At 56.1% G+C, this 52,204-nt stretch carries 45 protein-coding genes, 1 rRNA gene, 1 pseudogene and 1 riboswitch; of the genes and pseudogenes, 31 read left to right on the plus strand and 16 right to left on the minus strand.

The window, feature by feature from the left end; translation table 11 throughout:
- The first annotated feature begins 191 nt into the window (after window positions 1–191).
- From KQI10_RS09150 to KQI10_RS09180, 7 genes are all read left to right on the plus strand, one after another.
- Window positions 192–1,070 (plus strand): YihY/virulence factor BrkB family protein, encoded by an 879-nt coding sequence (locus KQI10_RS09150; protein ID WP_216567121.1) that lies wholly within the window; start codon window positions 192–194, stop codon window positions 1,068–1,070.
- A 213-nt stretch (window positions 1,071–1,283) separates the two neighbouring features.
- The gene (locus tag KQI10_RS09155; RefSeq protein WP_216567122.1) at window positions 1,284–2,114 is read left to right on the plus strand and encodes a DUF5685 family protein; all 831 of its coding nucleotides are present in this window, start codon (window positions 1,284–1,286) and stop codon (window positions 2,112–2,114) included.
- The gene (locus tag KQI10_RS09160) at window positions 2,101–2,778 is read left to right on the plus strand and encodes a J domain-containing protein (RefSeq protein ID WP_216567123.1); all 678 of its coding nucleotides are present in this window, start codon (window positions 2,101–2,103) and stop codon (window positions 2,776–2,778) included. Before KQI10_RS09155 ends, KQI10_RS09160 begins: the two co-directional genes overlap by 14 nt.
- Window positions 2,779–3,368: 590 nt before the next feature.
- Window positions 3,369–5,462, plus strand: coding sequence for an McrB family protein (locus KQI10_RS09165; protein WP_216567124.1), 2,094 nt, complete (start codon window positions 3,369–3,371; stop codon window positions 5,460–5,462).
- Window positions 5,437–6,753, plus strand: coding sequence for a hypothetical protein (locus tag KQI10_RS09170; RefSeq protein WP_216567125.1), 1,317 nt, complete (start codon window positions 5,437–5,439; stop codon window positions 6,751–6,753). Before KQI10_RS09165 ends, KQI10_RS09170 begins: the two co-directional genes overlap by 26 nt.
- Window positions 6,754–6,836: 83 nt before the next feature.
- A complete protein-coding gene (locus KQI10_RS09175) occupies window positions 6,837–7,031 on the plus strand; it encodes a hypothetical protein (protein ID WP_216567126.1) in 195 nt (64 codons plus the stop codon).
- A gap of 400 nt (window positions 7,032–7,431) precedes the next feature.
- Entirely contained in the window at window positions 7,432–7,887 is a 456-nt protein-coding gene (locus tag KQI10_RS09180; RefSeq protein WP_021633136.1) for an NUDIX pyrophosphatase, read from the plus strand.
- Window positions 7,888–8,312: 425 nt separating this feature from the next.
- Here KQI10_RS09180 and KQI10_RS09185 read toward each other — a convergent pair whose 3' ends face one another.
- From KQI10_RS09185 to rpsF, 4 genes are all read right to left on the minus strand, one after another.
- The gene (locus KQI10_RS09185; RefSeq protein WP_216567127.1) at window positions 8,313–9,674 is read right to left on the minus strand and encodes a hypothetical protein; all 1,362 of its coding nucleotides are present in this window, start codon (window positions 9,672–9,674) and stop codon (window positions 8,313–8,315) included.
- A gap of 375 nt (window positions 9,675–10,049) precedes the next feature.
- A complete protein-coding gene (gene rpsR / locus KQI10_RS09190; RefSeq protein ID WP_216567128.1) occupies window positions 10,050–10,286 on the minus strand; it encodes a 30S ribosomal protein S18 in 237 nt (78 codons plus the stop codon).
- A 39-nt stretch (window positions 10,287–10,325) separates the two neighbouring features.
- A complete protein-coding gene (locus KQI10_RS09195; protein WP_216567129.1) occupies window positions 10,326–10,835 on the minus strand; it encodes a single-stranded DNA-binding protein in 510 nt (169 codons plus the stop codon).
- 4 nt (window positions 10,836–10,839) lie between these two features.
- Complete coding sequence (rpsF, locus tag KQI10_RS09200) at window positions 10,840–11,136, minus strand: 30S ribosomal protein S6 (RefSeq protein ID WP_216567130.1); 297 nt, start codon at window positions 11,134–11,136, stop codon at window positions 10,840–10,842.
- A 487-nt stretch (window positions 11,137–11,623) separates the two neighbouring features.
- Between rpsF and KQI10_RS09205 the strand changes: the two genes are divergently transcribed.
- Both KQI10_RS09205 and KQI10_RS09210 read left to right on the plus strand, forming a co-directional pair.
- Window positions 11,624–11,899 (plus strand): HU family DNA-binding protein, encoded by a 276-nt coding sequence (locus KQI10_RS09205; protein ID WP_216567131.1) that lies wholly within the window; start codon window positions 11,624–11,626, stop codon window positions 11,897–11,899.
- 5 nt (window positions 11,900–11,904) lie between these two features.
- Window positions 11,905–12,144 (plus strand): RNA-binding S4 domain-containing protein, encoded by a 240-nt coding sequence (locus KQI10_RS09210; RefSeq protein ID WP_216567132.1) that lies wholly within the window; start codon window positions 11,905–11,907, stop codon window positions 12,142–12,144.
- A gap of 52 nt (window positions 12,145–12,196) precedes the next feature.
- On the opposite strand, the gene KQI10_RS09215 is transcribed toward KQI10_RS09210, so the two are convergent.
- Window positions 12,197–13,264 (minus strand): folate family ECF transporter S component, encoded by a 1,068-nt coding sequence (locus tag KQI10_RS09215; protein ID WP_216567133.1) that lies wholly within the window; start codon window positions 13,262–13,264, stop codon window positions 12,197–12,199.
- Between the two features lie 194 nt (window positions 13,265–13,458).
- A riboswitch (THF riboswitch) is annotated at window positions 13,459–13,557 on the minus strand.
- A gap of 145 nt (window positions 13,558–13,702) precedes the next feature.
- Between KQI10_RS09215 and KQI10_RS09220 the strand changes: the two genes are divergently transcribed.
- Entirely contained in the window at window positions 13,703–14,485 is a 783-nt protein-coding gene (locus tag KQI10_RS09220; protein WP_216567134.1) for a ParB/RepB/Spo0J family partition protein, read from the plus strand.
- Window positions 14,486–14,525: 40 nt separating this feature from the next.
- On the opposite strand, the gene KQI10_RS09225 is transcribed toward KQI10_RS09220, so the two are convergent.
- The 5 genes from KQI10_RS09225 to KQI10_RS09245 all read right to left on the minus strand — a co-directional run bounded on the left by KQI10_RS09225 (window position 14,526) and on the right by KQI10_RS09245 (window position 20,698).
- Window positions 14,526–15,557 carry an ABC transporter permease gene (locus KQI10_RS09225; RefSeq protein ID WP_216567135.1) on the minus strand — a complete coding sequence of 344 codons (1,032 nt, stop codon included), beginning with the start codon at window positions 15,555–15,557 and terminating at the stop codon, window positions 14,526–14,528.
- Window positions 15,554–16,795: an ABC transporter permease gene (locus KQI10_RS09230; RefSeq protein WP_216567136.1), complete on the minus strand. Its 1,242-nt coding sequence runs from the start codon at window positions 16,793–16,795 to the stop codon at window positions 15,554–15,556. The genes KQI10_RS09225 and KQI10_RS09230 overlap by 4 nt, the downstream gene beginning before the upstream one ends.
- 2 nt (window positions 16,796–16,797) lie before the next feature.
- Window positions 16,798–18,336 carry an ABC transporter ATP-binding protein gene (locus tag KQI10_RS09235; RefSeq protein WP_253285231.1) on the minus strand — a complete coding sequence of 513 codons (1,539 nt, stop codon included), beginning with the start codon at window positions 18,334–18,336 and terminating at the stop codon, window positions 16,798–16,800.
- A 488-nt stretch (window positions 18,337–18,824) separates the two neighbouring features.
- Complete coding sequence (locus KQI10_RS09240; protein WP_216567137.1) at window positions 18,825–20,519, minus strand: right-handed parallel beta-helix repeat-containing protein; 1,695 nt, start codon at window positions 20,517–20,519, stop codon at window positions 18,825–18,827.
- Window positions 20,520–20,533: 14 nt separating this feature from the next.
- Window positions 20,534–20,698, minus strand: a complete 165-nt coding sequence (locus KQI10_RS09245) for a hypothetical protein (RefSeq protein ID WP_216567138.1) — start codon at window positions 20,696–20,698, stop codon at window positions 20,534–20,536.
- 196 nt (window positions 20,699–20,894) lie between these two features.
- On the opposite strand from KQI10_RS09245, the gene KQI10_RS09250 reads away from it, so the two are divergent.
- A complete protein-coding gene (locus KQI10_RS09250; protein WP_216567139.1) occupies window positions 20,895–21,830 on the plus strand; it encodes an ROK family glucokinase in 936 nt (311 codons plus the stop codon).
- Between the two features lie 525 nt (window positions 21,831–22,355).
- On the opposite strand, the gene KQI10_RS09255 is transcribed toward KQI10_RS09250, so the two are convergent.
- Both KQI10_RS09255 and KQI10_RS09260 read right to left on the minus strand, forming a co-directional pair.
- Window positions 22,356–23,132 carry a sulfite exporter TauE/SafE family protein gene (locus KQI10_RS09255; protein WP_216567140.1) on the minus strand — a complete coding sequence of 259 codons (777 nt, stop codon included), beginning with the start codon at window positions 23,130–23,132 and terminating at the stop codon, window positions 22,356–22,358.
- Between the two features lies 1 nt (window position 23,133).
- Complete coding sequence (locus KQI10_RS09260) at window positions 23,134–23,568, minus strand: MarR family winged helix-turn-helix transcriptional regulator (RefSeq protein WP_216567141.1); 435 nt, start codon at window positions 23,566–23,568, stop codon at window positions 23,134–23,136.
- A gap of 229 nt (window positions 23,569–23,797) precedes the next feature.
- On the opposite strand from KQI10_RS09260, the gene KQI10_RS09265 reads away from it, so the two are divergent.
- The 17 genes and pseudogenes from KQI10_RS09265 to KQI10_RS09345 all read left to right on the plus strand — a co-directional run bounded on the left by KQI10_RS09265 (window position 23,798) and on the right by KQI10_RS09345 (window position 44,707).
- Window positions 23,798–25,579, plus strand: a complete 1,782-nt coding sequence (locus KQI10_RS09265; protein WP_216567142.1) for an ABC transporter ATP-binding protein — start codon at window positions 23,798–23,800, stop codon at window positions 25,577–25,579.
- A complete protein-coding gene (locus KQI10_RS09270; RefSeq protein WP_216567143.1) occupies window positions 25,572–27,458 on the plus strand; it encodes an ABC transporter ATP-binding protein in 1,887 nt (628 codons plus the stop codon). The genes KQI10_RS09265 and KQI10_RS09270 overlap by 8 nt, the downstream gene beginning before the upstream one ends.
- A 204-nt stretch (window positions 27,459–27,662) precedes the next feature.
- A complete protein-coding gene (locus KQI10_RS09275) occupies window positions 27,663–28,139 on the plus strand; it encodes a MarR family winged helix-turn-helix transcriptional regulator (RefSeq protein ID WP_216567144.1) in 477 nt (158 codons plus the stop codon).
- Entirely contained in the window at window positions 28,129–29,868 is a 1,740-nt protein-coding gene (locus tag KQI10_RS09280) for an ABC transporter ATP-binding protein (RefSeq protein WP_216567145.1), read from the plus strand. The genes KQI10_RS09275 and KQI10_RS09280 overlap by 11 nt, the downstream gene beginning before the upstream one ends.
- The gene (locus KQI10_RS09285) at window positions 29,861–31,501 is read left to right on the plus strand and encodes an ABC transporter ATP-binding protein (protein WP_216567146.1); all 1,641 of its coding nucleotides are present in this window, start codon (window positions 29,861–29,863) and stop codon (window positions 31,499–31,501) included. The genes KQI10_RS09280 and KQI10_RS09285 overlap by 8 nt, the downstream gene beginning before the upstream one ends.
- Window positions 31,502–31,743: 242 nt before the next feature.
- Window positions 31,744–32,082, plus strand: coding sequence for a hypothetical protein (locus KQI10_RS09290; RefSeq protein WP_216567147.1), 339 nt, complete (start codon window positions 31,744–31,746; stop codon window positions 32,080–32,082).
- A gap of 363 nt (window positions 32,083–32,445) precedes the next feature.
- Window positions 32,446–33,834 (plus strand): efflux RND transporter periplasmic adaptor subunit, encoded by a 1,389-nt coding sequence (locus KQI10_RS09295; protein WP_216567148.1) that lies wholly within the window; start codon window positions 32,446–32,448, stop codon window positions 33,832–33,834.
- Entirely contained in the window at window positions 33,835–34,533 is a 699-nt protein-coding gene (locus KQI10_RS09300; protein WP_216567149.1) for an ABC transporter ATP-binding protein, read from the plus strand.
- Complete coding sequence (locus KQI10_RS09305) at window positions 34,523–36,244, plus strand: biotin/lipoyl-binding protein (RefSeq protein ID WP_216567150.1); 1,722 nt, start codon at window positions 34,523–34,525, stop codon at window positions 36,242–36,244. The genes KQI10_RS09300 and KQI10_RS09305 overlap by 11 nt, the downstream gene beginning before the upstream one ends.
- A gap of 14 nt (window positions 36,245–36,258) precedes the next feature.
- Window positions 36,259–37,512 (plus strand): ABC transporter permease, encoded by a 1,254-nt coding sequence (locus KQI10_RS09310; RefSeq protein WP_216567151.1) that lies wholly within the window; start codon window positions 36,259–36,261, stop codon window positions 37,510–37,512.
- A 321-nt stretch (window positions 37,513–37,833) separates the two neighbouring features.
- Window positions 37,834–38,397: a glycerol-3-phosphate responsive antiterminator gene (locus KQI10_RS09315; RefSeq protein ID WP_216567152.1), complete on the plus strand. Its 564-nt coding sequence runs from the start codon at window positions 37,834–37,836 to the stop codon at window positions 38,395–38,397.
- An 11-nt stretch (window positions 38,398–38,408) separates the two neighbouring features.
- Window positions 38,409–38,930, plus strand: a complete 522-nt coding sequence (locus KQI10_RS09320) for a TetR/AcrR family transcriptional regulator (RefSeq protein WP_216567153.1) — start codon at window positions 38,409–38,411, stop codon at window positions 38,928–38,930.
- Between the two features lie 262 nt (window positions 38,931–39,192).
- On the plus strand, window positions 39,193–40,686 hold the full coding sequence (glpK, locus tag KQI10_RS09325; RefSeq protein WP_216567154.1) for a glycerol kinase GlpK: 1,494 nt from the start codon (window positions 39,193–39,195) through the stop codon (window positions 40,684–40,686).
- A gap of 114 nt (window positions 40,687–40,800) precedes the next feature.
- Window positions 40,801–41,517, plus strand: a pseudogene (locus tag KQI10_RS09330) (MIP/aquaporin family protein); the annotation flags it as partial.
- 108 nt (window positions 41,518–41,625) lie between these two features.
- Complete coding sequence (locus KQI10_RS09335) at window positions 41,626–43,083, plus strand: NAD(P)/FAD-dependent oxidoreductase (RefSeq protein ID WP_216567156.1); 1,458 nt, start codon at window positions 41,626–41,628, stop codon at window positions 43,081–43,083.
- Entirely contained in the window at window positions 43,080–44,339 is a 1,260-nt protein-coding gene (locus tag KQI10_RS09340) for an NAD(P)/FAD-dependent oxidoreductase (RefSeq protein WP_216567157.1), read from the plus strand. Before KQI10_RS09335 ends, KQI10_RS09340 begins: the two co-directional genes overlap by 4 nt.
- Before the next feature lie 2 nt (window positions 44,340–44,341).
- Window positions 44,342–44,707 (plus strand): DUF1667 domain-containing protein, encoded by a 366-nt coding sequence (locus KQI10_RS09345; RefSeq protein WP_216567158.1) that lies wholly within the window; start codon window positions 44,342–44,344, stop codon window positions 44,705–44,707.
- Window positions 44,708–44,894: 187 nt separating this feature from the next.
- Here the strand turns inward: KQI10_RS09345 and KQI10_RS09350 are convergent, their stop codons facing one another.
- Genes KQI10_RS09350 through alr form a run of 3 tightly spaced genes read right to left on the minus strand, consistent with a single transcriptional unit; the run spans window position 44,895 to window position 48,886 of the window.
- Complete coding sequence (locus KQI10_RS09350) at window positions 44,895–46,310, minus strand: CapA family protein (RefSeq protein WP_216567159.1); 1,416 nt, start codon at window positions 46,308–46,310, stop codon at window positions 44,895–44,897.
- A 15-nt stretch (window positions 46,311–46,325) separates the two neighbouring features.
- Window positions 46,326–47,708 carry a CapA family protein gene (locus tag KQI10_RS09355; protein WP_216567160.1) on the minus strand — a complete coding sequence of 461 codons (1,383 nt, stop codon included), beginning with the start codon at window positions 47,706–47,708 and terminating at the stop codon, window positions 46,326–46,328.
- Between the two features lie 20 nt (window positions 47,709–47,728).
- The gene (alr, locus tag KQI10_RS09360) at window positions 47,729–48,886 is read right to left on the minus strand and encodes an alanine racemase (RefSeq protein WP_216567161.1); all 1,158 of its coding nucleotides are present in this window, start codon (window positions 48,884–48,886) and stop codon (window positions 47,729–47,731) included.
- Between the two features lie 248 nt (window positions 48,887–49,134).
- Here alr and KQI10_RS09365 point away from each other — a divergent pair, with 248 nt between their 5' ends.
- On the plus strand, window positions 49,135–49,740 hold the full coding sequence (locus KQI10_RS09365) for a DUF3786 domain-containing protein (protein ID WP_216567162.1): 606 nt from the start codon (window positions 49,135–49,137) through the stop codon (window positions 49,738–49,740).
- Window positions 49,741–49,821: 81 nt separating this feature from the next.
- The gene (locus KQI10_RS09370) at window positions 49,822–51,030 is read left to right on the plus strand and encodes an aminotransferase class I/II-fold pyridoxal phosphate-dependent enzyme (RefSeq protein ID WP_216567163.1); all 1,209 of its coding nucleotides are present in this window, start codon (window positions 49,822–49,824) and stop codon (window positions 51,028–51,030) included.
- A 47-nt stretch (window positions 51,031–51,077) separates the two neighbouring features.
- Here the strand turns inward: KQI10_RS09370 and KQI10_RS09375 are convergent, their stop codons facing one another.
- On the minus strand, window positions 51,078–51,728 hold the full coding sequence (locus tag KQI10_RS09375; RefSeq protein WP_216567164.1) for a YdcF family protein: 651 nt from the start codon (window positions 51,726–51,728) through the stop codon (window positions 51,078–51,080).
- Between the two features lie 406 nt (window positions 51,729–52,134).
- Between KQI10_RS09375 and KQI10_RS09380 the strand changes: the two genes are divergently transcribed.
- Window positions 52,135–52,204, plus strand: a 16S ribosomal RNA gene (locus tag KQI10_RS09380); the annotation flags it as partial.

Consider the following 52,204-nt stretch of genomic DNA (forward strand, 5'->3'; position numbering starts at 1 on the left):
AGCGGTCAGCGCCTCCTTAAGCCGCATTCTTTCCTTCTTTCTTGGCGGGACAAGAAAGAAGCCCCCGGAGGGACCCAGCCTACGGGCGAACAGGGCTTTTGCCTAAGGCATAAAACGAAAAGTTTTAATTATGGGTGCCGCATGTTATAGGCTGGACAGGATGAAAGCTGAAAGGAAAGGAGAATCTCCTCATGAAGCAGCTGCCCCGGGGCGGGCTGATCGGGAAGACCATCGGTGCCGCCAGAGTTATTGCGGAACTGAATATTCCCTTCCGGGCGGCCTATGGGGCGTACTTTCTGATCCTCTCTGCCTTTCCGGCCCTGCTGCTGGTGCTGAACTCCTTGCGCTATACGGCGCTGACCGTTGCCGACCTGACGGCAGTGCTGGAAAATGTGCTGCCGGAGGCTTTGATGGACAGCGTGCAGGAGCTGATTTCCAGTACCTACCGCAGCGCCTCCTCCGCTGTGGCGGGGGTGTCCGTGCTGACGCTGCTGTGGTCCTCCAGCAAGGGGGTCTATGGTTTGCTCAAAGGTCTGAACGCGGTCTATGGCGTAGAGGAGGACCGGGGCTATGTGTATACCCGGGGCATCAGCGTGGTGTATGCCCTGCTGTTTCTGGTCGTGCTGGTGCTGACGCTGGTGCTTCATGTGTTCGGAAACACCCTGACAAACCTGCTCCACGGCATCGAGAATCCGGTGGTCATGTTTCTGGTGGACCTGATCGATCTGCGGAGCGTCCTGCTGCTTGCGGTCCAGGTGCTGCTGTTTACCGCCATTTATATGGTGCTGCCCAACAGGCGCAACGGCTTCTGGGAGAGCCTGCCGGGGGCTGTATTCTCATCCGTTGGGTGGGCAGTGTTCTCCTGGGCATACTCTGTGTATGTGACCCATTTTTCAAAAATCTCCAATATCTACGGCAGTGTGTACTCCGTGGCGGTCAGTATGCTGTGGCTCTACTGCTGTGTCAGCATCCTGTTCTACGGCGCCGCGCTGAACAAGCTGCTGAGCGGCTACCGAAAGAAAGGGTCTGTCTCGGGGGAAACGGGCTCGGCGGAACACCGGGACGGATGATACGGGCATCGGCCCCTACGATCAGGATTGCCGGGGCTTTGCTTTACAAACGGCTGTTTACCGGGCATATTTCCAAAAACTTTTGGCTTTCGTTACGGCCTGTTCACAGATTTTCGGTATTTTGAGTAATAAAAAAGTGTTTTTTGCGGTTTTTGTTCCCTGTTTGCTCGCGAAGCGGGCAGGGAAGAGGTACCGCAGGGAAGGAACGGAACCATGTTCGGCTATATCACCGCCAATTTAACAGAGCTTTCTCAGCCGGAGAAGGACCGCTATGGCGAGATTTATTGCGGCATCTGCCGGGCTATGGGAAAGGAAGCCTCCCAGCTCAGCCGCCTGGGCCTGCGCTACGATATGGCCTTTCTGGCGCTGACGCTGCTGAGCCTTTATGAGCCGCGGGAGGACAGACGCGCGGGCCGCTGCCTGACCCATCCGCTCCGCGCCCGGCCATATACCCGGAGCGAGGTCATCACTTACACGGCGGATATGAACATCGCCCTGGCCTATTACAAATGCCTGGACGACTGGCAGGACGATAAAAAACACACCGCCAGGCTTCTGGCGAACGCCATGAAGCCCTATGCGGCGCAAATTGAAACCAGATATCCCAGACAGTGCGGGACGCTAAAACGCTGTCTGGAGGCTCTGAACGCGCTGGAAGCGGAAAAATGTACCAACCCGGATATCCCTGCGGGACTGTTTGGGGAACTCATGGGGGAGCTGTTTGTCTGGAAAGAGGACATCTGGGCGGACACCCTGCGGGAGATGGGCGTTTCTCTGGGCAGGTTTATTTACCTGATGGACGCGGTGATGGACGCGCCGGAGGACCAGAAAAAGGGCAGCTACAACCCCACATTGCTTCTGGAGACTCAGCCGGACTGGGAGCAGGTCTTTTCCCTGACCATGGCCCGGTGCACGGCTTTTTACGAAAAATTACCCCTGGTGCAGGATAAAGCGCTGCTGGACAACATTCTCTATAGCGGCGTCTGGGTCCAGTACCGGCAAAAACACAGGAAAGAGGGCGGCAGTCAAGATGGATCCCTATAAGGTACTCGGCCTGGAGCCGGGGGCTTCTGATGAGGAAGTGAAGCAGGCGTACCGCCGCCTGGCAAAGAAATACCACCCGGACCTGAACCCCGGCGACGCGGAAGCTGCCCGGAAAATGCAGGAGGTCAACGAGGCTTACGACCGGATCAAGAATCCGGAGAAATATTCCGGCCCCACCTATCAAAGACAGACCAGCGGACAGGGAAATCCCTATGGCAGCTATGGAAACCCCTTTGGCGGCGGCTACAACCCCTTCGGCGGGGGCTGGTATTACGAGACCCGGCAAAGAGAGCCGGAAGAGGACAGCTATCAGCGCTCGGCGGCCCAATATATCCGCTACGGCCGCTATCAGGAGGCCGTCAACGCCCTGAACAACAGTACGGACCGGAACGCCAGATGGTATTACCTCAGCGCTCTGGCCAATCAGGGGTTGGGCAACCAGGTGACGGCACTGGAACACATCCGGCGGGCGGTGTCCATGGAGCCGGACAACCAGGAGTATCTGTCCGCTCTGGATGCCATCGAGCACGGCGACCAGGCCTACCGGAGAAATGCCGGGAACTTCCGGGGCTTCACCATGGGCGGCAGCCCTTGTGCCAGCCTGTGTCTGTGCTACCTGGCCCAGATTTTCTGCTGCCGGGGCAATTTCTTCTGCTGCATGTAATGCAAATTGACAATTGTCAATTGTTGGAGCAACCAACGCTGCAATACAGTTGTTCCATAATACCGTGCTTTTAACGTGTTTATTATTGTATTCTGTTCCGAATAATGTAAAAACGGCGGCAATTAGCCGTGTTCCGATAAGACAGTAATTTGAGAAAATTACGAATCGGCATCTGCTAAACAGGATTGGGCAACAAAACAGGCGGCACTCAGCTTCGGCTGGGTGTCGCCTGCTTTTGTACATCTAAGGGTTTAAAATCACCGATTTTCAGCGCTGTAAAGCAAGGGTAGTAAAAAGGATGAAATAGTTATCGCCTCTGTGCGGTTCTTTTGTGAAACAGCGAATCGCTGCATAGCGGATACCGTTCGCTGGGGAGTGCGTATATTTACGGTTGTGCAAAATACCTCACAAAACCGTAAAGCCGATAGAGGGGTATTTCGATACAGAGTATGTTCGACACTGTGGAAACTGAAAATCAGCTTATATTCGTAGAAAAGTTACATTTTAGGGCGATAAATTCTGGGTATCGTATTGAAAACAGAGCTATCCTTGTGATATAATGTGTGTACACACGATTGAGGAGGCGCAGCATGGCTATACCAAAGTTGAAAAAGCAGGATATTATTGATGCCTTAAACTATATTGATGAGCATGGCATACCATCTCAGAATGAAAGCGCAAAATATAAACTCGTAACTGATGATGGAAAGCGTTATCCACCGAAGTATGTAATAGCCGTTGCTGATCATCTTGCAAACGGGAAAGAAATCTCGACAGCTTTTGGCCCTAGTGAAGCGATAAGTTTTCTGGAAAGTGTAGGTTTTGCAGTTGAAGGCAAGCAGCAAGAAAAATTTGAGTTAACCATTACTGCAACGCATATCTCATCAACAGATGAACGCTTTACCATGGATAATCTGAGCCTCGGTGATAACTACAAGCCTTTGGATGTCTATTTTAAGAGGGCAAATGGTAATGTCATTGGTCGTTCTTACAGTAAAGGCGAAAGGAGGAACTCCAATCAAACCTTGCCCCGCATTGCCTGTCAGGTGTTCGAGAAGCAGCTTGCTGCATTATCGGTTGAGGACAAGGAGAACTTCCCTGTCTGCAAATATAACCCGGACAGCGACGTAATCAGAGGTATTTATGCGAGTGTTGACGATTTCAAGAAGCACCGCAACACAATAGAGTACCTGACATACGGCTATGACAACGGACGGCAGTTTGTTATCTATTGCTGGAATATCTTCTCTACGATTATCTTCGTTCAGGAATGTTTGAAGCGTTTCGGTGAACCAGGAGATCAGTTTATTTTGACATACCGCGAAAAAGATGAGAAGGAAACCGCAGCGGCAGAAACGGAAGCTGCTGTTCAGGAAGAGCTTGTTCAACAGTTCAAGGGATACCGAAATCCGTTTTCTTCCATGCTGATTGAATCAAAAAATCTGATTTTCAGAGGTGCGCCTGGTACCGGAAAATCTTATCTTGCCAAAGAAATCGCTGCGGACATCATCAGCAATGGGTACTTTGACGATTACACACTTCTTACTGACGAGCAGAAAAAACAGGTTGAGTTCGTTCAGTTCCATCCGAGTTATGACTACTCTGATTTTGTTGAAGGACTAAGACCGAAAATCAATGATGATGGGACAATGGGCTTTGAATTGCAGGATGGCATTTTCAAGAAGTTTGTTGCCCGTGCCAGAAAGAACTATGAGGACTCCCAAAAATCCAGAGAAGCCGTAGAAAAGGAAGTCACGGTTCAAGAATCCATGACGGAGTTTTTCTCCGGCGTTGAGTTTGGTGTTGACACATTTAAGACGATCAATGGAAATGAATTTACCATTACCGGCGTGGATGACGGGCATATCCATATTTCCATTCCCGGAAACGCATCTGTCAACAGGCTTGCTCTGAATCTGGATGAGGTTCGGAAGATGCTGGAATCCGGACAGAAGTTTGAAAAAATAAAGGATATCACGTCCTTTTTCGGAAAGACGTTTGCTACGCAAGGATATTCCTATGACTTTGCCATCTATAAAGCAATCAAAGTAAAGAAAAGTACATTTTCAAAAGCAAAGGCAAAACAGGAGGAACTGAAAAAATACATATTCATCATAGATGAAATCAACCGCGGTGAGATTTCAAAGATTTTCGGTGAATTGTTCTTTGCAATAGATCCCGGTTATCGCGGCAAAGCCGGAGAGATCTCCACGCAGTATTCTAATCTGCACTCTGACCCCGGCGAAAAGTTCTATATTCCTGAAAATGTCTATATCATCGGCACCATGAACGATATTGACCGCTCTGTGGACAGCTTTGATTTTGCCATGCGTCGTCGCTTCCGTTTCGTAGAACTCAGAGCGGATGAGCGCCTTGAGATGCTTGCGTCGCTGGAAAACGAGGAGTTGGAGGCTGAGGCAATCAGAAGGATGGCTGCGCTCAATAAGGCAATCGCAGAGGTCGAGGATCTGAATGAAAATTATCAGATCGGAGCGTCTTACTTCCTGAAGTTGAAAACACTTGATTTTGACCAGCTTTGGACTGATTATCTGCAACCGCTCCTACAGGAATACATTCAGGGAATGTACGATGAGGAAGGAATTATGAATCGGTTCGCAAGGGCATACGGCTATCAGAAACCTGCCAGAGGTGATGCGAATGAAGCTGCTCAGGATCAAGGATAACTCCCAGCAGAAAAAAGATGCCTTTTCTCAAGTAGTGAGGCTGACAGGCAAAATTGCAGATAAGACATTGGAACAGCTTGAGCGTGAAGGTGTGTTCGTATTTCCTGAAACCGTAAAAGATGCAGAGGATATTACGCAAGATCAGATGATCCTCCAAAGCGTCAATGACACCTATCGCTCCGGCAATGTGATGGGCTTTCTTGGCTACGGTGATGAGCGGCTTGTGATCGCATCCCGTTTTTGCGGAGAGGGTGAGGATTACTTTTTCCAGTATCTTTTAGACAAAGTTCTGGACTTTCCAAACATCGTAGATTTGGATGCAGATGCCAATCAAGACAATCGGCTGTTCAATTTTCTGCTGTTTCTGTTTCCGTATTACCTCAAAGCAGCGATGCGGAAGGGCTTGTTCAAAAAGTATATCCGCCACAGGTACAATGATGGAAATGTAAAAGGCACGATTGATGTCGCAAGACATATAGAGAAGAACACCCCATTTGTAGGAAATGTCGCATACAGCCAGAGAGAATTTTCCTACGATAACAGCCTGATGGAACTGGTACGGCATACCGTAGAGTTTATCAAAAGAAAGCCTTACGGAAATAAACTTCTTATCAAAGTGAAAGATGAGGTAAAACTCGTTATAGATGCGACTTCAGAATATGAGCCGTGTGACAGGCAGAAAATTATTGAGCAAAACAAAAAGAATACTGCCCGACACGCTTATTTCAGAGAGTATCTTGCATTGCAGCGGTTGTGCCTTTTGATTCTCCAACATCAGAAACACCAAATCGGGGCAGGGGCGAGACAGATATATGGCATCCTGTTTGATGGAGCATGGTTATGGGAGGAATACGTCAATTCGCTGATAGAAGATGTGTTTTATCACCCAATGAATAAAGGCGGTAAAGGCGCGCAGAGATTGTTTGATGGAAATGTGGGATTGATCTATCCTGATTTCATCAGCCGGAACAGCGAAATGAGAATTATTGCCGATGCAAAGTATAAGCCGATTGATAATATTGGAAATCGAGATTATTTACAAATACTTGCCTATATGTTCCGTTTTGATGCAAAGGCTGGTTACTATCTCTATCCAGAAGCGGAAGGGTCTGACGATTTGAAATTGTGGTTGAATCGTGGTTCGACCTATGAGGAAAATGTCGTGCCGCGTGATGACATCAGCATTACCAAGCATGGCTTGAAAATTCCCATAGATGCGCAGAATTATTCAGAGTTTACAGCAAAGATGAAGGTTCAGGAGCAGGAATTTACAAGCGTATTCTATGCGTGATTTTGTAGGCGAACACAGAACTGCATATCAATAATTGATCGGTTTTGATTAGAAATAATCCGTAGGAGTAAAGAGGAATCCAGATGCCAGACAACAGGAATCGCAAGCGACCGATACAGGTCAAATTTTTCGTAGATGAAAAAGAACTCGGCTTGATAAAGATGAGGATGGCGCAGCTTGGGATAGAGAATATGAGCGCTTACCTTCGCCAAGCGGCGATCGACGGATATGAGGAAAAACCGGATATGCCTGAACTCCGTGAGCCGAAAAATCCCTGACTCACTTTTCAAGATGGAGGGATGTTCAGCTCCGCAGGTGCGCAGCCGATTTGTCTGAAATCGTTCAGGGGTTTGGGGCATTTCCCCAACAAGATTGCACGGGTGTATAAACACGAGCATTGCTTGCCAAGTGCGTTTCACAGTTGGCAGGTAATGAGAAGTGGGTACCGCCGTGCATTGCTTGCCAGAATGGCAAGCTCCGGTGTGGGTACTCACCGGATTTGCTTGCTATTCTTAGCAAGCGCCATTTTCCAAATGGAACAAGGCGGCAACCGCCGCCTTGTCTGCCAAAAAGCGAAACGGACGGAAGTCAATGGCGGCGCAGCTGTTCATCTTGACCATTGACGGCGTTCGTCCGTTTTGCTACAAGATAAGGATAATTGTGTCGAGGAGGATTACAATGCGTGCACCCTTTCAAATACTTGCAATACCATATCGGATTGTCGATGGAACTCCAATGTACTGCGTTTTTCACCGTGCTGATCACGACCAATGGCAGTTCATTGCCGGAGGCGGCGAGGACAACGAAACACCTTTGGCGGCAGCAAAAAGAGAAACCTTTGAGGAGGGTGGTGTACATTCTACTCAGTGGCTCGGATTGAAAAGTCTGTCGTATATTCCGGTTACGATCATATCAGAAATGCGTCGCAAACATTGGGACAGCAGCACCTATGTAATTCCTGAATATACTTTTGGCTTTGAATGTCAAGATGATGTACGGCTATCTCCTGAACATACCGACTGCGTATGGTTGACCTACGACGAAGCAAATCAAAAACTCAAGTGGGACTCAAACCGTACAGCACTCTACGAACTGAATTGTCGTTTGAAAAAAGCGAATGAAAAGGAGGCTTGACGAAGTGAATCCGAAAGAAAATGACAATGAGATCATCGAACTGACCGACGAGGAACTGGACGAGATTTTTTGCCGATGATAATTTTGATAACGGTGAGGAAGACGGCGAAATCCGCTCTTTTTATTTCTCCAATCCTGCCCCGTATGCAAAGGTCAAGCCACACCCCGACGATGCCCCCAAGAGGGAGTTTTCTTTCGATGAAAAGGGCAACATTGTTGTCAAGGCGTCTATGTAGATGCACCTGACAAGTCCAGCGGCAAACGCAGACAGAAGGTACATATCGAGTACGACATTGTGGGCTACATTCCCGTGGATGAACTGCTAAAAGCGGAACAGGCATGACCGAAATCATGCCTGTTCCAAGAAATTTGATTTTACTGTCTTATCAGCAGAGAGCCTTTGCCGCCGTTTTTTTTGTGGGTGGTTATTTTAGAATCCCGCTGATGTCTGTGTCGCCCAGGGTGCATGTCACCTGGTCTCCCGCATGGGTCAGGGTGAAGCTGCCGGTGCCGGAGGTCAGGAGATCGGAGAGGGTGAACGCGGACTGGGCCCCGTTGGTGACGAACCGGATTTCCGTAATGCCCTGGGCCTCCAACTGCCGCAGACTCCCGGTGGTGCCGCGGAGGGAGGCGGTGTCCGCCTGGACGGTCACGGTGAGTACGCTGTCCTTTTGCTGCGCCTGGTAGGGGATACTCTGGCCCTCAGGGTCGCAGACCCAGTAGGCCGCCGCCTTGCTCTCCGGCACCGTCTCGGCGGTCTCCACACCAGCGTTCCAGGAATAATCGCCCTTTTGGCCTTCGATGGTTTTGTAGGGGGTGTCCGTATTGATATTCTTACCGGGCTCGTATATCTGGATGAATCCCTCTACTGTCAAATCAGAGGTATTGGGGGAGACCTCGTTTCCATCCGTCGTAGAGGTGCCGCCGTTGCCGATAGCCGCACCTTTGTGCCAGTTTTCATTTGCCCTGCCGCCCTGTACCTTCACCTGCGCGTCACCGGAAATCGTGACATCGCTGCCGGTGCCGTTAGCTCCGCCGCCGATACCGGCACCGCCGGTGTCGCCCTGGGCCGTAACCTCGCCGCCCTCGATGGTAATGCCCTTGCCGCTGCCTACGTAGCCGCCGCCGATACCGGCACCAGCACCGCCACCAGTGGCGGTTACCTTGCCGTCGGAGATGGTAATGTTACTGCCGCTGCCTGCTTGACCGCCGCCGATACCGGCACCAAAGTTGCCGCCGATGGCTGTTACCTCGCCGCTGGAGATTTCAATGTTGCTGCCGTTATAACTGGCGCCGCCGCCGATACCGGCACCCCCGTCGCCGCCGGTGGCCGTGAGGCTGCCATCCTTATCTTCGTCCGTAATGGTCAGGGTGCCGTTGTCCTTCTTTTCCACACCGGCGTGGGTATTGCCACTTTGAACCGTATTGGTTCCGTCCAGCTCGATGTTTACGTTTCCTTCGCCGGAGGTCGTGATGGCCGCCCCACCTGTTGCCCCGGTGTCAATGTTGACATTTTCCAAGGTCACGTTGGCGGTGGCGTTTTTCTCCGCTGTGATGGTGACGGTGTTGTTTGTGGCTCCGGTTTCGCTGCTTCCAGGGGCGCGGGTGCTGATGATGGGATTGGAGTCCGGTTTACTCGTACCTCCCTGAGAAACGATCTGGCTTGTTTCCGTAGCATTGACGGTAATATCACCGTCTTCCAGATACCAGCTGTCCGCCAACACGAAGCCGGGGATGAAGGCCCCCAGCAGCACCAGGGACAGCAATCGGGTCATGATTTTTTTCATAGAGAATTCCTCCTTCGGTCGGGAAAGGGGTGGCTCGTATACCATTATTATAGAAAAAAAGAAACCGGATTGCAAGAAAAACTGAAATTTTGGAAATCTATACAAATACGGAATGTCCATTTTATGCAATTCATCAAATACGCAAACAGCTGTTTTCAGCGCAGCGGTTTGATGCAGTTATCACATAGCATTCAGAACTCTCCAAGGGTATGATTAACATGTGGCATATATACCCTGTGCGGTCGAAGGGTATACGGTGCAACGGCCTCCATTGTGGTGCTATTCGGGTGAGACGGCCCGGAAGGGGGCCTGTATGGCAACAAAAAACAGCCGCTAAAACTCTTTCGAGACTTAGCGGCTGTTCTTTTATCGTGATTAGTCGGTGACGTAGGGCAGCAGGGCGATCTGACGGGCGCGCTTGATGGCGGTGGTCAGGTCACGCTGATGGGCTGCGCAGGTACCGGTGGTACGGCGGGGCAGGATCTTGCCGCGCTCGGACAGGTAACGGCGGAGCTTAGCGGTGTCCTTGTAGTCAATGCTGGTCACCTTATCCACGCAGAAAGCGCAGACCTTTCTACGCTTGCGGGGACGCATACGCTGTTCGTTAGCCATGGATATAACCTCCTTCGTAAGTCTGATAGAAAAGATTCTTTAGAAGGGCAGCTGAGCGTCGTCATCCTCCAGCATCGCAAAATCGGATGCGGGGCCACTGGCGGGCGCGCTATAGCCGCCGCCGTAATTGCCGGAATTCGCGGGCGCGGAATATCCGCCGCCAAAATTGCCGGAGGGGGCAGAGCTGTAGCTATTGCTGTAGCTTCCGGAATTGGAAGCATCGTCCCGCTTGCTGGAGCCGAAGTAGACATTGTCCGCTACGATTTCAGCGGTGCGGCGCTTGTTGCCGTCCTTGTCGGTCCAGCTGCGCATTTGCAGCCGGCCGGACACCACCGCCATGCTGCCCTTCTGGAAGTACTTGGAGACAAACTCTCCGGTACTACGCCAGGCGACACAGTCGATGAAGTCGGTTTCCCGTTCGCCGCTTTCCTTGTTGGGGAAATCACGGTCAACAGCCACAGAGAAGCTGGTGACAGCGATGCCGGAACCGGTCCGGCGCAGCTCGGGATCACGGGTCAGGCGACCCATGACGACAATGTGGTTGAGCATAAAATTACTCCTCCACCGCAGTGGTCAGGCAGCGCAGAATGCCGTCGGTGATCTTCAGCACACGCTCCAGCTCCGCGGGGAACTCGGGCTTGGACTCGAAGTTCATCAGAACGTAGTAGCCTTCTGCCAGATCGTTGATGGGATACGCCAGACGACGCTTGCCCCACTCATCAATGCTGGACAGAGTACCCTCCGCCTCCACCATTGCCTTGAACTTTTCTACCAGAGCAGCGATGCCCTCTTCGCCCTGAGCGGGGTCGATGATGTAGAGCACCTCATACTTGCCGGTGATCTTAGCCATGTTGATTGCACCTCCTTTTGGACTTTTGGCCCCCAACGCCGTTGGGAGCAAGGATTGTCTGCACTCGCAGACCGGATTATTTTACAGGAAATTCTATAAAATGTCAAGGACTTTTCCAAAAAAAGATTTGACCCCCAGCCCTTTCTTCCCGGCTGGGGGTCAAATCTGTTCGCTGTCAATTTGCAGTTTCACTTGTAACCTCCCTTTCTGTTGAGTGGTTCTTCTTACTTCATTGGAATCACTCCTTGTGTCTATATAATAGCAGCAGAACATCCTTTTTGCAAGTCCGCAAAAGCAACAAGAAATCCGCCTCAAATTCGTAGGCTATTACCCATGGATTTCGGCCTGCTTGTGCAGTATAATAAAAATGTTGGGGTGAAAACGGCCCTGATTTTTTTCGAAAAAAAGACTTGTTCTACTTGCATTTTCTTAAGTATTATGTTAATCTATGAAAAGACACCAACACAAAGAGAGGACTCGCTTTTTTATGAATAAACCAGAATTTATCGCCGCCGTCTCCGACAAGGCGGGGCTTTCCCGGAAGGACACGGAACGGGTCATCAATGCCGCTCTGGACACCATTACCGCTGCCCTGGTTAAGGGGGACAAGGTTGCTTTCAGCGGCTTCGGCATTTTTGAATCCAAGCTGCGCAAGGCCCGCATGGGCCGGGATCCCCACACCAAGGAGCCCATGCAGATCCCCGAGACCCACGTGCCCACCTTCAAGCCCAGCAAGGTTCTGAAGGACACCGTTGCCAAGTAACGCCCATGAGACTGGACAAGTATTTGAAGGTCTCCCGGCTGATCAAGCGCCGGACTGTGGCCAATGAGGCCTGCGACAATGGCCGCATCAGCGTCAACGGCCGGGTGGTCAAAGCCAGCTACGATGTCAAGGTCGGCGACCGGCTGGAGATTGCCCTGGGCAACCGCACATTGGCAGTTGAGGTTTTGCAGGTAGCCGAAACCGTCAAAAAAGACGATGCCTGCGCCATGTACAAAGAGGTCTAAAAAATCCCGGAGAAGCTGTTTTCTCCGGGATTTTCTATATTTAAGAGCTAGATTACTTCATGGAGTAGGACAGGACCTCGTCCGTTTTGGTATTGAGAACGATGGTGGCCGTGCCAACCTTTTCCATTACGCCGTCCTCTGCCACGGCCTTTGCCTTGGACTTGGACATGCCGCGGATGGTCTCCAGATCCTTGTCGTACCCGGAAAGGGCCTCCTCGTTGACGGTATAGACGGCCACGGTGTAGGTGATCTCATCGGTCAGGAACTTCTTGTAGGCGCTTTCAATGGTGGTGACGGTGGCGTCCGGGTCAATATCGGCGTTCTCCTGAGACAGCACCTCCGTCATGTGGGTGTTTTTTTCGTAGCGCTCCTCAGCGGTATAGCTGGCGGAGAGAGAAGTGTTGGTATAGTAGTACTTCAGATAGCCGAAGACGCAGCCCACGCCGACCACAAACAGCATGACCAGCGTAACGACCTGCTTCTTGCTGAATTTCAGGGCGTCCTTGGCGTGGCCCACACTGTAGGTCAGTCCCAGACGGTTGGTAATGGGCAGCATAACGCCCAGAAACAGGGTCAGCAGCACGGACTCAATGGGGAACATCAGTACATTTTTAATCATCCCCGGAACGGCCATGGTGAAGGTGTACTGCTTGCCGTTCATATAGAGGGCGTAGTACCACATCATAATGGGGGTCTGCAGCAGCACATTGATAAAGAGGTTGATGGAGAACCGGCTGAGCATGACCCGGGTGGTGGTGACTTTTGCCCGGTACAGGAACAGGGCGAAGACCACGGAGCCGCCGATCTCCGTCAGAATAAAGGGCGGGAAGTACACGCCGTCCGGCCGGATGATGTAGCCGAGTACGTCCGTAACGGCGGCACACAGAGCGGCAAACACGGGACCAAAAACCATAGCGCCAAGGGCATTGACGAAATAGGCGGCATTAATCCGCAGGAATGGGGTAATGGGAATGGAAACCTGCTTCATGACCAGCCGCAGAGCGATCATCAGGGCGGCGAACACCAACATGTGGATGTCCTTCAGTTCGGCGACGGCATCGTGCCAATAGGCTTTGGAGAAGGGATGGGGATAGAGCGTGGTGGATTTCTGTGTTGACATAAAAATAGCCTCCTTTTTGTAGGAGCGGCCGGAATGAGCCCAACGGATCGGCAAAGAAAAACCCCCAACGGACACACTGCCGCCGGGGAGTCATACATATAATTGCCGAGTTACCCGTGAGGAAGCCGGGCCACAGCCCGAAGCCGCTCAACCGAGTATCGTTGCTACATAAAGGAGGAGATCCTCTTCTATGGCGCAGCGGGTGCGAAGATCCTATCGCGGGCGGAACGCCCTTCGTCTGTCACACAACTCCCCATTTTGACAGCACTTCACGCAGGAACCTCTACTCTGTTCGCCTCACACTATACACCATATCGATACAAAAGTAAAGATATATTTTCGCATTTTTGGAAAAATCTGGACCGGGACTGGGTTTCCCTAGTTTTCCGCTTTGCGGGGCTGTATGATGGACCTATCTTGTACCGGGGAGGAAGGGCAATGCAGTGCCAGAAGCTGAAGACCTATATGGAGACGGGGCGGGTGATCTTTCTGAGTGTAAAGGCCATCCGGCCCAATCCGGCCCAGCCCAGAAGGGTATTTGCCCAGGAGGCGCTGACGGAGCTGGCGGATTCCATCCGGCTCCATGGGGTGCTGCAGCCGCTGAGCGTGCGCCGGGTTCAGGGCGGCTATGAGCTGATCGCGGGGGAGCGGCGGCTGCGGGCGGCGCAGCTGGCGGGGCTTTCCGAGGTGCCCTGCCTTGTGATGCAGATGGATGACCGGGAGTCGGGAATCGCGGCTATGATCGAGAATCTGCAGCGGCAGGATCTGGATTTTGTGGAGGAGGCCATGGGTATTTCCGCCCTGATGCGATCTCAGGGGTTGAGCCAGGAGCAGACAGCCAGGCTTCTGGGCAAGAGCCAGAGCAGCGTCGCCAACAAGCTGCGGCTGCTGCGCCATGGGGAAACGGTGCTGAATGCCCTGCGGGAGGCGGGCTTGACGGAACGCCATGCCCGGGCTCTGCTGAAGCTGCCCGGAGAGCCGGAGAAGCTGGCGGCAATCGAGGTTATCCGCAAACAGGGCCTCAGCGTGGCGGCGGCGGAAAAGTACATTGAAAGCCTTTTAAAGCCTTCCCGGACGAGACCCCGGCAGGCGTCCGTCAGCAGCTTTCTCAACAACCTGACCGATTCTCTGGCGAAGATCCAGAGCACGGGCGTCAAAGCGGTCTCCGAACGCAGAGAAACCGAAAGCCAGATTGTGGTGACGATCACAATACCGAAATAAACGAGCCCCCGCCGGAATAATTCCGGCGGGGTGAATGCGTTTAACGGGTTCCCTTGTCGTAGGGGATGCCTTCCGCCTTGGGGGCGCGGGACTTCTTGGAGGTGAAGGCCAGAACCACAAGGGTCACGATGTAGGGGAGCATCCGGTACAGGTGGGAGGAGATTCCGATCTGGGCGAGCAGATAGACGCCGTCACCGTTCAGGTCAATGCTGGCGTAGGCCGCCGCGATGCACTTGAACAGGCCGAACAGCAGGGAAGCGCCCGCAATGTTCAGGGGGTTCCAGTTGCCGAAAATCATTACGGCCAGAGCCAGAAAGCCGAAGCCGGCCACATCGCCGTTGGCGGTGCAGTTGGTGGTGGTCAGGGCGTAGACAAAGCCGCCCATACCGGCCAGAGCGCCGGAAATGGTGGTACCGGCGTAGCGCATCTTGTAGACGTTGATGCCAAGACTGTCTGCCGCCTGAGGATTCTCACCGCAGGCCCGCAGCCGCAGACCAAACTTGGTCTTATAGAGAATGATGGCCAGGATGATGAAGAGGATGATGCAGACGTAAGTTGCCAGATACACCTTGTTGATGAAGGTCTCACCCAGGAAACCGATGTCCTGCTTCTTGGGAATGCCGAAGGTAGATTTTTTCAGCATGAACCAGGAGGCGGCGTCACCGGAGGCCATCTGCAGGGTGTTCTGGTTGGCCAGGATTCGGATCAGGAACAGCACCAGGGCAGGGGCCATCAGGTTCAGAGCCGTGCCGCCGATGGTCTGGTCGGCCTTCAGATTGATGGAGGCAAAGCTCAGCAGCAGGGAGAACAGCGCGCCCATGGCTGCGGCCGCCAGCATGGCCAGCAGCTCCAGACCCTGCAGGGTCAGCCACTGCTTGTTGGCGTAGGCATCGGCGAAAGCCTGCACACTCTGCATATTCCGCACGAACAGAACGCCGATGAAGGCTCCGAAGATCATAATGCCTTCCAAAGCCAGGTTGATGATACCGCTGCGCTCGGCGAACACACCGGCCAGTGCCACGATCATCAGGGGCACTGCGTAGAGCAACGTTTGCTGAATCAGAAAAGTCATGCTTCCTTGTCCCCTTTCTCAGTTTCGGGCTTGGGGGCCGTTTTTGCCGCGGGTTCCGCGTTGGCGTTGGGGCCGCCCTTCTTCTTCCACTTGGGAAGCATCATCTGGATTACCAGAGAGAAGGCGCTCAGGTAGACGATGACGGAGATAATGACGTCGGTGATGTACTCGTTATAGGCGGTGTAGCCGGTGAGCTGCACGCCAACGATATCCAGCATGGCCATGAAGACGCCGGTGAAGATCACGCCGATGGGGTTGTTCACTGCCAGCAGGGCCACGGGGATGCCGTTGAAACCGGCGCTGGGCAGGCTCTGATAAGTGGACCAATAGAACTCGGTGTTGCCGGCCAGCCAGTACAGCGCTGCGCCGCCGCCGGCCAGAGCACCCGCAATGGCCATGGACAGGATGATGTCCCGCCTGTCGTTGATGCCGGCGTACCGGGCCGCGTGCCGGTTGGCGCCGCAGGCCTTCAGCTCATAGCCCAGCGTGGTCTTGTTGATCAGAATGTAGACGAGAATGGCAACCAGAATGGCAATCAGAATGCCGCCGTTGACCTGAGAACCGGGGAACAGCTTGTCCATGCCCATTTTCGCGGTCTGCACGCCGTTGAAGGAGGTTTTGTAGACATAGCCGGACTTGGTATTTTCCACCATGTTTTTGAAGTTGGACACATCAAAGGCCCAGGTTACGATATTGGCGGCCAGCCAGTTGGTCATGATGCAGGCCAGAACCTCGTTGATTCCCAGCAGCGCCTTCAGCGCGCCGGGAATGGCACCCCACAGCGCGCCGGCAAGGCAGCCGCCCAGAAAGGCCAGCAGCCAGACGAGCCAGGCGGGCACGGAAGAAGTGGGGATGGACAGGGCAATCATCAGGGAGGCCATGGTGCCCATCAGATATTGGCCAGGCGCGCCGATGTTGAACAGGCCTGTCTTATAGGCCACGGCCACGGAAAGACCGGTCATGATCAGGGGGGTCGCCCGGAAGAGCATATTGCCCAGGGATTGAGCGTTGTAGCCCCAGGTCAGCTGGCCCGCGGCGTTGCGGCCCGTGGACAGAATTCCCGCGAAAATCAGCTTCACGCCGTCCCACATGCCCTGGGTGGTGATGGTGTCCTTGGAAAGACCTACGGCGATGACCACGATGGCGCCCACCACCAGACCGATCAGAATGGAGATCAGGGAAGCGAGCACCTTGCGGGTGCCGTTTTTATTGTAAAGGTCCTGCAGTTTTTCTTTCATGTTCAGGCCTCTCCTTTCCCGCTGCGTTTCGCGCCGGACATATACAGGCCCAGCTCCTGGACGGTGGTCTTCTTGGGATCCAGCTCGCCCACGATCTCGCCCTCATACATGACAAGAATGCGGTCGGACAGGTTCATGACCTCGTCCAGCTCCAGAGATACCAGAAGCACCGCCTTGCCGGCGTCCCGCTGTGCCACCAGCTGGGCGTGGACATTTTCAATAGCGCCTACATCCAGACCACGGGTGGGCTGGACCGCCAGCAGCAGGGGCGTGCCCCGGTCGATTTCCCGGCCGATGATGGCCTTCTGCTGGTTGCCGCCGGACATGCTCCGGGCGATGGTAACAGGGCCCTGACCGGAACGGACGTCGTACTCGTCAATGATTTTCAAGGCGTAGTCCCGGACCTGGCCGGACTTGATGAAGCCCATGTGCTGGAACCGGGGGTCCTGATAGGACTGGAGCACCAGATTGTTTTCCAGGGTGTCGTCCAGCACCAGGCCGTGCTTGTGGCGGTCCTCTGGAATGTGGCTGATGCCGCTGAGGTTCCGCCTGTGGATGCTCATTTTGGTCAGGTCCTTGCCGTCCAGGGTGATGGTGCCGGAGGACATTTTTTCCAGGCCGGACAGGCCGTAAATCAGCTCCGTCTGGCCGTTGCCGTCGATACCGGCGATGCAGACGATCTCGCCCTCCCGGACCTGGAAGGACACGTCCTTCACAGCGTTGTTCTTGTGGAGCTTGGAGGGAACGGTCATGTGTTCCACGTCCAGAATGACCTTGCCCGGATGGGCGGGGCCCTTGTGGACCTCCAGCTGCACGGGGCGGCCAACCATCATGGCGGAGAGGGCTTCCTTGGTGGTATCCTTGGTATTCACGGTGCCTACAAGCCTTCCCTTGCGCAGAACGGTGACCCGGTCGGAAACGGCCATGATCTCGTTGAGCTTGTGGGTGATGAACAGAATGGACTTGCCCTCTTTGGCGAAGCCCCGCATGATGTCCATGAGCTCGTCGATCTCCTGGGGCGTCAGCACGGCGGTGGGCTCGTCAAAGATCAAAATCTCATTGTCCCGGTAGAGCATTTTCAGAATTTCCGTACGCTGCTGCATACCGACGGAAATGTCCTCCACCTTGGCGTCCAGGTCTACGGCCAGATGGTACTTGTCGGACAGCTCCTGCACCTTTTTCCGGGCGTTTTTCCGCTGCAGAAAGCCGCATTTGGTGTCCTCAGCGCCCAGAATGATGTTATCCAGTACGGTGAACACGTCCACGAGCTTGAAGTGCTGGTGGACCATGCCGATGTGCAGCGCCGTGGCGTCGTTGGGGTCCCGGATCTGGACCACCTCGCCGTTCTTTTTGATAACGCCCTTTTCCGGCTGGTAAAGGCCGAACAGGACGCTCATCAGCGTGGATTTGCCCGCACCGTTTTCGCCCAGCAGCGCGTGAATCTCACCCCGCTTCAGCTGCAAGGTGATATCGTCGTTGGCCACAATACCGGGGAATTCTTTTCTGATATTGAGCATTTCAATTATGTATTCCGAATCCATAATCTACTTGCCCTCCTCCCTGCGTTTTCTCCGAAAGAAAGCCGAAAAGACCGGGGCAACGCTGTCCCCGGTGCAGCGGCAATCTCGCTTTCTGCAATTGTAACATTCAAAAGAACAAATTGCAATATGAATTCTTTTTGAACCCGCTATTTTTGGCGAAACCGTCAAAAAGAAAAGGCACCGCCCGGAGGGGGAAGCTGGAGCCGGGCTTTGTGTTTCCTGGGATTGGGAAAGACAGTGCCCTGCCGAAACAGCGGGCGTCCCCAACGTAGGGGACGATCCCCAGATCGTCCCGTCGGGTACGACGCCAGAACGGCCAGAAAAGACGTACACGCCTATACCGTCGGCTTGCGGGGCGATGTGGGCATCGCTCAAAAGCGTAAGGGATTACCGGACCTGCAGGCTGCCGCTTGTACAGGTACCTGAAAATACGCAGAACCGTCCGTTGGGGAAAACCAAACGGACGGTTCTGCGTATACAATAAATAATTACTTGTGATATTCCAGCTGATCTCCCGGGGCCAGTTGGGTGCCGTTGAAGGTGACGTCTTCACAGTCGGCGGAGACGTTGTAAACAAAGCCCACATATTCGCCGCCCAGGTCGTGAAAATCGTTATTCTCCATGGTCACATTCCGGCTGGAGTTCAGCCGGACGCCGCCGAAGGAGCACTCGTAGATCTCGTTGTCCCGGATGTCCAGATTCCGGCTCATAATGGCATCAACGCCAATGGTTCCGCAGCCGAAGAGCCCCGTGCCGGAAACGGTCACGTTGGAACAGTTCTGAAATTCCAGAACGCCGCCCATGCAGATTCCCGGCTCCTTGGTATGGCCCGCGGTCAGGTCCTTTATGGTCACGTTGGTGCAGTTCCGGAAGGACAGCACCTGGGCATACCGGGGCACCGCGGAAATGAGATTCGCGTCCTTGCCATCCTTGCCCCGGATGGTCAGGTTGTCCACATTCTGAATGGTCAGCTGAGGGCCGTCAAGGGGATCATCCCAGCTGTAGCAGCTGCTCTCGCCATTTTGGCCGTAGTCCGCGGCCTGACTCAGATCCAGCTCCGGGCAGTCAATGACGATTTCCCTGTTGGAGCCGATGGCTGCCAGAAATTCGTCCGTGTTGGTAACGGTGACGGTCTGCTGAGGCTGGGTTGGCTCCGTTACGGTTTCGGCCACGGTGCCGAACATCTTGTTCAGCGCCGCGTCATCCAGAGAATTGCCGGTTTCGTCCACAACGTCGCAGCCCGCGTCCGTGCGGGTCCAGGCCCAGGCCTTGTTGTCCTGGCCCAGACAATTCTCCAGAGTCAGGGTCGCAAATTCCTGATTCATGCTGCTGGAAACGGCGAAGACGGCATCGGAAAGAGCGTTATTCTTAAAGGTGCAGCCGGAGACCGCGGCGTCCTGGCTCAGACTCAGAAGGCTGGAGGCATAGTTCCCGGAGAAAACCGTGTCCTCAATGGACAGATCGGAGCCTTCCCAGGCCAGGACGGCGCAGAAGGCCTCGCTGCCCTGCTCACCCAGGTCCCGGATGGTGCAGCCGGTGATCTTACAGCCCTTGACCTGACCCAGGTTCAGACCCATGGAAGAACAACTGTAGATATCGCAGTTCCGCACGGTCAGATTTTCGCACAGCTCGGCATAAACGCCGGTGTTGCCGCAGCCGAAGAGTCCCAGATCCTGCAGCGATACATTCCGGCAGTCGCCCAGATTTATGACGTTGCCCTCGCAGGCCTGGGCCATTTCCGTATGTCCGGCGGTGAAGCCCTGGAGCTTCAGATCCTGACAGTTCTCAAATTTCAGCACCGCCGCATAGCGGGGATCCGTCTGGACACGGGTGGCGTCCACACCGGCGCCCTGAATGGTCAGACCGTCCACGCCGGAGATCACCAGCTCATAGCCATCGTATACGCTCTGCCACCAGCAGTATTCGTTGCCGGTGTCCAGATCCTCGCCGGGATCCAGCTTAAGAAGTCCCTCCGGCAGGGTGATCACCGCACCGGGGGCGATGGCGTCCGTCAGCTCCCGGACAGAATTCACGGTCACATTCCGTGCCGTCTCCGTGGGGGCAGGCTGCGGGTCGATGGCCGGCAGAGTCTGGACAGGGCCAGCGCCGGCGGCACAGCCGGAAAGCAGACCCGCTGCCAGAAGACCGGCGAACAAAGGTTTCCAGTTTAATTTCCAGTTCATGTTTCTTCTCCTTATTATTGGCGCAGTCCGCAGGGCATTTCGCTCCGGGCCGCGGTGGGTTCTTTGGTGAATACGGGCAGCTCCTCCCGCTGGGATGTGCGCACACCGGCGGCGCAGCCAACGAGAAGTACGCACAGGATCAAGCCGCCGCAGACCAGCCGTTTGAGAAAAGCGTTCATTTTGGGGCCTCCTTTACACATTCTTGGAAATTCTTTCCAGATTGAATTGTAACATATCGTAAACAAAATGTCACGGGACTTAAGGGGATATTAAGATTCCATACGGGAAAACTTAAAGTTTTGGACGCTTCCCTCTTCCTTTTTTCGAAAGAATCCGCTATAATAGGGAAAAAAGAAAAAACAAGGAGGCTTCTCTATGAAATATGGCTTTGGCGTAGATCTGGGCGGCACCACCGTGAAGATCGCTTACTTTGACGAAACCGGTACCATGCTTGACAAGTGGGAAATCCCCACAAGAAGAGATAACGGCGGCGAGAACATCATCCCTGATATTGCCGATGCGGTGAACCGCTACCGGAAGGAAAAGAACATTGCGGACACGGAACTGCTGGGCATCGGCATCGGCGTCCCCGGCGCTGTCGTAAACGGCGTTGTGAACAGATGCGTAAACCTGGGCTGGGGCATCGTGCCTATCGAGGAGGAACTGTCCAAGCTGACAGGACTTCCCGTGAAGGCCAGCAACGACGCCAATGTGGCGGCTCTGGGCGAATATTGGGTCGGCGGCGGCAAGGGCAGCCAGAACGTGATCTTCATCACGCTGGGAACCGGCGTTGGCGGCGGCATCATTCTGGACGGCAAACTTCTGAACGGCACCCATGGCGCCGGCGGCGAGTTGGGCCACATGGTCCTGAATCCCAAGGAGACCGCCATCTGCGGCTGCGGCAAGCGGGGCTGCGTGGAGCAGTACTGCTCCGCAACCGGTATTGTCCGGCTGGCCCATCAGAGATTGGAGAAGGACGGAGTGGCTTCCACCCTGCGGGAGCTGGAAGACCTGACCTGCCGGGACGTTTTTGACGCCGGAAAGGCCGGGGATCAGGTGGCTCTGGAAATTCTGGATACTTATTTTGACTACATGGGCCAGTTCCTGGGCTCCACCTGTTCCGTCATCGACCCTGAGGCCGTGGTCATCGGCGGCGGCGTCAGCAAGGCCGGCCAGGTGCTGCTGGACGGCATCGCCCCCTATTTTCACAAGTACGTCTTCCATGCCGCTTCCGGCGTGAAATTCGCCCTGGCCAACCTGGGCAACGACGCCGGCGCCTACGGCGCGTTTAAGCTGGTGCTGGATAAATAACATTTTAGACAAGGGCCTTGTCCGTCCATAGGCCGGGTCCCTCCGGGGGCCCCTTTCTTGTCCCGCCAAGAAGCTCCGCAAGAATGCGGCTTAAGGAGAAAGGTGCGTCGCAAGAAAGCCTTCCCCTCCGGGGAAGGTGGCACGGCCGCAGGCCGTGACGAAAGAGGGACGGTACAAGCCTGAATACGGTGCTGTTTTCGGCGAATTCGTATGACCTTGATTAGAAAGTTCTGATTGAAGGGTGTACGAATTCGCCGAGACATTGCAAAAGGAGTCACCCTTTACTGTCCCTCTTCAGTCTCGGCTTCGCCGAGCCAGCTTCCCCGGAGGGGAAGCCTTAAGCCCCTTGGCGGGACAAGAAAGGGGCCCCCGGAGGGACCCAGCTGAAATGCGGACAGGGTTATAGTCAATATGAGAAAACTAACACAATGGGAACATTCTGTTTGATGCTCTCTGAGAATGCAAAAAATATCCATACGGTGCATCGAGACCGGAATTTCCGGCCGGATATACCGCGGGAATTTTTTATGCCATCGCGCCGAAAATCAGTACCACCAGACCCAGTACCACCAGAATCACGCCGGTGGCCCGGTTCAGAGTCTTGGGTGTTGCTCTGTTGGCAAAGACCGCGGCGATGCGGGCCCAGAGCAGGGTGAATACAACGCACAGAGCGAAGACTGTCCAGTCCGGAGCGCCGCCGATGGTGAAGTGAGAAACGGCGCCGGTGAGGGCCGTAAAGGTCATGATGAATACGCTGGTGCCCACAGCGGTCTTCAGCTCATAGCCCAGAACGCTGGTCAGAATCAGCAGCATCATCATGCCGCCGCCGGCTCCGACAAAGCCGCAGATAAAGCCAATCAGGCAGCCGCAAACCAGGGACTGAATGGCCCGCTTTCTGGGAGACACTCCCTGCATGGCCTCCTTGGTGGTCATGACGGGACGGACAATAAACTTCACGCCCAGCAGGAAGGTCATGAAAACGGAAAAACTGCCCATGGTCCGGGAGGGCACCAGACTGGCGATATAGCTGCCGATGACGGTGAAGGTCAGCACGGAGACCATCATAATCAGGCCGTTGCGGATGTCCAGATTTTTATTTTTCCCGTAGGTGTAGGCGGATACGGCACTGGCCAGCACGTCTGAGGAGAGGGCGATACCCACGGCCATATAGGGGTCCATGTGTAAAAAGGTGATGAGCATGGGGCTGATGACCGCCGCGGCGCTCATGCCGGCAAAGCCTGTGCCGAGCCCTGCGCCCATACCGGCGAAAAAGATGACGAGAATGGTGAATAAAATCTGCATTTCAGTTCCGTTCCTCCAATAGTTTATCCATATTTTGGTTCATGGTCTCCAAGGCCCGCAGAAGGGCGGCCTTGTCGGCGTCATTTACGTTTTCCTCCAACCGGGCAAAGAAGTCCCGCTGTAATTTCCGGCCTGCCGCTATGATGGGGGCGGCTTTTTCTGTCAGGCGCAGCGCCCGCTTCCGGCGGTCGCCTTGCACGGAGGCGCGGGTGATGTATCCTTCTGCCTCCAGCCGGTCCAGGTGGATGGAAACCAGATTGGCCTTCAAATGCCGCACTTCCACAATGTCCCGGGCGGTGTCGCATTTCGGATTGTTGGCCAGAAACAGCAGAATGTCAAAAGAAGTTCGGGCAATGTCCTGCTCATGGCAGAACTGGCCGCAGACCTGATCGTAGCCCGCCAGGATTTTGCGGGTGAGTTCGTAGACAAAATGCATGGGATGCTCCTTTGTTCAAATTTGAATTATTCACGTTTGAACTAAATGATAGCACAGGGAAGGGAAAATGTCAACAGGCGTTTTTGGAAGAACGTACAGGTAAAACTTTTTTAACAATTCTTCTTGCACAAAACGAATGTTTGTGCTATGATAGTGGAAATTTGTCCGCCGCTCCCGGAATACTCCGTTCCGGGGGCGATTTTGGAGGAAAAGAGAGGGAGGGATTTTCTTGATTTTCGGCAAGCATATCAACGTCTATTACCGCAGGTACGCACTGGCGCTGCTGGCGGGTCTGCTGGCGCTGTTTACTGTGGACTATCTGCAGCTGAAGGTGCCTGAGATCTATCAGCTGGTCATCAACGGCCTGAATCAGGGGTATATTGTGGAAAACGGCGTTCAGATACCCTTTGATATGGCGTTTCTGCTGGACCGGATCTGCATGCCCATGGTGGGAATTATTCTTGCCATTGTCTTCGGCCGCTTTTTGTGGCGCGTTGCCATCTTCGGCGCGGCAACCAAGGTGGAAACCGACCTGCGGGACAAGATGTTCCGCCATGCGGAGGATCTGAGCCGGGAATACTATCAGGTGAACAAAGTCGGCAACCTGATGAGTCTGTTTACCAACGACCTGGATACCGTTCAGGAGTGCTATGGTTGGGGCTTCATGCAGTTCTTTGACCCCATCATTCTGTGCTCTCTGGCCATTACCAAAATGTGGCGCATGGACCATCTGCTTACCGTTCTGTCCCTGATTCCCATGGGCCTGCTGTTCGCCAGCGCTACGTTGGTGGGCAAAAACATGACCAGAAAGTGGGACTACCGGCAGAAGTGCTTCTCCGATCTGTCCGACTTTGCCCAGGAGAGCTTTTCCGGTATCGCAGTCATCAAGGCCTTTGTGAAGGAGGCCAAGGAGCTGATGGCCTTTGAAAAGCTGAACCGGGACAGCGAGGTTTCCAACATTGACTTCACCAAGACCGCCGTTCTGCTGCGGATTCTGGTCATGACTTTTGTGGAAAGCGTTATCTGTGTGATTCTGGGCTACGGCGGCTATCTGGTGTACAGGGGACAGTTCAACGCCGGTCAGCTTATGGAGTTCATCGGCTATTTCAACGCCGTGGTCTGGCCCATTATGGCTGTGGCCGACCTGATCGACATGACATCCCGGGGCAAGGCGTCTCTGAAGCGCATCAGTGAGCTGCTGGACGCACCCAGAAATGTCTTCGACCGCCCCGGTGTTCAGCAGCTGACGGATCCAAAGGGTGAGATCGAGTTCCGGGACCTGAGCTTTACCTATCCCGACGGAGACGTACCCGCTCTGGAGCATGTGTCCTTTACCATCCATCCCGGCGAGAGCATCGGTCTGCTTGGCAAAACCGGCTCCGGCAAGACCACGCTGGTGGATTTGATCCTGCGTACCTATAATGTAAGCGATGGCCAGCTGTTCCTGGACGGCAAGGATGTGAACGATCTGTCCATCCGCTCCGTCCGTGATGCCTGCGGCTATGTGCCCCAGGACAATTTCCTGTTCTCGGATACCATTGAGAACAACATCGCCTTCGGCAAGTCCGAAACCGTCTCCGAGGAGATCCGCCGGGCCGCCAAGCTGGCGGACATCGACGGGAACATCTCCGAATTCCAGATGGGCTACCAGACCGTACTGGGCGAGCGGGGCGTTACCGTCTCCGGCGGCCAGAAGCAGCGTATCTCCATTGCCCGGGCACTGATGAAGGACGCTCCCATTCTGATTCTGGACGATTCCGTGTCCGCGGTGGACACTAAGACGGAAAAGGCCATTCTGGACAATCTGCGCGCCACCCGGGCTGGCAAGACCACCATTCTCATTGCCCACCGCATTTCCACCGTTGAGCAGATGGACAAGGTGCTGTTTATTGAGGGCGGCCGTCTTGCGGGCTTTGACACCCATGACCATCTGTACGCAACCAACCCAGCCTACCGCAAGATGGTAGACCTGCAGCGGCTGGAGGAAGAAGGAGGTGCGGTCAATGTGTGAGTATCTTCCTCTGCTCATCGTCTGCGCCGTGATCGGCATGTTTACGATCCTGTTCCTGGCGGCCTATGCCGTCTTGAAACGCAAGACCAAAGCGGAGACCAGCGAGCGGCATATGTCCGACGGCGAGATCATCAGGCGGCTGCTCAGCTATGCCAAGCCCTATAAAAAGGACTTTTTCATCGTATTTATCATTATGCTGGTGTCCATCGCCTATGACGTGGTGTCGCCCCTGCTGGTGGCGGACATTCAGGGCACCATCAAGAAGAACTTCGAGCTTTCTCAGCTCTATTCTCTGGTGGCTGTATATGCGGGCATTCTGGTGGTATCCATGGTCTGCACCTATTTCCAGGCAATGATTTTGCAGAAGACCGGCCAGAAAATCCTGTCTCAGATCCGTCTGGATACCTTCACCCACATTGAGAAGCTGTCCCACGCGCAGCTGAACCAGATCCCCGTGGGCAAGCTGGTGACGAGAGTCACCAATGACCCTAACTCCATCAGCTATCTGTTCACCAACATTCTGGTGACCCTGGCGAAGAACTCTCTGGTGATCATCGGTGTGCTGGCGGCAATGCTGATTTTGAACTACGCTCTGACGCTGATGGTCCTGTGCTTTGTACCGTTTCTGGTGCTCTTTACCATCATCTTCCAGAAGTTCTCGCGCCATGTCCACCGCACGGTCAATAACGCCCGGACGGACGTGAACACCTACCTGTCCGAAAACCTCTCCGGCATGAAGGTTACCCAGATCTTCAATCAGGAACAGCGGAAAATGGACGAATTTCTGGTCCGCAGCAAGCGCCTGGAAAAGACCAAGATGAACCGGATGTTCGTCTTCGGCATTTTCCGGCCCATGGTGTATATGCTGTTCGTCACTTCCAATCTGTTCCTCTTCTATATCGGCTGCAAGGGCTATATCCAGGACACGACGTTCCTGGGCCAGATCATTACCAGCGAAACCGTGGTCGCGTTCTATATGTATATCTCCCGGTTCTTTAATCCCATTCAGGCTCTGGCGGAGCAGTTTGATATGCTGGAGCAGTCCTTTGCCGCGGCGGAGAAAATATTCACCATTCTGGACATGGTTCCCGAGGTGGTGGATGAGCCGGATGCCATTGAGCTGAAGGAGATCAAGGGCGAAATTGAGTTCAAAGATGTATGGTTTGCTTACAACCCCGGCGAATGGGTTCTGAAGGGCGTTTCCTTCCATGTATACCCCAAACAGACCGTGGCCTTTGTGGGCGCGACCGGTTCCGGAAAATCCACCATTCTGAACCTGATTTGCCGGAATTACGATATCCAGAAGGGCCAGATCCTGATTGACGGCATCGACATCAGACACATCAGGATCGCCTCTCTGCGCAGCCATTTCGGCCAGATGCTTCAGGATGTGTTCCTGTTCGCGGGAGACATCCGCAGCAACATTGTTCTGCGGTCCGATAATGTAACGGACGAGGACGTTTGGCAGGCTTGCCGGTATGTGAACGCCGAAGGCTTCATCAAAAAGCTGGACGGCGGTCTGGACGAGACTGTCCGGGAGCAGGGCAACAACTTCTCCGCCGGACAGCGGCAGCTGCTGAGCTTCGCCCGGACCATCCTGCATAAGCCCTCCGTCATGATTCTGGACGAGGCCACCGCCAACATCGATACGGAGACAGAGGTCCTCATTCAGGACTCTCTGGAGAAGATGAAGAACATCGGCACCATGCTGATCGTGGCACATCGCCTGAGCACCATCCAGCACGCGGACAACATTATTCTGCTGTCCCACGGCGAGATCATGGAGCAGGGCACCCATCAGGAGCTTCTGCATCTGAAGGGCAGGTACTACCAGCTCTATACTCTCCAGTTCCGCAAACAGCAGCTCCAGAAAAGCTAAGCTCCTACCGGAGCTGGCGCAAAACAGGTTTCCCATCAGGGGCGGCAATCTGCCGCCCCTGAAATTTTTTCGCGGCGGTCCGATCGGTCTTGCCGCTCCGTGATAACCGGAAGAAGCAATCTGTATCCGGCAGGCATTGACATCAGAAACTGGTTGTGCTATCATCTAGTTAGTTGAACATACAACAAAAGGAGAAATCAATATATGGACGCAGCCGGCAGGAAGATTACCAAAATTGCCCGGGAGGTGGGGAAGTTCACCGTGCGGAGCATGCGCCGGGAGGGCGTGGGCACGGCGGAGTTTGACGTGATCCATCTGGTGCGGCACAATCCCGGCATGACCCAGACCCAGGTGGTACAGGCGCTGAATATGGACAAGGGGGCGGCAGCCAAACGGGTGGCCAGTCTGGAGAACAAGGGCTATCTGATCCGCAGACCCAATCCCGCCGATGGGCGCAGTCAGCTGCTGTACGCCACCGAGGCGGCGGAGGGGCTGCGGAATTCCAAGGCCCATATTGAGGAAGTGTTCTACACCTGGCTGCTGTCTGACCTGGAGGAAGAAGAACGGAAACAATTCTGCCGGACGCTGGATAAGCTATACCGGAAGAGCAAGGCCCAACGGCAGGCGGATTTCCGGGATGTGGCGGAACTGCTGGAAAAGGAGGAAGAGCATGAGGGATAAGACCTTTCGGCCGGACCGGGTAAAGGATTACTTCCTGGCAGAGTGGAAGGTGCTGCTTTTTGTGACTGCCTCCGGCCTGATTTACAATATCGGCCTGCTGGCGGGGCCCTGGTTTGAGGGCAAGATGACCGGTGAGCTTGTGGATATCCTCACGGGCAGCGGCACAATGAAGCGGATGGCCGTGCTGGCCCTGTGTTATGTGGTGACGGTTCTGATCGTCCAGGGAAGCCGGTATTTCAAGCGGTTTTATGTCCGCCGGTTTGCCAACAACGTCAGCCGCCGCATGAAGCAGATTCTCTATGCAAAGCTGGTGACCCGGAGCCGGGAGAGCCTGACGGCAGAGGGGGCGGGCAGCGTCATGACCAAGGCCATCAGCGATGTGGACGACTGTGTGGAGGGTATGCGTAAGTTCACCACGGAACTGTTCGATACAGGCGTTGCGTTGCTTGCCTATGGCTGCATGCTGCTGTGCTACGACTGGCGGCTGGCCCTGATCTGCATGGTTTTCCCGCCCATTTCCTACGCCGCGGCGGAGAAGCTGAAGAGGGTCGTTCAGAAAACCGGCGAACGCGGCAAGGAGCAGGCTGCCGCTCTGAACGCCGCCACATTGGACCGGGCGAGAAACGCCCTGACCTACCGGGTCTTCGGCAGGGAGGAAGACAGGCGTCTGGCCTATGAGCAGAACCTGGACTCCTACGAAAGCGCCGCCATCCGGGCCAACGTCTGGAACACGGCAATGACGCCCATTTACCGTTCCATTGCCCTGCTGGGCGTGCCGTTTCTTGTTTGGTTCGGCCAGAAAAACGTAACGGGCACCGGCTGGAGCAGTTGGGATATCGCGGCCTTTACCACTTTCCTCGCCTGCTTTACGAAGCTGGCAAAAAAAGCCTCAAGCGCGGCAAAGCTATTCAACGCGGTGCATAAGGCCCAGGTGTCCTGGCGGAGGGTCAAGCCCATTCTGGCGGGACAAGAAGAGGAACTGCCGGAATCCGTGACCCCGGAAGCACCGGCCACACTGAATGTGGAAAATCTGTGCTTTGCCTACCCCGGGGCAGAGGAGCTACTGCATGATGTGAGCTTCTCTGCCAAACCCGGGCAGATCATCGGCGTTACGGGGCCGGTGGCCTGCGGAAAATCCACCTTGGGCAAGGCATTTCTCTGTGAGCTGCCCTACAGTGGTTCCATTACCTTCGCCGGACAGGAGGACCGGGAACTGACGAAGGAGCAGCGCAGCGCTGTCTTCGGCTACCTGGGCCATGACCCGGAGCTGCTCAGCGCCTCCGTAAAGGAAAACATCTGCATGGGTGATACGAAAGACCCTATGCCATACCTGCGGGCGGTGCGGCTGGACCGGGAAGTGGCGGAAATGGAACTGGGCCTTGATACTCTGGTGGGTCCTGAAGGCCATCGCCTTTCCGGTGGTCAGGCCCAGCGGCTGGCACTGGCGCGGACTTTGTACCACAAGCGCCCGGTGCTTATTCTGGACGACCCCTTTTCGGCATTGGACCGTCCCACGGAAAAACAGATATTTGCATCCCTGCGGGAGATCGCGGGGGACAGCATTGTGCTGCTGATCTCCCACCGGCTGTACCTGTTCCCGGAATTTGACCAGGTGCTCTGGATGGAGGCGGGCCGTGTGACCGCCGGGACCCATGAAGAATTGCTGCAAAAGCTGCCCGAGTACGCCGCTCTCATGGCAGAGCAGGAGGGAGGCAAGGTCCATGCGTAACGTGAAGAATATCCGCACCGTGCTTCTGGAGACGGTGAAGCACCAGACATGCCTTTCCCTTGCCATACTGGTTACGGTGGTGGGCGCTGTGGTTTCGGCTTTGCTGCCCCCGCTGCTGCTGGCGAAAATCGTGGACGATCTGACCTCCGGCGTGGCCGCGTCCCTCGGCAATGTGGTGCTGTATTTTGGCCTTCTGGCTTTGACGGGGCTGCTGGAATCCGCCCGGGAGAGCCTTCTGACCGTCTTCGGCCAGAAGATCACCCATGGTCTGCGCAGCCGCATGATGGAAAAGCTGACCCGCCTGACCTCCGGCGCTTTGGCCGTCCGGGATCCCGGCGAGTTGGCCGCCAGGTTCGTTGGCGATGTGGATACGGTGGAAAACCTGTTCAGCGCGGGCATCATCAGCATGTTTGCCGACCTGTGCAAAATCGTCAGCATTCTGGCAGTGCTGAGCCGGAAGAATCCGGGATTGTGCCTTGTGCTGCTGTGCCTGCTGCCGGTACTGTTTGCCTTCACACGGTATGTGCAGAAGAATATGCTGAAGGCTCAGCTGGAAAACAGAAGGGCCGTGGGCCGGGCCTCTGCCTTTGTACCCCAGACGCTGCACAATATCCGCACCATCCATGCTCTGGGCAAGGAGCGCTATATGTGCGCCCGCTACGATTGCTTCATTGGCCAGAGCTACGGGGCCATGGAGAAGACCAACTTCTATGACGCCATTTATTCCCCGATTATTCTGATCCTGAATGCGCTGATGGTTGGCATCGTTATGCTGCTGTCCGCTACGGGGGATGCCTCGGTGCTGCGGGTCTTCGGTATGTCTGCCGGTACAGCGGTGGCGGTCATCGGCTACATCAGCCAGATATTCACCCCTGTGGAGAGTCTGGGTATGGAAATTCAGGCCATTCAGTCCGCCATGGCGGGCGTGCGGCGCATTGACGAAATTCTGGCCGAGCCGGAGCGGAGCATGCCGCCGGAAACCACAGAGCCGGTATCTGGAGCCGCCGCCGCGGAGCTGCGGAACGTGACCTTCGGCTATGACGAAAAGGATGTGCTGCAAAATGTCTCCCTGCGGGTGGAAGCCGGGGAGCAGGTGACCCTGGCTGGCAGGACCGGCGCGGGCAAGAGCACGGTGCTGAAGCTGCTGCTGGGGCTGTACCCGCCCAAGGCAGGGCAGGCGCTGCTCTTCGGCATCCCGGCGGAGAAGATCCCCGAGGGGGATAAGCGGTACCTGATCGGCTATGTGGAGCAGAGCTTCCATATGGTCCCCGGTACCGTCCGGGAGCAGATCACGCTGTATGATGACCGAATCACGGAGGCGCAGGTTCGCAAAGCCGCGGAGCTGGTGGGCCTTTTGAAAACCATTGAGGCTCTGGACAAAGGCTTCGATACCCCCTGCGCCCCGGAACTGTTCTCCCAGGGCCAGTGGCAGCTGCTGTCCATCGCCCGGGCGGCAGTGACGGATCCAAAGCTGCTGCTGCTGGACGAGATCACCGCCAACCTGGACGCGGAAACGGAGCACATGGTTCTGGAGGCACTGAACCGGGTTTCCGAGAACCGCACCGTGATCTCCATATCCCACCGCGCCTCCGCCCGCACCGGCCGCATCGTAACAGTCACGCCGCAGGCGTAAAAGAACACCCAAAAGGGGGCAGCAACTTGCCGCCCCTTTTCAGACTGTCGCAGTCTGCTGCGTGCTCGAATTGTTCGCCTATGGCGAACAATTCGCACACTTGCAGCCTGAGATGTATTTTCTGTCAGTAGAATATTTATTCCAAGGGATAAGGACAGCTTGAAGCCGTTTCCTCTGTGTGTTATAATTTCAATAGGATTGACGAAGCGACTAATTTTGATTTGGAAAGGAGCCATGAGCTTGTGAAAAAACTTGTGCCTTGGATAATATCGTTGGTAGTAATTATGTTGGCATTGCCTTGGCTTGCAGTTACCTTTATACCAGGCGATGGTGGAATGGCAGCTTGCTTTATTCTGTTTTTTGCAGTGAATCCAATTTACGCAATTTGTGCTGGAGTATATGCTGGTAAGGATATAAAAAAATTATGGGTGTCGCCAGTTCTTACAGCGTTATTCTTTCTTGCTGGAACATGGTTGTTTTTTGATATGGGCGAAAAAGCATTTATATTATATGCGTTGGTTTACTTATTCTTGGGAATCGTAGCTATGCTGATTTCTATGCTCATAAAGAGAAAACACTAAGAAAACTTCTTATTTGTAGGACTGTAAAATAGGGACATGATTGCCCATCGGCACGTCATGTCCCTGTTTGTTTTTCGTCTGTCCTTCTTTCGGTTGGTTGATTCACTTTACCACAAATGAGCCGCCAGCCGTTGTGTATTAGAGAGCAAAAAGCCCCCTTTACACATTAACTCCCAGGTACACGCCCCGACAGAAAATGATTTAACTTTATTTGCCGACTTCCGTCGGCAAACTCTGCGAGGCTTTTTTGACACGCTGCCAAAACCTTAAAGAAGATTTAACCTGCGGGGCGTTGACTTTTGAACTCGATTTTCGTATGATTGGAGCGTGAGAAAAGACCCTTTTTCATAGGAGGATTTGAATATGAAACGGACAATTGCTTCTGCCGCTGCCCTGTGCCTGGCCCTGGGGCTGGTTCTGACCGGCTGCGGCAGCAAGGACAAGGCTGTGTATGTACAGCAGGTCTCCAGCCTGACGGGAGTATCCTCTCAGGACCGGTTTTCCGGACTGGTGGTATCCGAGAATCTGACGGAGATCAAAAAAGACAGTGACAAGCAGGTGGCGGAGCTGATGGTCAAGGAAGGCCAGGACGTCAAGGAAGGCGACCCTTTGTTTTCCTACGATACGGATCAGCTGCAGCTGAATGCGGACAAGCTGGATCTGGAGCGGGAGCAGCTCAGCGCCAGCCTGGAGGACTATGATACCCAGATCGGCGAGCTGGAACGGGAGCGGGAAAAGGTCGGCGCCAACCAGAAGCTCCAGTATACCATCCAGATCCAGTCCGCCCAGGTCAGCCAGAAGGAAGCGGAGCTGAACCTGAAGACCAAAGAGGCGGAACTGGAGAAGGCCAAGCAGCTGCTGGAGAACGCCACCATCACCGCCCCCGTGGCGGGCCGCATCCAGTCCATCAACGAAAGCGGCACCGACAGCCAGGGCAACCCCGCCGCCTATATCACCATCCAGCAGGCGGGCGCCTACCGGGTGAAGGGCACCATCGGCGAGCTGCAGCAGGGCACGATCTCTGAGGGCGACCGCATCAAGCTCACCTCCCGGCAGGACAGCAGCAAGGTCTGGTACGGCACCGTGACCCTGGTGGACTATGAAAACCCGGTGAAGAACGACAATAACGGCTATTATATCATCGGCAGCGACTCCTCCAATATGGCCAGCAAATACCCCTTCTATGTGGAGCTGGACAGCGTAGACGGCCTCATCATGGGCCAGCACCTGTACATGGAGCGCTATACCGAGGGGGACGACGAGACCGGCGTCATCGTCAGCAGCGCCTATCTCTGCTATGAGGACGACGGCAGCGCCTACGTCTGGGCGGAGAACAGCCACGGCAAGCTGGAAAAGCGGGCCGTCACCCTGGGCAGCTACAATGAGAATACGGACAACTACGTTGTCACCGACGGCCTTGCCGAGACGGATTACATTGCCTTCCCGGACGAGCAGTACTGCCATGTGGGCGCGCCCACCAGCCACACCCCCGTGACCTATGAGGAAGAAGAGGGCGGCGAAGGCATGGACGGCATGGATGCCGGTATGGACGGCGGCGTTGACATGGGCGGCATGGATGCCGGTATGGACGGCGCGGACATGGGCGGCGTGGACGCAGGCATGGACGGCGTGGACATGGGCGGCGTGGATGCCGGTATGGACAATGCCGAAGTCTCCGTACCCGAGGAGACCCCCGTTGTCGGCGAGGAATCCCAGGCCGCCGAGACCGAACCGGAAGGCGGTGTGGGCTAAGTGAGCATTCTCAAGCTTACCGACATCTGCAAGGACTATATCCAGGGCAAGGAGCCAGTGCGGGTGTTGAAAAATGTCTGCCTGGAGGTGGAGCAGGGGGATTATATCGCCATTATGGGCCCCTCCGGCTCCGGCAAAAGCACCTTGATGAACATCATCGGCTGCCTGGACGTGCCAACCTCCGGGGAATACGTGCTGGACGGGAAAAACCTGCACGACCTGAAGGATGACGACCTGGCCGAGGTGCGGAACAAGTACATCGGCTTTGTCTTCCAGAGCTATTATCTGATGCCCAAAATGGACGCCGTGGACAATGTGGCCCTGCCCCTGCTGTATGCCGACGTTCCCCTGAAGGAGCGCCGGGAGCGGGCGGCGGAATCCCTGGGCGTTGTGGGCCTGGAGGACCGGATCCACTTCCTGCCCAATCAGATGTCCGGCGGCCAGTGCCAGCGAGTGGCCATTGCCCGGGCCATGGTGACAAAGCCGGCCCTGCTTTTAGCCGATGAGCCCACCGGCGCCCTGGATACCAAGTCCGGCGCTCAGGTCATGGATATTTTCGACAAGCTCAGCGCCGACGGCATGACCATTCTCATGATCACCCACGACCCGGACATTGCCAAGCGGGCCAAAAAGGTCTATCACATTCTGGACGGCGAGCTGCTGACGACCCAGACAGGAGGCGGCGAAGATGAAGCTTAAGTTACCCAAGAAGGCCATTGTCATCGGCGCTTCCGTGCTGGCCGTGGCCGGCATCGGGGCGGGCATTTTTGCCGCCGCCGCCAAGGGCGGCAGCAAGCCGGTGTACGTCTACAATTTCGATATCTGCGGCATGACGGACTACTGGGGCGACCGCCAGTCCACCTCCGGACTGGTCCGGGCGGACAACATCCAGACCGTTATGCTCTCCGATACCCAGACCATCACCGGGGTGGAGGTAAAGCAGGGGGACAAGGTCAAAAAGGGCGACCTGCTGCTGTCCTTCGATACCACCCTGACGGATCTGGCCCTGGAAAAGAAGCGCCTGGCCGTGGAGCAGCTGAAGCTGCAGCTCCAGGACGAGCAGGACAAACTCCAGCAGATCCGGAACTACACCCCCTATACCCCCCGGCAGGACGACGGCGGCACCGGCGGCTCCGGCCAGGGCGAGCTCTTCGGCTACGAGCACTACCCGGACTACGGTTCCCGGGGAGATGTGGCCGTGGAGGAGTGGTTGAATACCTATGGGGCCGACGGCAGCAGCACCGACAGCCCGCTGATCCTCTGGACCAAGACCAATACGGTCATGGATACGGATCTGGCGGCGGAAATGGCAAGCTTTTTGCAGCGCTGCCGCTATACCCAGGCGCTGAACGCCTACGACGAGGCATACGCCGCGTATCAGCAGGCCTATGCCGCCTGGGAGGCAGATACGTCCGACGACAAGGGCGAGGCCCCTGCGGAGCCGAAGAAGCCCGCGCCGGAGGACTACGCCGTTTCCGACTACTATATGATCCTCAAGTCCACCGCCGGCAATATGACCCTGGGCAGCAATGCGGTATTTCAGGGCATGCACGTCTATTTCAGCGGCGGCAGCTTCCTGTTTGTGCCCTTTGATGCCTCCGGCTGCTACGACTATACCCGCCCGGCAGAGCCGGAACCGGATCCTGATCCGGAGCCGGATCCCGGCCCCACCTACACCCTGGAAGAGATCGTCCGGATGAAGGAAGAGCAGCAGAAGAAGATCCTGGATGTGGAGTACCAGATCAAGATCGCCGAGGCGGAGTACAACATTGCCAAGAAAGAAGCGGACGACGGCAACGTCTACGCCGAGGTGGACGGCACCGTGGTCTCCGTGCTGACGGAAGAGGAGGCCCGGGCCAACCAGACCCCCATCATCAAGGTCTCCGGCGGCGGCGGCTACTATGTCACCGGCACCGTCAGCGAGTTGGAGCGGGACAAGCTGGAGCTTGGCAGCGAAGTGACCATTACGGATTGGCGCAACGGCACCTCCTGCACCGGCACCGTCCAGTCCATCGGCGACTTCCCCTCCACCGCCACCTATTACAGCAGCAATAACAATCCCAACGCCAGCTTCTATCCCTTCACCGTGCTGGTGGACGAGGACGCGGACCTGGTGCCCGGATACTACGTGGATATGGAGTACTCCCTGTCGGATTCCACCGACGGCATCTACCTGAGTAATCCCTTCCTGCGCACGGAGCAGGGGGCCAGCTTTGTGTATGTCCAGGGGGAAAACGGCAAGCTGGAGCGGCGGGACGTGGTCACCGGCAAGAGCGTCTGGGGCAGCTACACCCAGATCCTCTCCGGCATCACCATGGATGATCTGATCGCCTTCCCCTACGGCAAGAACGTCAAGCCCGGCGTTCCCACGGAGCAGGGCGACTACTCCACACTGTACGACAGCAACTAAGGAGGCAGGACAATATGCTTGAAAATATTCATCTTGCCTTCGAGGGCATCTGGAGCCATAAACTGCGCAGCATTCTGACCATGCTGGGCATCATCATCGGCATCGCCGCCATCATCACCATCGTCTCCACCATCAAGGGCACCAACGAGCAGATCAAGGAAAACCTGATCGGCGCGGGCAACAATGTGGTGACGGTTTCTCTGAACCAGAACGGCAACGAGTACGACCTGAGCTGGAATCCCCTGCCGGACACCGTAAGGGTCATTTCCGAGGAGACCCGGCAGGAGCTGGAAAATATCAGCGGCGCCGAGGAGGTTTCCCTGTACTATTCCCGCAGCTATACGGACGGCTTCTTCTACCTGGATACCGCCTTTAACGGCAACGTGCTGGGTGTGGACCGCCACTATTTCAGCGCCTACGGTATGCAGATCCGTTCCGGGCGGGGCTTTACGGGAAAGGACTACACCGAATTCCGGAAGGTGGCCCTGGTGGACAGCACCGCGGCCAAGAGCCTTTTCAGCGGCGTGGACCCCGTGGGCAAGGAAATTGAATTCGGTTCGGATGTCTACACGGTGGTGGGCGTCATCGGCCCCGCCGAGGAATTCACCCCCACCATCAACAGCCTGAACGACTATTACCTCTATGCCAACGACGGTTCCGGCAGCATTTACTTCCCGGACAGCATCTGGCCGGCTCTTTATCAGTTCGACGAACCCCAGTGCGTGGCCATCAAGGTCAAGAACACGGACGTTATGGCCTCCGTTGGCAAGAAGGCGGCGGATCTGCTGACGGAAAAGCAGATCATCGGCACGGATACGGGCTTTGACTACCGCAGCGCCGATATGCTGGAGCAGGCCCAGCAGCTGCAGAACATGAGCAAATCCACCAACACCCAGCTGGTCTGGATCGCCAGCATTTCCCTGCTGGTAGGCGGCATCGGCGTTATGAACATCATGCTGGTGTCCGTCACCGAGCGAACCAGCGAGATCGGCCTGAAAAAGGCCCTGGGCGCCAAGAAGAAGCGCATCCTGCTGCAGTTTTTGACGGAGGCGGCGGTGCTGACCAGCATCGGCGGCATCATCGGTGTGCTCACGGGCATTGGCCTGGCGGAGCTGATCTCCGGCCTGATGCAGATCCCCGTGGCCATCAGCGCTCCGGCGATCATCATTGCCGTGGTGTTCTCCACCCTTATCGGCGTGATCTTCGGTCTGCTGCCCGCCACCAAGGCCGCAAACCTGAACCCCATCGACGCCCTGCGGCGCGTCTGAAAAATCCCTCCAAGGGCAGCCCTCGCGGCTGCCCTTTTTGCGTTCCCGGGAAAGGGGAGGGGCGGAAATTTCAATGGGAAGCGGTTTTAACCGGACTCCAAATTTACCCAAAATGCGCAAAATATTTTGTGCAACATTTTCAACAAAGGAAGCGTGCTTTTTCTTGCAATTTTTATGCACGGATGATAAAATAGGAGTGGATTTGAGGAAATAGAATATTTTGCCCGGAGTGATGAGCATGGGGACAAACGGAGTTTACGGCGCCGTCTGTTTTCCATGCTCTTTTTGTATCCGGCAGGCGAAAAAGGGAGGACTGAACGAATGGATGCAGGACTGTACCAGGCATTGCAGAGAAATCCGATCATTGCGGCCATCCGGGATGACGCGGGACTGGAGGGCTGCCTGAAGGCGGATGTTCAGATCGTGTTTGTGCTCTATGGGGATATCTGCAGCATCGGGCCCATCGTCAGCCGCATCAAGGATGCGGGGAAAACCGCCATCGTCCATGCGGACCTGATCACCGGACTGTCCGGCAAGGAAGTCTGTGTGGATTTCCTGCGGAATTCCACCCGGGCGGACGGCATTATCTCCACCCGGGTAAATATGATCCAGCGGGCCAAGGAGCTGCAGATGATCACCATTTTCCGGGTCTTCGTCATCGACTCCATGGCGCTGGATTCGCTGCTCAGCGTCAAAAACCTCCGGCCGGACGCCATCGACATTTTGCCGGGGCTTATGCCGGGCATCATCCGCAAGGTGCGCGCGCTTACGGGGCTTCCCGTTCTGGCGGGGGGACTCATCACCGAGAAGCAGGAGGTCCTTCAGGCGCTGGACGCCGGGGCTTTGGCCATTTCCAGTACGGCAAGCGCCGTCTGGCAGATGTAAAGGAGGGGCTTATGTGCAGCAATACCAAGCAGCGGATCGCCGACGCGGTGGAGGAACTGATCTCCGCCCAGCCCCGCAGCCGTGTGACGGTCCAACAGGTCATGGAGCTGACCCAGATGAACCGCCAGAGCTTTTATTACCACTATCAGGATATCAACGATGTTCTGCAGCTCATCGTCTATCAGAAGGTCTGCGCGCCTCTGGCCTTTGACCCGGAGGAGGACGCGGAAAGCTGGTGCCGCCGGGGCCTGACGCTGCTCAAAGAGCAGAAGCCCCTGCTGCGGCGGATCTCCCGGGAGCTGGGAGACGACAGAATGTGCGCGCTTATGCTGCTGGAGGTCCGCCCCCAGGTGGATCGGCTGCTGCCGGACCGCCCCGGCCAGGACCGGGACCAGCGCAGCGTCGCGGTGGACGTGATCTGCCAGAGCGTCCTGTTTTCCATTCAGGGCATGCTGCTCCGGCAGGAGGCGGTGAACGTGGATGATTTTATGGAGCGGTTCCGGGCGGTGTACGCCGTTTTCAATGCGGCATAGCGCAGTTCTATTCCACCGGGGAACACATAGATTGGTTGTGTGCAGATTGAACAAGATTCCACATGGACGAAAAAAATAATTGTACTTTTTGACAACTTCGAAATTTTGTCTAATGACGAAATGGAATTTGTCTGATATAATCAAATGCGTAAGAAAGTTCTGACGCGGTCATCAGAAGCCGCTGCCCAGCCGCGGATGATCGGTCCAGAGTTTCAAAGAAATCCCCTGCGTAAAATCTTTATCATACAAGGAGGACTTTTCCATGGCAAAGTACATCATGGCACTGGACGCCGGCACAACTTCCAATCGCTGTATTCTCTTCAATGAGCACGGCGAGATGTGCAGCGTCTCCCAGCGGGAGTTCACCCAGTTCTTCCCCAAACCCGGCTGGGTGGAGCACGACGCAAATGAGATCTGGGCTACCCAGTTGGGCGTAGCCGTGGAAGCAATGCAGAAGATCGGTGCCACCGCTGCCGACATTGCCGCCATCGGTATCACCAACCAGCGTGAAACCGCCATCGTCTGGGATAAGGTCACCGGTGAGCCCGTTTACCATGCCATCGTGTGGCAGTGCCGCCGTACCAGTGAGTACTGCGACAGCCTGAAGGAAAAGGGCCTGACCGATACCTTCCGGGCCAAGACCGGTCTGGTCATCGATGCCTACTTCTCCGGCACCAAGATCCGCTGGATCCTGGAGAACGTTCCCGGCGCCCGTGAGCGGGCAGAGCGGGGCGAACTGCTGTTCGGTACCGTAGAGACCTGGCTGATCTGGAAGCTGACCGGCGGCAAAGTCCATGTCACCGACTATTCCAACGCCTCCCGGACTATGCTCTTCAACATCAATACCCTGGAATGGGACGATGAGATCCTGGCGGAGCTGAACATTCCCAAGTGCATGCTGCCGACGCCCATGCCCTCCAGCTGTGTCTACGGTGAGACCGATCCCTCTCTGCTGGGCGGCCCCATCAAGATCGGCGGCGCGGCCGGCGACCAGCAGTCCGCTCTGTTCGGCCAGGCCTGCTACCATCCCGGCGAAGCCAAGAACACCTACGGCACCGGCGCCTTCCTGCTGATGAACACCGGTGAGAAGCCCGTCTTCTCCAGCAACGGCCTGGTCACCACCATCGCCTGGGGCCTGGACGGCAAGGTCGAGTACGCTCTGGAAGGCTCCGTCTTCGTGGCCGGCGCTGCCATTCAGTGGCTGCGCGACGAGCTGAAGCTCATCGAGTCCGCACCCGACTCCGAGTACTATGCCGGCAAGGTAAAGGATACCAACGGCTGCTACGTGGTTCCCGCCTTCACCGGCCTGGGCGCTCCCCACTGGGATCAGTACGCCCGGGGCACCATCGTGGGCATCACCCGTGGTGTCAACAAGAATCACATCATCCGCGCCACCATGGAATCCCTGGCCTACCAGGTCAACGACATTCTGGTGGCCATGCAGGCCGACTCCGGCATTAAGCTGGCGGCTCTGAATGTGGACGGCGGTGCCTCCGCCAACAACCTGCTGATGCAGATGCAGTCCGATATCTCCGGCGCCCCCGTACAGCGTCCCACCTGCGTGGAGACCACCGCCATGGGCGCTGCCTACCTGGCAGGTCTGGCCGTCGGCTACTGGGCCAGCAAGGAAGACGTTGTCCACAACCGGGCCATCGACCGGGTCTTCCATCCCGAGATCAGCGAGGAAGCGCGGGCCGAAAAGGTCAAGGGCTGGAACAAGGCCGTGAAGTGCGCTTACGGCTGGGCAAAGGACTGAGCATATCCTACGCGATCCCCGAATTCTCTCCGGGGGGCGTATCCCCCCGGAAATCCCACGGAACGAAATCGAAACAGAAGAAAGAATCCGCGACAATGATTTAGGGAGGTCAATTTCATGTTACCGTATATTGCTGAGTTTTTGGGCACTATGATCCTGATCCTGTTGGGCGACGGCGTTGTCGCCAACGTAAGTCTGAATAAGTCCGGCATGAAGGGCGCCGGCTCCATCCAGATCACCATTGCCTGGGGCCTTGCCGTTATGGTTCCCGCCTTTATCTTCGGCCAGGCTTCCGGCGCCAGCTTCAACCCCGCTCTGACCATCGCGCTGGCCGTCGGCGGTATGTTCGACTGGGCCATGGTTCCCGGCTACATCATCGCGCAGATCCTGGGCGGTATCGTCGGCGGTATCCTGGTCTACGTCCTGTTTAAGGATCAGTTTGACGCCACGGAAGATCCCGGCACCAAGCTGGGCGTCTTCTCCACCGGCCCCTCCGTTCCCAACACCGGCCGCAACATCCTGCAGGAAGCCATCGCCACCTTCGTTCTGGTGTTCGCCATCTGCGGCATGAACCAGGTTCCCGGCCTGGACGCCGGCATCGGCAAGCTGCTGGTCTTCGGCATCATCGTTTCCATCGGCATGTCCCTGGGCGGCCTGACCGGCTACGCCCTGAACCCCGCCCGTGACCTGGGCCCCCGGATCGCCCACGCCATCCTGCCCATCAAGGGCAAGGGCGACAGCAACTTCAAGTACGGCCTGGTCGTTCCCATCGTAGGACCCATTCTGGGCGGCATCGTGGCAGTCCTGCTGTACAACGTGATCCCCTGGTAATGCAAGCGTAAATATTTTCTGCTCTTAGTGTAAGTGTCGGGCAGCCCAACCCCTCCTACCGGAAGGTTTTCTTGGGCTGCCCGATTTTCATTGAAGGAGGCGTTCCATTTGTACGATGTAATTATTATCGGCGCGGGTGTCACCGGCTGCGCGGTGGCCCGGTATCTATCCCGCTATCAGGGCAAAATGCTGGTTCTGGAGCGGGCGGAGGATGTGTGCTGCGGCACCTCCAAGGCCAACAGCGCCATTATCCACGCGGGCTTTGACGCTGCCCACGGCAGCCTGATGGCAGAAATGAATGTGCGGGGCAACCGAATGGTGCCCCAGCTTGCCAGGGATCTGGACTTTCCATTCCAGATGAATGGTTCCCTGGTGGTCTGCATGTCTGAGGAGGATATGCCGAGACTCCGGGCCCTTTATGAAAACGGCGTGAAGAACGGTGTGGAGCGGCTGGAAATTGTAGACAGTAAACGGCTTCACGAAATGGAGCCCAATGTCAGCAAGAACGCCGTGGCCGCCCTGTGGGCTCCCACCGGCGGTATCGTCTGCCCCTTTAACATGACCATTGCCCTGGCGGAGAACGCTTATGCCAACGGCGTGGAATTCCGGTTCAATACAAAGGTAACGGGCTTCACCAGAGGCAGCGGCTGCTGGACCATTCATACGGACGGCGGCGACTTCCAGACCCGGTATGTGGTCAACGCCGCGGGCGTGTACGCGGACGTGCTGCACAATATGGTGTCCGAGGAGCGGAAGCTGCACATTACCCCCCGCCGGGGCGATTACTGCCTGCTGGACAAGCAGACCGGCGGATTCGTGAGCCATACGGTGTTCCAGCTGCCCGGCAAACTGGGCAAGGGTGTTCTGGTAAGCCCCACCGTCCACGGCAATATCATCGTCGGCCCTACGGCCATCGACATCGAGGACCGGGACGGCACCAACACAACCGCCGCCGGACTGGATGATCTGATCGCCAAGGCGGGCATTTCCGTGGATAACCTGCCCATCCGGCAGACCATCACCAGCTTTGCCGGACTCCGGGCCCATGAGGATCACCATGAGTTTGTTATTGGCGAGGTGGGGGACGCCCCCGGGTTCATTGACTGCGCCGGTATCGAGTCCCCCGGCCTGACCTCCGCCCCCGCCATCGGCGAGACCGTGGCGGAGCTGCTGCGGGAGAAGATGGGCCTTGCGGAGAAGGAGAACTTCATCGCCACCCGAAAGGGGCTTCTGGATCCCAAGACGCTGTCCAGGGAAGAATATCAGGCGCTCATCCGGGAGAATCCCGCCTACGGCCAGATCATCTGCCGCTGCGAGCAGGTGACGGAGGGCGAGATCATCGACGCCATCCGCCGTCCCCTGGGGGCCAGAAGTCTGGACGGCGTAAAGCGCCGCACCCGGGCGGGCATGGGCCGCTGTCAGGCGGGGTTCTGCTCCCCGAGAGTTATGGAGATTCTGGCAAGGGAACTGGGCGTCAGCCAGGCGGAGATCACCAAGTGCGGCGGGGCATCCCGTCTTATTGTGGGCGTCAATAAGGACAGTATCGGGGAGGTGCGCGAGGGATGAAGTACGAAATAGCAATCATCGGCGGCGGTCCCGCCGGTCTGGCGGCGGCCATTGCGGCCTATGATGCCGGCTGCCGCAGCATTCTGATTCTGGAGCGGGACAATCAGCTGGGCGGTATTCTGAACCAGTGCATCCACAACGGCTTCGGCCTGCACACCTTCGGCGAGGAACTGACCGGCCCGGAGTACGCTGCCCGCTTCGCGAAGCAGGTGCTGGACCGGGGAATCGAGTATAAGCTGAACACCATGGTGCTGTCCATTTCCGAGGACAAGAAGATCACCGCCGTCAACCGTACCGACGGCCTTATTGAAATCGAAGCGACCGCCGTGATTCTGGCCATGGGCTGCCGGGAGCGGAGCCGGGGCGCGCTGAACATCCCGGGCTTCCGTCCGGCAGGTATCTATTCCGCGGGCACGGCCCAGCGGCTGGTGAACATCGAGGGCTTCCTGCCCGGCCGGAGAGTGGTCATTCTGGGCAGCGGCGACATCGGCCTGATCATGGCCCGGCGCATGACCCTGGAGGGGGCCAAGGTGCTGGTTGTCGCCGAGCTGATGCCCTATTCCGGTGGCCTGAAGCGGAACATCGTCCAATGTCTCAATGATTTTGACATTCCTTTGAAGCTCAGCCACACCGTTGTGGATATTCAGGGCCGGGAGCGGGTCACCGGCGTGACCATTGCCGAGGTCGGCCCGGACCGGAAGCCCATTCCGGGCACGGAGATACACTACGACTGCGATACCCTGCTGCTGTCCTGCGGTCTGCTGCCGGAGAACGAGCTGTCCCGGGGTATGGGCGTGACCATCTCCCCGGTGACCAATGGCCCGGTTGTGGACGAGAGCCTGCAAACCAATATCCCCGGCGTTTTCGCCGCGGGCAATGTACTCCATGTACACGACCTGGTGGACTTCGTGTCCGAGGAAGCCGCGGCGGCCGGACGGGCAGCGGCGCGGTATCTGGAGCAGGGTGCCCAGAGCGGGGCAGGGGAGATAAACGTTACCTTCGAGGGCGGCCCCCGGTATACGGTGCCCGCCAGCATCGACCCCAAGCGGGTTTCCGATGATCTGGTGATCCGCTTCCGGGTGGGCGGCGTCATGAAGAACCGCCGGGTGCGGCTGTATCTGGATGATGAAGTGGTGGTCAGCCGCAAGCGCCCCGTCATGGCTCCCGGCGAGATGGAAGAGCTGAAGCTGACGAAGGAAGCTCTGGCGGCCCATCCTGACCTGAAGCGAATCCACATTGCGGTGGAGGAGGCGTGACTATGGAAAAACGTGAATTGACCTGCATCGGCTGCCCCCTGGGCTGCGCCATCACCGTGACGCTGGACGGCGGGGAAGTGAAGGATATCGTGGGCTTCACCTGCAAGCGGGGCAAGGAATATGCCCGCAAGGAAGTGACCAACCCCACCCGCATCGTGACCAGCACCGTAAGACTCGTTGGCAGTAAGACCGGTGCCTGTGTCGTCAGCTGCAAGACTGCCCAGGACATTCCCAAGGGCAAGATCTTCGCTGTAACCGCAGCCCTGAAAGACGTCATTGCTGCCGCCCCGGTAAATATTGGCGACGTTCTCCTGAAAGACGTGGCCGGAACCGGCGTGGATATCGTAGCCACCAAGGCTGTGCGATAAAAGCCGCATAGAAAGCCCCCCGGAAGCCTTTGTTTCCGGGGGGCAAAAACGGTTTATGATGATGGGCTGAGTCCGGCGCCGATGACCACGGCGACAGATCTCTGCGGGCCTCCCGCAGCCGGTTAAGCTGTGCCGAGAATCCGGGCACAGGAGGTGTGAGAGGCCGGGGCTTTCAGCCCCTCCTGCTCTATTGAGCCCCTTGCGCCGCGCTCTGCACGGCCAGCAGGTAATTTTCCTCTCGGGTCTGTTTTTCCTGCTCCAGATAGGTCTGAACCTTGGTCATTCCGTCGCCTACGATGGCTTCTGTCCGGTCATAGGACCGCTGGGCGTCATTGAACTGGTTTTCCGTCATGTTGAACTTCGTCATCCATTCCGACCGCTCGCTGTCCACCAGAGGGACGATGTTGTACTGTCTGGAGCCGTTGTTGGCGTTCAGATTCACCCAGGTGGGGACCAGCTCCACACCCTCCAGGTATACCGTGTCGTCGGAGTATTTGGAGAAGGTAATGGAAAATAGAACGCCGTCCTCTGTATGGGGGGTGGAGACGGAAGAGATGTTGCCCAGCCGCTGGTTGGAAACGGCGTTGCCCATAGAGTAGAGAATCACGGTCTTATGCTCCGAATCCACGGTGCTTTCCAGCAGGTCCACGGGCTGCACCACATGGGGGTGGCCGCCGATGATCACATCGATGCCCATGTCGCAGAGCTTCTGAGCGATGGCCTTTTCCTGATCCCGGGCATAGGTGATGTACTCGATGCCCCAGTGCATGTAGATCACCGTGGCCTCCGCTCCGGCGGCCTTCATATCGTCCACATAGCCCTGGACCTCGTCATAGAATCGGGTCAGATTGTCATAGGTGAAGTAGTTGCACAGCCCCGCCTCAGACATGGCGGCGTTGCCGTTGAGCTGGGGGGCGCCCTTGCTGTCTACGCCGGTGGCGTAGGTGTAGCAGAGCATGCCGACTTTGATGCCGTTGATTTCCTTGATGGCCCATTTTTGCTCGTCTGGGGAGAGATAGGTGCCCAGAGTCTCCTGCTCGGTGCCGCGGACCACTTCCAATGTGCGCTTGAAGCCCACCAGAGTGGTGTCGTAGCTGTGGTTGTTGGCGGTGAGCAGCATGTCAAAGCCCGCTTTTTTTGTGGCGTCTGCCAGAGCGTCAGGGCAGTTGAAGTTGGGATAGCCGGAGTAGCTGTAGCCGTTGGTAGTTCCGGCAAAGGTGGTTTCCAGATTGGCGATGGAATAATCCGCCGCGGACACATAGTCCGTGATGTAGCGGAAAATGCTGTCAAAATTGTAGCTGCCGTCGTTTTGCAGCCCTGTGTTGATAACCGGGATATGCATGACCAGATCACCGGTGGAGAGAATGGTGGCCGTGGATACCACATGTTCCGGATCCGGCATGGTGGTCGTGGGGGGCTCAGTCTCCTCCGTAGTGGGGACAGTTGCCTCCGTAGTGGGGGCCTCCGTGGCATCCTGCGCCGGGGCGCTGCTGCCCTTGGATATCTGGAACTGCAGATACAGCACCGCAGCGTTGGCAATCAGCAGAGCGATAATCAGCACGGTCAGCACTGTGACAAGGCCGGTGTTCTTCTTTGGCTTCATTGGTGTTCTCCTTTGTTACGCGGCGCTGTCCGGAGCCTGGGGCTCCCGCAGCTGCTTCTGCTGAGCGAAATAAGTCTGCGCCTTTTCCATACCGGTCAGGACAAGGGCCTCAGTCCGGTCAAAGGAGGCTTTGGCACTCGCCAGCTGGTTGTCCGTCAGGCCAAACTGGGCCTGCCATTGGGAGGCGGTGGATTCCTCCAATGGGAGGATGTTGTACTCTTTTGTCCCGGAATTGCTGTGCATATTCACCCAGGTGGGAATGAGCTCCGTGCTGTCCACATAGACGCTGCCGTCAGAGTACTTCGAGAAGGTGACGCAGAAGAGCACGCCGTCCTCGGTATGGCCGGTGGGATCGGATTTCTGCATTTCCTCCTTGCGCTGATTGGAGACGGCGTTGCCCATGGAGTAGAGGACGATGGTCTTGTGTTCGGAATCCGTGGAGCTTGTCAGCAGGTCTACAGGCTGCACCACATGGGGATGGCCGCCTACGATCACGTCTACGCCCAGGTCGCAGAGCTTCTGGGCCATGGCGGTCTGGTTGGCATTGGGACCCTCGCCGGTCTTCCATTTGTACTCATCGCCCCAGTGGAGATAGACCATGGTGGCCTCGGCACCGGCGGCTTTCATCTCGTCCAGATAGCCCTGAAGCTGGGTGTAGAATTCGGGGAGCTTGTCATAGGTAAAGTAGTTGAGAATGCCGTTTTCCGCTACTTCATGGTAGTTCAGCACGGGATAGCCTCTCTGGCTGAAGCCCTCGGAATAGGTGTAGCAGACCATGCCGATTTTGATGCCGTTGACCTCTTCAATGGTCCATTTCCGCTCATCGGCGCTGAGATAGGTGCCCAGAGTGTCCAGACCCTTGTCCCGGACGGTGTTCAGGGTACGCTTGTAGCCCACAAGATCGGTGTCGGCGGCGTGGTTGTTGGCGGTGAGCAGCAGGTCAAAACCCGCGTCCTTCAGGCTGTCCACAATGGCATCGGGGCAGTTGAATCTGGGGTTGCCGGAGTAGCCATAGCCATTGTCTGTGCCGCAGAGGGTGGTTTCCAGATTGGCAACGGAGAAGTCCGCCGCCTGGGTATAGGATTTGACATAGCGGAAGATGGAATCATAATTGTAGCTGCCATCCTCCTGCTTGCCGGAGTTGATGACATCCATATGCATGAGAATGTCGCCGGTGGAGAGCACCGTGGCGGTAGAAAGCAGCTCGGGAGCGGCCTCTGTTGGTGCTTCCGTGTCCTCCACGGTGGGGGCGTTTTGGGAGGTGGACGGCTTCCCATCCGGCTTCGTGCCGCCGGGGGTCTTGAAGCACAGGCTGATGACGGTGATATCCGCTGCCGCCAATAGGGCAATGATGATCAGCAGAATTTTGATAAGGGGGGATCGTGGTGTACGGGACATGATGACCTCCGAAAAGAAAATTAAGTATCCAGCAGATAGCGGACTTCGTTGACGACTTTTCCGCCCTGCATGTAGATGCGGGGCACCCGGCGGCTGATGCCGCAGACGAACTCATAGTTGAAGCTGTCCGCGGCGGCGGCAATGTCCTCCACGGTGACGGCTTCTTTGCCGGAGCGGCCCACCAGAACAACAGTGTCCTCCAGCTGCACGTCCGGGATGTCCGTTACGTCTACCATAAGCTGATCCATGCAGACCCGGCCCAGTATGGGGGCCTTTTTGCCCCGGATCAGCACATGGAATTTGCCGGAAAGGCTTCTGCGGTAGCCGTCGGCATAGCCCACGGGAATGGTCGCCACCCGGGTGGGACGGGAAGTCACATAGGTGCCGCCGTAACTGATCTCCCGGCCCGCCTCCAGAAGTTTCAGGTGCGTAATGCGGCACTGCCAGGAGAGGGCGGGGGTCAGGGAGAGAATGCTGGGGTCCACCTCATCGCTGGGGTAGAGACCGTAGGTGATGATGCCGGAGCGGACCATCTCGCAGGGGTGGGCAAAGTTCATAATGCCTGCGGAGTTATCTAGGTGGCGGATGGGAATCTCCACACCCCGCTGCCGCAGCATCTCGTCAAAATGATAGAACAATTCGGCCTGCTTTTGGGAGCGGGTCAAATCAAAGCTGTCCGCTGTGGCGAAATGGGTGAAAAGCCCTTCGGCTTTCAGCCCGGGTAAGGCGGCAATCCGGGCGCACTGATCCGCCGCGGCGGCAGTGGCCTGAAAGCCGATACGGCTCATACCGGTGTCCAGAGCAAAATGGAAGGGCACGTCGGAGAGCCCCGCGTCCTGAGCGGCATGGGAAAGGGCCAGAGCATCTTCATAGTGGAAAATAGAAGGGCGGATGCCCTGCCGGATGGCGGTGGGAAAGGCGGCTACAGGGGTATAGCCCAGAATCAGGATGGGTGTTTCCAGTCCCGCCCGCCGGAGCTCCATGGCTTCCAGCATGGAACTGACGCCGAAAAAGGCGCACTTCCGCTCCAAAAGCCGCGCCACCTGAATGGCTCCGTGGCCGTAGGCATCGGCTTTGATAATGGCCATAATGGGCAGTCCGGTCTTTTCCTTCACCGCGTCGATATTTTTTTCAATGGCATCCAGGTCGATGATTACCTGGGTATTATCATAATGCACGCAAATCAACTCATTTCGGTAAACTCTTTTTCATTTTACCACCGATTCCCCCAAAAGGCAACCGGGAGAAGATTTTTTTAAGAAATGGCGCACCAAAAGAAGTCTCCATGGAGAACGTGGCAGAGCGAAGCCAGGGCGTAGACGCCCGGGCAAAAGACTTGCCAGGCCATTATGAAAGGACAATACCACGGTCTGGACATCACCTTCGTCTTGTGTTATATTATAAAGTAAAAGGAGGAGGCCATCCCATGGAGCGAAAGAACAACTACGCTATTCAGGCCCAGAACGCCAAAAAGATTTTCCTCTCCTACGATCAGAACGCCTTAGCGGAAAAATTGGGGCTGCGGACAGATGATCGATACCTTTACACAGCCCTTCTGGGACAGCCCTACCGCATTACCCGGAAAACCGGGGATCTGGAGCGGCTGGAAAACGGTGCCTGGATCGATGCCAACAGCTTTGACGAGGTGCTTACCTTGCTTGATCTGGTCTGCGACAGCCGCGCGGACCGGCATCCTGCCGGGATTTGGAAAAACATGACGGATTTCGGCCATCAGTTCCACCAAAACCTGATGGAGAGCCGGGATGCTTTGGCGGATTTTGCCCAGGAGCAGCCGGATGCCTACTGCGCGGCCTTGAAAAAACTGGGAGCAAGACCTTTGAGAGGGGCGGATATCGCCTATGCCATCCCGGTTTTTGACAATCTGGAAATGGCGATTTTCTTCTGGGCCGGAGACGAGGAGTTCCCGCCCAGCATTCGCTATCTCTGGGATGAGAATGCCTTGCAGTACATTCGCTATGAGACCATGTATTATTGCCTGGGCTGTCTGCGCAGCCGGGTGCTTGGTATTTGATTTTTTTCTTGCATTCTCGCATATTCGTGGTATAATACTAAATATTTATTCTCCTGCGGGGCGGGAAAGGATGGGAAGAGAATGATTTTGAAATCGGATCGGCTGACCCATGTCCATTCGGACATTCGGGGGCCGCTGTACGTTGAAGCATTGCGGATGCAGGCCGCCGGAACGCCTGTGCTGAAGCTGAATACGGGCAATCCCGGAAATTTTGGATTCAAAATGCCGCAAAGCGTCCGCCAGGCACTGCTGGAGCATGTGGATGATGCGGTGCCCTACTGCGATGTGCGGGGCATGCCCGCTGCAAGGAAGGCCATTCTGGATTACCACTTGGGGAGGGGCCTTCAGGGCATCACCATGGATGATATTTTTATCTGCAACGGTGTCAGTGAGGCCGTTTCCATGCTGATGACTGCCCTGGTGGGTACGGACGACGAGGTTTTGGTGCCATCTCCCTGCTATTCCCTGTGGAGCAATAATACCTATCTCGGCGGCGGCAGGCCGGTTTACTACCGCTGCGATCCTAAAAATGACTGGAATCCGGACTTGGAGGATATGCGCTCCAAAATCACGAAGCATACGAAGGCTGTTCTGGTCATCAACCCCAACAATCCCACCGGCGCGGTGTACAGCAGGGAGACGCTGCTTGCCATTGCCCAGCTGGCCCGGGAGAACCACCTGCTGCTGCTGGCGGACGAGATCTATGACCGGCTGGTCATGGATGATATCCCCAATTATTCCATGGCGGCTTTGGCGCCGGATATGCCCTGCGTGACGTTCAACGGCCTGTCCAAATCCCACATCATCTGCGGTTTCCGCTGCGGATGGATGGTGTTTTCCGGCCCCAAGGAGGAACTTTCCGAAGTGGAGCAGGGCGTGACAGCTCTGGCGTCCATGCGCCTGTGCGGCAATACCCTGACACAGCTTGTGATTCCCGCTGCCCTTGCGGATATGGACAGCACCCGGGCCATGATGCACCCCGGCGGGCGTCTCTACGAGCAGAGCAGGGCTACGGTAGAGGGCCTGAAAAAGATTCCCGGCGTGACCCAGATACCCAACCGGGCGGCGTTTTACCTGTTCCCGGGTCTGGAAGCGGGGGCATTTGACTTTGAGAGTGACGAGGACTTTGCTATGAAGTTCCTCCATGAGAAACACATTCTGGTCATTCCCGGCCACGGCTTTGACTGGTTTGAGGATCTGCGTTTCCGCATCGTTATGCTGCCGGAGCCTGAGCGGATTACTGCCGCAATGGAATCCCTGGGAGAATTCCTGGACGAACACAGAAGATAAAAATACAGCCCGAATTTCTGGCACTCCGTCAAAAATTCGGGCTGTTTTTATTTCGCCAGCTGTGCCGTATACCCCATCTCTACCAGGGCGTAAAAAGCACTCCACACGGTATCGGGTATCTCCTGAGGAATCTGGTATCCCTTTTTGGCATACAGATCCATCCGCTGGAAGTCGCCTACCAACATTTCAACGGTGGCGCGGCTGGAGCGGCCCCGGGCAGCGTTGGTCTCCAGATATTCTGCCATGTTCTGTTGGTAGGACGTGACCTCGAAGGGCATCTCCGGCCAGTAGTTTTTCCAGGCGGCATAGATGCGGCGCTCCATATAGGGCTTGTGCACTCCCAGAATAGAGGAGACGGCGATGTCCTTTTGGGCAAGTAGATCCCGGGTAAAGGCGATGTTTTCCGCTGTGTTGGTGGATTCTGTTTCCAGCAGCAGAGCATTTTCCGGCACACCTTCGGCCAGGGCTATGCGGCCGAAGCGTTCCGCTTCACTCTCTGTCCACATCTGGGCGGTGTTTCTTCCCAGACCGCCGGTGAAGAGTACCCAAGGGGCGAAACCGTCCCGGTAGAGTTGGGCGGCCCGACGGGGGATATCCTCGTTATAGCAGCCGAAGCCAACGATGCAGTCTGCCTTTTTTGGGGGCGTATGCAGGCATAAATAGTCCCAAAGGACCTGCGCACAGGCAAGCGTGTCCATACGATCATCCTTTCAAGATGGTTTAGCTTATCATAGCAAAAAAACTTTGAAAAGGCAAGAATCAAAGGTTGACAAATGGAGGAAACGGTGGTATCATAATCCGGCTGTAAGCGAGAGACCTCCTGTGAGGCGCTGAAAGCGGCGCTGTGAACCGAAATAACTTCAAAAAGACAAAAAAGGGTCTTGACAAGTAGGACGGTTTGTGGTAATATGAACGAGTTCAAGTGAAAGCGAGAACGGCTGTACCTTGTAAATTGAATAACGTAAAGACAAACTAGAACACCTTGGACAATTAATGGAATTGTTTAAGCGTAAGCGAAAAACAGCCAACGAAAATTCTTGAGTAATATTGCTAAGAGCGAATTATTCAAAACTTTGATTTTAGTTCTTCGGAATTAAGATACAATTTTTTGAGAGTTTGATCCTGGCTCAGGACGAACGCTGGCGGCGTGCCTAACACATGCAAGTCGAACGGA

Source organism: Pseudoflavonifractor sp. MSJ-30, from assembly GCF_018918045.1.
Lineage (GTDB): Bacteria > Bacillota > Clostridia > Oscillospirales > Oscillospiraceae > Faecousia.

Bases quoted from the DNA above. Each gene is read 5' to 3' on its own strand.
- KQI10_RS09195 (WP_216567129.1), bottom strand. From the start codon at position 10,835: ATGCTCAACCACATTGTCGTCATGGGTCGCCTGACCCGTGATCCCGAG.
- KQI10_RS09260 (WP_216567141.1), bottom strand. From the start codon at position 23,568: ATGCATTTTGTCTACGAACTCACCCGCAAAATCCTGGCGGGCTACGAT.
- KQI10_RS09350 (WP_216567159.1), bottom strand. From the start codon at position 46,310: ATGAAGCCAAAGAAGAACACCGGCCTTGTCACAGTGCTGACCGTGCTG.
- KQI10_RS09245 (WP_216567138.1), bottom strand. From the start codon at position 20,698: ATGAACGCTTTTCTCAAACGGCTGGTCTGCGGCGGCTTGATCCTGTGC.
- KQI10_RS09170 (WP_216567125.1), top strand. From the start codon at position 5,437: ATGAAGCTGCTCAGGATCAAGGATAACTCCCAGCAGAAAAAAGATGCC.
- KQI10_RS09210 (WP_216567132.1), top strand. From the start codon at position 11,905: ATGAGACTGGACAAGTATTTGAAGGTCTCCCGGCTGATCAAGCGCCGG.
- KQI10_RS09250 (WP_216567139.1), top strand. From the start codon at position 20,895: ATGAAATATGGCTTTGGCGTAGATCTGGGCGGCACCACCGTGAAGATC.
- KQI10_RS09160 (WP_216567123.1), top strand. From the start codon at position 2,101: ATGGATCCCTATAAGGTACTCGGCCTGGAGCCGGGGGCTTCTGATGAG.
- KQI10_RS09150 (WP_216567121.1), top strand. From the start codon at position 192: ATGAAGCAGCTGCCCCGGGGCGGGCTGATCGGGAAGACCATCGGTGCC.
- KQI10_RS09310 (WP_216567151.1), top strand. From the start codon at position 36,259: ATGCTTGAAAATATTCATCTTGCCTTCGAGGGCATCTGGAGCCATAAA.
- KQI10_RS09340 (WP_216567157.1), top strand. From the start codon at position 43,080: ATGAAGTACGAAATAGCAATCATCGGCGGCGGTCCCGCCGGTCTGGCG.
- rpsF (WP_216567130.1), bottom strand. From the start codon at position 11,136: ATGGCTAAGATCACCGGCAAGTATGAGGTGCTCTACATCATCGACCCC.
- rpsR (WP_216567128.1), bottom strand. From the start codon at position 10,286: ATGGCTAACGAACAGCGTATGCGTCCCCGCAAGCGTAGAAAGGTCTGC.
- KQI10_RS09355 (WP_216567160.1), bottom strand. From the start codon at position 47,708: ATGTCCCGTACACCACGATCCCCCCTTATCAAAATTCTGCTGATCATC.
- KQI10_RS09180 (WP_021633136.1), top strand. From the start codon at position 7,432: ATGCGTGCACCCTTTCAAATACTTGCAATACCATATCGGATTGTCGAT.
- KQI10_RS09225 (WP_216567135.1), bottom strand. From the start codon at position 15,557: ATGACTTTTCTGATTCAGCAAACGTTGCTCTACGCAGTGCCCCTGATG.
- KQI10_RS09320 (WP_216567153.1), top strand. From the start codon at position 38,409: ATGTGCAGCAATACCAAGCAGCGGATCGCCGACGCGGTGGAGGAACTG.
- KQI10_RS09205 (WP_216567131.1), top strand. From the start codon at position 11,624: ATGAATAAACCAGAATTTATCGCCGCCGTCTCCGACAAGGCGGGGCTT.
- KQI10_RS09345 (WP_216567158.1), top strand. From the start codon at position 44,342: ATGGAAAAACGTGAATTGACCTGCATCGGCTGCCCCCTGGGCTGCGCC.
- KQI10_RS09370 (WP_216567163.1), top strand. From the start codon at position 49,822: ATGATTTTGAAATCGGATCGGCTGACCCATGTCCATTCGGACATTCGG.
- KQI10_RS09295 (WP_216567148.1), top strand. From the start codon at position 32,446: ATGAAACGGACAATTGCTTCTGCCGCTGCCCTGTGCCTGGCCCTGGGG.
- glpK (WP_216567154.1), top strand. From the start codon at position 39,193: ATGGCAAAGTACATCATGGCACTGGACGCCGGCACAACTTCCAATCGC.
- KQI10_RS09280 (WP_216567145.1), top strand. From the start codon at position 28,129: ATGAGGGATAAGACCTTTCGGCCGGACCGGGTAAAGGATTACTTCCTG.
- KQI10_RS09155 (WP_216567122.1), top strand. From the start codon at position 1,284: ATGTTCGGCTATATCACCGCCAATTTAACAGAGCTTTCTCAGCCGGAG.
- KQI10_RS09215 (WP_216567133.1), bottom strand. From the start codon at position 13,264: ATGTCAACACAGAAATCCACCACGCTCTATCCCCATCCCTTCTCCAAA.
- KQI10_RS09175 (WP_216567126.1), top strand. From the start codon at position 6,837: ATGCCAGACAACAGGAATCGCAAGCGACCGATACAGGTCAAATTTTTC.
- KQI10_RS09240 (WP_216567137.1), bottom strand. From the start codon at position 20,519: ATGAACTGGAAATTAAACTGGAAACCTTTGTTCGCCGGTCTTCTGGCA.
- KQI10_RS09275 (WP_216567144.1), top strand. From the start codon at position 27,663: ATGGACGCAGCCGGCAGGAAGATTACCAAAATTGCCCGGGAGGTGGGG.
- KQI10_RS09255 (WP_216567140.1), bottom strand. From the start codon at position 23,132: ATGCAGATTTTATTCACCATTCTCGTCATCTTTTTCGCCGGTATGGGC.
- KQI10_RS09365 (WP_216567162.1), top strand. From the start codon at position 49,135: ATGGAGCGAAAGAACAACTACGCTATTCAGGCCCAGAACGCCAAAAAG.
- KQI10_RS09185 (WP_216567127.1), bottom strand. From the start codon at position 9,674: ATGAAAAAAATCATGACCCGATTGCTGTCCCTGGTGCTGCTGGGGGCC.
- KQI10_RS09285 (WP_216567146.1), top strand. From the start codon at position 29,861: ATGCGTAACGTGAAGAATATCCGCACCGTGCTTCTGGAGACGGTGAAG.
- KQI10_RS09315 (WP_216567152.1), top strand. From the start codon at position 37,834: ATGGATGCAGGACTGTACCAGGCATTGCAGAGAAATCCGATCATTGCG.
- KQI10_RS09165 (WP_216567124.1), top strand. From the start codon at position 3,369: ATGGCTATACCAAAGTTGAAAAAGCAGGATATTATTGATGCCTTAAAC.
- KQI10_RS09305 (WP_216567150.1), top strand. From the start codon at position 34,523: ATGAAGCTTAAGTTACCCAAGAAGGCCATTGTCATCGGCGCTTCCGTG.
- KQI10_RS09230 (WP_216567136.1), bottom strand. From the start codon at position 16,795: ATGAAAGAAAAACTGCAGGACCTTTACAATAAAAACGGCACCCGCAAG.
- KQI10_RS09270 (WP_216567143.1), top strand. From the start codon at position 25,572: ATGTGTGAGTATCTTCCTCTGCTCATCGTCTGCGCCGTGATCGGCATG.
- KQI10_RS09235 (WP_253285231.1), bottom strand. From the start codon at position 18,336: ATGGATTCGGAATACATAATTGAAATGCTCAATATCAGAAAAGAATTC.
- KQI10_RS09375 (WP_216567164.1), bottom strand. From the start codon at position 51,728: ATGGACACGCTTGCCTGTGCGCAGGTCCTTTGGGACTATTTATGCCTG.
- KQI10_RS09220 (WP_216567134.1), top strand. From the start codon at position 13,703: ATGCAGTGCCAGAAGCTGAAGACCTATATGGAGACGGGGCGGGTGATC.